Origin of the sequence: Streptomyces sp. NPDC004126, from assembly GCF_050275515.1 — a bacterium.
Lineage (GTDB): Bacteria > Actinomycetota > Actinomycetes > Streptomycetales > Streptomycetaceae > Streptomyces.
In genome coordinates this window covers 1-53,601 of record NZ_JBNNPF010000010.1, presented here as the reverse complement: position 1 = coordinate 53,601, position 53,601 = coordinate 1, and the positions used below count along the sequence as shown (strand labels likewise).

The window sequence follows — 53,601 nt, the reverse complement described above, 5'->3', positions numbered from 1 at the left end:
GTTTTCCCGTCCGCCCGGGATACCGCTCTGTGCGCCTGTAGCGGCGCGGGGACGCCCCCTAGCGGCCGGCGAGCCGTTCCAGCAGGGCGGCGCTCCGCGCGAGCAGGGCGCGTTCCTCGTCCGTGAGTTCGGCCTCGATGGCCTGCGCGAGCCAGCCGGCCCTGCGCCCGCGCTCGGCTTCGAGCGCGGTGCGGCCGGTGTCCGACAGCTCGACCAGCGACTTGCGGCCGTCCGTGGGGTGCGGGCGGCGCGTGATCAGGTCCTGCTCCATGAGCAGCCCGACCGCCCGGGCCATCGACTGCGGGCGTACGCGCTGATCGGCGGCGAGGTCGCTGGTGGTCATCGGGCCGTTGCGGTCGAGGGCGCCCAGTACGGCGGCCTGGCCCAGCGGGATGCGGTCCTCGTTCTTGACGCGCCGCGTGAGTTTGCCCATCGCGGTGCGCAGTTCGGCGGCGATGGCGGCGGCTTCCGAGGTGTGCATAGGGCACTTTACCCCGGTGGCCGACGAAGTGTGCACCCGACCTGTACAGCCATGCTGTACAGCCAAACTGCACAGCAGAACTAAACAGCTTTGCTGTAGAGTCTCTTCCCGTCGGGCCCAGCGCCAGCGCTGTCGCAGCCGGGGCCACGGCATCTGACCACGGGGAGGAAACACCATGTCCGCACAGGCACCCGGAACCGTCGACGCCACCGTCGAAACCGTCACGGCCCGCCGCATCATCGACAGCCGGGGCAACCCCACCGTCGAGGTCGACGTCGTCCTGGCGGACGGCTCCCTGGGCCGCGCCGCCGTCCCCTCCGGCGCCTCCACCGGCGCCCGCGAGGCCGTGGAACTGCGTGACGGGGACGCCGCGCGCTGGCACGGCAAGGGCGTCGACCGCGCGGTGGCACACGTCAACGGGGAGATCGCGGCCTCCGTGCGCGGCCGGGACGCCGCCGACCAGGCCGGCCTCGACGCCGCACTGGTCGAGCTCGACGGCACGCCCACCAAGTCCCGGCTCGGCGCCAACGCGATCCTCGGCGTCTCCCTCGCCGCCGCCAAGGCGGCCGCGGCGGCCCACCGCAGCCCCCTCTACCGCTACCTCGGCGGCGCTGACGCCAACCTCCTGCCGCTGCCGATGATGAACATCGTCAACGGCGGTGCGCACGCCGACAACCCGCTGGACTTCCAGGAGTTCATGATCGCGCCGGTGGGCGCGGAGACCTTCGCCGAAGCCGTCCGCATGGGCAGCGAGGTCTTCCACACCCTGCGCCGCGACCTGCTGGCCGCCGGACACTCCACGGGCGTCGGCGACGAGGGCGGTTTCGCGCCCTCGCTGCGCACCGCCGAGGAGGCGCTCGACTTCGTGGTGAACGCCGTCGAGCGCAGCGGCTACCGCCCCGGCGCGGACATCGCCCTGATCATGGACCCGGCGTCGTCGGAGTTCTTCCGCGACGGCGTGTACGACTACCAGGGCGAAGGGGTGCGCCGCACCCCCTCCGAGAACGCCGACTACCTGGCCAAGCTGATCGACACCTACCCGCTCGTCTCCATCGAGGACCCGATGGCGGAGAACGACTGGGACGGCTGGCGCGAGCTGACCGCCCGCGTCGGCGACCGCTGCCAGCTCACCGGCGACGACCTGTTCTGCACCGACGAGACGCTGCTGCGCGAGGGCATCCGTACCGGGGCCGGCAACTCGGTCCTGATCAAGGTCAACCAGATCGGCACCCTGACCGAGGCACTGGCCACGGTGGCCACGGCCCACGCGGCGGGCTGGACGGCCGTCATGTCGCACCGCTCGGGCGAGACGGAGGACACCACGATCGCGGATCTGGCGGTGGCCACCGGTTGCGGTCAGATCAAGACCGGTTCGCTCTCGCGCTCCGACCGCACGGCGAAGTACAACCAGCTGATCCGCATCGAGGAGGAGCTGGGCGACGCCGCGCGGTACGCGGGCCGCTCCGCACTGCGCCGGGCGTGACCGGCGGGCAGGAGTAGGGACCGGGCGGTCCCCCGATCACCGTCGGGGGCCCGTCCGCGCCGCGTCGGACGGGCCGTCCTCCCGTTCCGGGACCGCCCGATCGGCGACGGAGGACCCGCTCAGGTACGGCCGGTCCCGCGCGGCGACCTCGCCGACCGGGCCGGCGGCCCGGAGCACCACGTCGAGGACGCGGTCCGGTTCGGCGGCGTAACAGTGCGCGAACCAGGCCATGTTGGCCTCGACGACCGCCCAGCCGCCGTCGGCCAGCCGGCCGATGTCCAGGCACACCGCGCTGGGCAGACCCGCGGCCGCGGCATCGAGGACGGTACGGGCGAAGGCGCGGCTGCCGGCGTCCAGCGGCGCGGGGTCGAGGTGCCCGTGGACGGCGTAGCGGCTTCCGGTGACGGCTTCCCCGTCGAGGACGAACAACCGGTACTCGGCGGTGAACTCCACCACCCCGCTCACCAGGACCGGCGTGGAGCCTGCGAGCCCGCCCGGCAGGGTCGTCCCGTCCTCGTGCACGGCGGCGGGCAGCAGGTCGATCTTGGCAGAGGGGGGCTTGACGAAGACCCGCTCCCGCAGCGCCCGTGCCTCGGTGAGGGTGGTGAGCCGTACGGAGCGCCCGAGGAGGGCGTGCGGCAGGCGCGTCAGCCAGTCGTCGGCCGGTTCGAGCAGCCCGATGCCCAGGGAGCCCGCGAAGCGCGCGGCCGCCAGCGGGCCGCCGTACCAGTGCACCCGGCGCCCCACGGCGAGAGCCGCCCGGTCGGCCACGTCGTAACCGCGCCACGCCGCCGCCCGCGCGATGAGCTCGGCGGTCGAGGTGCGGGGTGCGGACAGGAGCAGGACGGGCGGGGTGCGGGCTTCCATTCCGGTGAGCCTAACGAACCCGCCCCACCAAACCGCCGGGGCGGTGCTCTACCTGACGATCCGTGGCACGTCAAGGGGGGTGGCTGCCCTGCCGTTCGGGGGCCAAGGCCAATGATCTTGCGTCGGCGCACCGGCAGAGTGGTCGTCAAGCGACTGACCGGCCCGCGAGGGCCCACGACCCGGGGGGAAGCCCATGTACCGCAAGCCGATCGCCACCGCAGTCCTGCTCGCCGCAGCGGTCGTCGGGGTGACCGTCCCCGAGGCGGCGGCCCGGCCGGCCGACCCGGTGCAGGCACAGCTGGACCTGCTCGTCAACAGCGACGGGGTCCCGGGCGCGCTGGCGTACGACGGCAGGACGACGCGCACCGCCGGTGTCGCGGACCGGGAGTCGGGCCGGCCCATGGTCGACGAGCGGGGGCGGATCCGGCTGGCCAGCGACACCAAGGCGTTCACCGCGACGGCCGTGATGCGCCTGGTGGCGGACGGCCGGGTCCGGCTCGACGACCGCGCCGGCCGGTACGTGCCCCAGCTCGCCGAACGGCCCATCACCGTCCGGCAGTTGCTCAAGCAGACCAGCGGGCTGCCGGAGTACACCGCACTGGTCGACTGGACCCGGCCGCCCGGCACGTCCGAGGACTACCTGGGCCTCGCGCTCAAGGAGAAGCCGGTCTTCGAGCCCGGCACCGACTGGGGTTACTCCAACACCAACTACCTGGCACTCGGCATGGTGATCGACAAGGCGTCGGGGGTCGGCTTCCGGACGTACGTCGAACGCACGATCCTGCGCCCGCTGCACCTGGACGACACCTACTGGCCCGCGCCCGGCGAGATGGCGCTGCGCGGACCGCACGCCCGCAACTACGGCATCCACCCCGCCGCCCCGGAGGCCGGCCGGGTGGACGTGACCGAGCTGCCCGGTTACGAGTTCGGCGCCTCGGGCGGGCTCGTCTCCACGCCCAAGGACCTCAACGCCTTCTGGGACGGGCTGTTCGGCGGCCGTCTGCTGCCCTCCTGGGCGCTGCGCCAGATGACCCAGGACACCACCGACGTGGGCGGCCGCGACGTCTACCCGGCGGGCAGCCGCTACGGCTACGGCATCGCCTCGACCCCGCTCAGCTGCGGCGGCGTCTACTGGGGCCACGGCGGGGACCTGCCCGGCAACTCGGTGGGCGGGGGCCGCGCCACGGCGGGCCGCGGGACCGTGACCGTGTACACCACGACCTGGGCGGCCGAGGGCGACAGCCTGCGCCACCTCCAGGGCGCGGTGGACGCGGCCCTGTGCACCAGGCGCCGCTGACCACCGGGCGGTCCACCCCCGGCCCCGGAGGGCCGTCCTGACCCTGCACTCGTCGGACCATGCCGGGGTGACCGCCGTCGGCATCGGGCTCCCGTACTCGTCGTGGTCCGGCGAGACGATGCCGGTGGCGCCGGGCAGGCGGCCGGCTGACGGGCGCCGGGCAGGGCGGCGCGCCAATCGGGGGCGCCGGGGAGGGAGTTCTCCGCCGGCACGTCCAGCACGCCCGCGGCCCGGCCGACGGCGCTCGCGGGTGGGTGCCCGCGCGCCGCCACCTGGCCCTCGGATCCGTCCCCGGGCGGGTGAGCTCCGCAGGCCCCGAAGGCGCCTGCGGCCCGGAACGGGGCCGCGGTACGAGGATGCGGCGTCCCTGTCTTCTCGCGCTTCTTCTCCTGCGGAGGTCTCGATGCTCGAACGCAAGCAGCTCAAGGGCCGTACCAAGGTCACCTTCATCCTGCCCGCCGACGTGCCGGACGGGCCGGTCAGCGTGGTCGGCGACTTCAACCACTGGAACCCGGCCGCCCACCCCCTCACCCCGCGCGGCGACGGCACCCGCGCGGCCACCGTCGCCCTGCCCGCCCACAGCGCCCACTCCTTCCGCTACCTCGCGGCCGGCGACTACTGGTTCGACGACGAGGCCGCCGACAGCCACGACGGCACCAACAGCCGTCTCCACACCTGACGGTCCACCCGCCACGGCGGCGCAAGGGGGCCGCTCGGGCGTGAGCGGTCCCGCGGCGCCGGGACGGGGCGATTGCCGGCCCGTTCGCGGGGTAGGGGCGTCCACGGGAAGCGAAAGGTGGTGGCATGTCCGACGCAACCGAGACCGTCGTCGAGGCGGAACTCCAGCCGCACGAGCCGTCGCCGGGCGAGATCGAGGCCCGCGACCGCGTACGGGCCGAAGCCGAGGGCATGACCCACCATCAGGCGGTGTCCGCGCTCGCCCGGGTCCTGGACTCCGTCGGCGACGCGGCCGACGCCGGCGCACCCGCTCGGGCGGCGCTGGCGGAGTGGCATCGCATCACCGACCTCCTCGCCGGCCACGGCGGGCCGTACACCACCGAGGCCGACCCCTACGCACAGGGCCAGCTGACAGCACGCGACCGCTGATCCGGCCGCGGCGCCGGGCGCAACCGCCGGCCGGCCGGCGCGGTGTTCGTCCGCGCCCCTCGTCCCACGGCTTCGGCGCCAGCCGGGCGCATGAAAACCCGCATGCCGGTCATACGCGTCTGCAGAGCGCGGCCGCGACGGGCCGCCCCCGCTGATGGACGCCGGGTCGGGATGACCCCGTCGGCGCCCGGACGGCCTCCCGCGGTCAGCCCGCGGGGCGGACGAGCAGCAGGGTCGGCTCCCCCGCCACCCGGGTCAGGAACACCGTCGCCTCGCCGCGGCCCCCGGGGGCGACGTGCTGCCCGAGCTCCGCGGCCTCGGCGGCGCAGCCGTACTGGCGTACGGTCGGGCATCCCGCCCCGCGCCCGCGGAGCAGCGCCCCGGAGGCGGCGGGGGCGTACGGCAGGACCTCGGTGATCTCGTAGGCCGTCGCGAACGGGGTGGTGTGCGCCTCGTCCGAGGTGACGCAGGCGGGGAGGGCCGCGTCCAGCACGCCACCGCCGACGTCCTCGGCGACCTCGGCCACCAGGCCCGCCCCGACGACCGCCGCGTCCACCTCGTACAGGTAGCGGCCGGGCGGCCGAACGGCCGGGTCCGGCAGCCCCCGGCCCGTCAGCGTCGCCCCGCCGGGGAGCAGGGTGGCCCGGCGCCGGACGCGCGCGGCCGGGTTCGCCTCCCCGAACCACCACAGGACGACCTCCTGCACCTCCCCCTCCCGGGAGATCCACTCGGCCTCGTCGGCCCCGCAGTCCTCCGGCACGCTCCCGTACAGGACGTCCGGACCCAGCCGGACCGCCCCCGCTCCGAGCCCGCGGACGGTGTCCAGCGCCCATGCCCGCGACGGAGCCGAGGCCCGCGGGTCCGTACCGCCCTCCTGCGCGCCCGGCCGCACGGCGTCGACGAAGACGGCCTCGCCCTGGGGCTGGTAGGCCGTGAGGTCCTCCTGCTGGATCCACATCGTGGACTGCCCGTCCAAGGCGGCGGCGTTGGCCGTGGTGACGGCGATGTTCAACGGATCGCCGTCGACGGCGGTGACGGCGTGCGACCACGCCAGCACGAGGGCGTCGGCCCCCACGCCCAGGTGGCACACGTCCAGGAACACCACGCCCATCTCGTCCAGCACCCGGCCCAGCTTGTACTCCGCCACCTCCCGGTGGGAGGCGTGGTCCAAGCCGTCGTGGGTGAAGTACATCCGCTGGGCGTCCGCCCCGAACTTGGCCTCCGCCTCCCGCCGCAGCCGCACTTGCTCGACCGCCGCCGCCACCAGCTCCGCGGGGTGGTCCCAGCGCAGCGCGGTCAGTGTGGCCGGCCAGGCCGCCGGATCGGGGTCGCTAACGGCTGCCAGTACCGCCTGGCCCTCGTCGGTCAGCAGCGCCCGGAACGTGTCGACATCCATCCGCGCATCCTCGCAACCCCTCCCGGGCGGCGTACGGGCGGGGGCCGGGCCGGCGGTCTCGTTCGGCTTTGCGCGGCCTTGACGGCCTCACAGGCCGAAGGCGCCGCCCTCGATGAGGATGAGCAGGCCGATGGTGACGAGGACCAGAGGCAGCAGGACGTGGCCCCAGCGGGCGAGGGCCTTGGCGATGACGGGGCGGGTGGCGAAGTACCGTCCGGTGAAACACCACACCGCCACCAGGACGAGGAACACCGCGGCGTAGACGGCCATCCCGCCGGTGCCGGCGGTGGCGAAGACGGGTACGTAGACGCCGATGTTGTCGCCGCCGTTGGCGAAGGTGACCGCGGCCACCTCAAGCGGGCCGGGTCCGCCTTCCTTCGGCTGTGCTTCCTCCTCGTCCGTGTTGCCGCCCCGGTGGTCCTTCCATGCCTGCCGGGCGGCCTTGAGGCCGAGCGCGAGGGGCAGCAGGCCGAGGTAGGGGATGACCGACTCGGGCAGGAAGGTGGCGCCGAACGCGGCGGCCACGGCCACGGCGAGGATAGCGGCGAAGCCCAGGTACTGGCCGAGCACGATCCGTCGGGTGGCGCCCGGGTGCCCGGCTCCCTGGGCGAAGAACAGCGCCAGGATCAGGATGTCGTCGATGTTCGTGACGGCGAACAGCCCGACTGCCTGCCCGATGATCCCCAGGTCCACGTGTAGACGCCCTCTCCTTCGGTACGGATGCCCCGGCGACGCTACCGGGCACCCGCACCACCCTTCGCACGGGCCGGCGCCGCGGAGCCGTGGGGCACCGGCGTCGCGTCGGATTCCGGAAGCGGTAGCCGTCGCTCTGGCAGGCGCGTCGTCGGCCCGGCACCACCGGGCGTCCGTCGGATCACCGGGGAGTGTCAGACCCCTGCGTCATGCTCGCCCGTATGAACGAAGATGCTTTCTGGCAGCTCATCGAAGACTGCAGGCCCACGGAACCCGACCCTGAGGCCGAGCTGCTCGCACCCGCGCTGACCGAGCGTCTTGCCCAGGGACCGTTGCCGCTGGTCACAGGCTTCGCGGAACAACTGTCGTGGGCGCTTTACCAGCTCGACCGTAAGGAATACGGATACGACCTGTCCGATGACTCCTTCCTCTACACCCGTGCTGCCGTCGTCGCGGCCGGCCGCGCTGTCTTCGAGAGCGTCCTTCAAGACCCTGCGGTCTTCGAGCCGTACGCCACAAAGCTCATCTGGGCCGAGAGCCTGCTCTACGCACCGGACCGTGCATACAAGCGCATCACCGGGGAGGAATGGGACCGCAACACGCGCTACTCCTACGAGTCGTGCTCGAACACCGAGGGCTGGGCTGACTGACCAGCGTTCGCCCACACCTGCTGACGGACTCACGAGCTGACGATCAACCTCACGGGATGTGTGCCTGATCCCCAAACCGGACTGCGGTCGCTCCTCAGGCCGAGTCCGCGACCGCTGCCAGCGCAAGCCGAAGGGCCTGCCGCTCGCTGAGCAGGGCTTTGTGATCCGGCTGACGGTCCGTCGCTTCATCTGCGGGTCGGCGGACTGCCCGCGTCGGACGTTCGCCGAGCCGTTCCCGGGGCTGGCCGGGCGGGCCGGAGCTCGGCCGGTGGGCCACCTGGGCTTCGGCGCGGGGGGATGGTCGTCGGCAGCCTCCTGACCTGGGCAGACGGTGCTCGTTGAGCACGATCTATGCTCCTTTGACCGCTCGGGCTCCGGGCAAATGCCGTGCGAGGATCTCACCCATGACGACCACGCCCACTCTGACGGAACGCCGCTCCCCATGGGTCGTGTTCACCTCCCCGGCCGACCCATGGCTGGCGTCGGAAGCGGCCGCGCTCGTGCAGCGGAACGGTCTCGTCCTGCGGCTCGACGGCCGGGAAATGCAGGATGCGGCGTCCGTCTTCCGCACCTTCGCCCGGGACCTGTCGTTCCTCGGCTACTTCGGCCACAACTGGGACGCGCTCGTGGACTGCCTCCACGACTGGCACGGTCCCGGCCACGGAGACCAGGACCTCGCGATTCTGATCGAGCACGCGGACGACCTGCTGAAGTCGGACTTCCTCGGGCTGTTCGTATCGGTTCTCGCCCAGGCCGCCTGGCACTCCAACCTTCGCCTGGACGCCGACGGCGAGCTCGATGAGTGGCGCCCGCGTATGGTCCAGCACTTCGTCTTCCTCCTGGACCACACGGCCCCCGTCGCGTTCGCGGAGAAGGCGGCCCGCGGCATGGACGTGGCGGTGGCGCTCGTGGACGGCCGCCTGCTCGCCACCCTGACCGACGTCGACTGGCCGGGCGGAGACCCCGTGTCCGCCCCGTGGGCGGACGACGGACCCGCTGACGCGTCCGCTCGGGCCGAACGGGGATGAAATGACGGGTGTGAGGGACCGGGTACCGGTCTCGGAGGGATGTGAGGAACGGGTGGCGCGTGCTGGTCGGGATTGAGTGGCCGCTGGTCGTCGAGGCGGCTTCGCCCGGCGATCTGCTGAGGTTCCGTCCCGATGCCGCTGCGCGGATCTGGCCCGAGGGGGACGGGGCGCGCTTCGTGACGGAGGTCGGGATCCCCTACTCCGGCGGGCTGTTCCGCATCCTCGACGAGCTGGCCGAGCGGGATCCGGCCAGTCCGGAGACGGCCTTCGCCAGGGAACCGGGCGCCCTGCCGGTCGACACCCCGGTCGGGAGGCTGCAGCCGCTGGGCCACCTCTTCCAGGCGGTCGTCTTCGTGCACCTCGGCGACGGCACGATCTGGGCCGCGGACCCGGATTCGGAGATCGAGTACGAACTGCTCCACGGGGACGTCTCGTCGCTCGGCTACCTGGTCTACAAGTTCGAGGTGGAACGGCCGGAACCGGACGAACGCCCGAACCCCCACGACTGGGCCGCGGTGGAGGAGATCGTCCGGGAGGGCATGGAGCGCTGGGACCCGTTGCCGTTCAGGAGCGAGTTCTGGACCCTCTTCCTGGACTCGTATCCCATGCTGTGACGGCGATCGCGCTCATCCTCCCACCCTCCCCGTCGTCCGCCCGGCGTGACGCCGTAGGGTTCGACGGACTGATGTGGAGGGTGAGGGCCGTGGACGGAATGGCAGCGAACGGTGGGGCCTGGCAGGTCGGTGACCAGGAGGGCGGTGTCCTGGCCGGACGCTGGTGGCAGTGGGCCCTGTCCGCCCCCGAGGACCGGAGCCCGGTGTCCGACACGACCGGTGAGCACGCCGGCTGGCAACAGCCCGACGACCTCTGGTTCCTCGCCGGCACCTACGGCGGCCGCGTGGTCCGCCGCTGCGAAGTGCCCTGCGACCGGCCCCTGTTCTTCCCCGTGCTCAACATCCAGCACACCAAGCTGTACTCCCGCAAGCCGCTGAGGCTCGACGTGGCCGAGGCCAAGGCCTTCCTCAACGGCGCTCCCCTCGACCTGCGCGAGTTCACCGCCCCGCCCTTCGCCGTGGGGCTCCGCACGCATCTCGCGTGGGGGATCTGGGCGGGTACGGCACCGCTGATCCCGGGTCAGTACGTCCTGGAGGTCAAGGGCGCCACCACCGACGGCTTCTGGGTCGACACGACCTACCACCTCACCGCCGTCCGCGCGTGAGCCCGGCCCGGGCCGGGTCCAGGTCGGTGTGCAGCAGGTGGTGGTCCGAGTACGGGCTGGGGTGGACGCGGTGCGTGCGCGGGGTGATGCCGCGCAGGAACACGTAGTCGAACTTGCTGTTCCAGTCGGTGGTGGCCGCGCAGGCGCCGGCCCCGGCGGCCGAGGGGCGGCAGCCGGGGTCCGTGTCCGTGGCCAGGGCCCACATCGGGCCGAGTTCGGGCGCGTCCGGCACGGCGTTGAAGTCGCCGAGGACGATCGCCCGGTCGTGGCGGGCGACCTGCTCGGCGAGCACCGCCACCTGGCCCGCTCGTACCTCTTCCTGCCGGCGCTGGGCGAGGTGGGTGTTGAAGACGCGGACGGGCCGGCCGCCCACCAGCGTGGTGACGACCAGGTAACCGCGGTCCTCCGAACCGCCGTCGGGGTATTCGACGCTCACCCGGTCCGTCATCGGCGCCGCCGACAGGATCGCCTGGCCGAAGCCGCCCGGCCGCCACGGCAGCCCACCGCAGCGGTTCCAGTTCCGCAGGACCGGCCCGTACTCGACCCGGTAGACCAGCCCGTAGACCTCCTCCAGGTACTCGCGGATCTCCTCGACGTCACGTACGCACGCCTCCTGCAGGCCGATGACCTGCGGTGCGTACGTGGCGATCTCCGTGGCCCGGCCGAAGTTGAGCCCGCTCCCGCACGGATTGCAGAGGTTCCACGTGCCGACCCGGTCCGGTACGACCTCCTCGGCGGCGCCGGCCGGGAGCGGCCTGGCGAGGGGAAGGCCACGGTCCGGTGTGCCGGGGCCCAGGAGCAGCAGCATGCAGACCGCGGTCAGCGCGCCCGCGGCCCACCGCGCGCCCCTGCTCAGCACCATCGCCTCCCTGAAGTGGACGCACATCATCACACACCGGGCCGCAGCCGCCCTCGACGCGCGATCGAGCCCCCGGGGCGGGCTTGCCGAGCCGCCGCGGACTACACGGGGTTCTCGGTGGCCCTGGGGTCTCCTCCGGGTCGGTACGCGGGGGGGGGCAGGTGCCGCCGGCCCCGGGTCTCGTACAGGAGGAACGCCGCGCCGGTGGCGCAGGTGACGAGGAAGGACAGCAGGGCAGCGGCGGGCCACCAGGGGTTGGCGGTACCGGCGGCGAACGGCCACAGCAGGGCCGAGGAGGCCGCGAGGACCGGGAGCAGGACGCTCCTGGCCCACAACGGCAGCAGCGTGCGGCTCACCACCAGGACGGCCCCGACGAGGGCGGCGGGCACGACGACGGCGACCAGGGCCAGGACGACGAAGAAGAGCAGGGCGAAGATCATGCGGCGGCCTCCGGGGCGCGGCGGAACGGGCGCACGGGCGTGCGCAGGAGACCTGCCGGGGCGGGCAGGTCCGTCCGCCGGATCATCCTGCCAGAGCATTTGAACACGTTCAACGCCAGGTCCGGGCCGGCCGTCCCGGCACCCGCCGTCGTCCGGGGAGTGGGAGAAGCCTCAACGATTGACGCCACAACCACCCGGCGGCGCAACCCTGTTCGGCCGGGCGGGCGCCCGGGCCCTGTGCCCATACTGGAACGAGGGGAGGAAAGGGGGCGTCCGAGCGCCGAAGGGGCTGTGGCCGAGGAGGCGAGCCGAGATGTCAGTGGAGCAGTTGTCCCGGGCCGACACGGGGTTCATCGAGCAGATGGAGAAGGCCGGCCGGCGCTACACGGCGCGTGCCGCCGAGCGTGACGGCCACAGGGAGGCGCTGGAGCGGCACGGCATCCTCCATGCCGACACCCGGGAGCGCGTGAACAGCCGCCTCGGCCGTCTGGGCGTCGACTGGGCCATGGCCACGGCGATCGAGCGGACCCCGGGGACCGCCACCACCGGTACCAGCCTGGATCTGGACCGCGAGTTCGTCAGCACCGGCCTGCTGACGCTCGAACGGTTCATGGGCCGCAACGACCTCATCGGGATCGACTACCTCGAAGGCGGATTCCTCGCCGCTCGCCCGGTCGGCCGGATCACCGTCCGCAGCCCCGGGTCGACCCTGCACGGAACCGGCTTCCTGGTCTCCCCCTCCCTGCTGCTGACCAACAACCACGTGCTGGGTTCCGCCGAGGAAGCGGCCGCCGGAGTCGTCGAGTTCGACTTCCAGACGAGCGCGAGCGGGCGGCCGCTGGTCCCGGTCGTGTTCCAGCTCGAACCGCAGCGCTTCTTCGTCACCCACCGCGACCTCGACTTCACCGTGGTCGCGGTGTCCGCACGCTCCCGGGACGGTCAGCCGCTGGTGTCGTTCGGGAGGCTCCCCCTCAAGGAGGCCCAGGGCAAGGCCGTCATCGGGGAGCTCGTCAACATCATCCAGCACCCCAACGGCGAACCGAAGCAGCTGGCCCTGCGCGACAACCAGATCGTGGACGTGCTGGACGACTACCTCCACTACGCGGCCGACACGGCTCACGGCTCCTCGGGAGCCCCCGTGTTCAACGACCAGTGGGAGGTCGTGGCCCTGCACCACTCGGGCGTGCCCCGCAGGGACCGCGACGGCAACGTGCTGGCCGTCGACGGAAGCATCTGGCATCCGGCCATGGGAGAGCACCGGGTCGACTGGAAGGCCAACGAGGGCGTACGCGTCAGCCGCATCCTCGCCGTGATCCAGCAGTTCCCCCTGTCCGGCGCCGCCGCGGCGCTCCGCGCGGAACTGATCGCGGCCGGCTCGACCCCGCACACCGTGGAAGTCCCGCCGCCGGCCGTCCTGGCCGGCCGGACGAACGGCTCCGCGCCCGAGGTCCCGCCGACGGCCCAGGGCGGTGAGCAGTACGCCGCCGCCGGGTCCGTCCGCTGGACCGTCCCCCTCACCATCAGCGTCAGCCTCGACTCCGAGGCCCTGCGGCACGGGACGGCGGTACCGGTCACGGCAGCGGCACCCGCGCCCGCGCCCGCGTCGACCGCCTCGTTCCCCGTCGGGGCGCCCGCCGGGGCCGGGCACGTCGACGGCCGGTCGCCCGCCGAGCGGGACCTGGCCGCCGCCCTGGTCAACCTGGCGGCCTCCCGGACCCGCCCCTACTACGACCAGGCCGCCGACCTGGCGGCCCGCGAGGCCTACTACGCGGGGATCGGCACCGGCGACCCCACCGCGCTGCGCCTCGCCCTGACGCAGCGGCTGGAGTCGACGCACGAACGCCGCCCGGCGTACAAGCCGATGCGCCTGCTCTACCCGTGGGTGGACCTGCACCCCGACGAGAAGCTCCACGGAATCTACTCGGACAACGCCTTCGCCCCCGAGGAGCTGATGGCGGCCGACGCGGCCGTGGAGGCGGCGCGGATCGGACGCTGGCAGGAGTTCATGCTCCTGGAGGGTGCGCCCGGACCGGACGCCGTCGAGGCCGAACTCGACCTCCTGGAGGCCTCCTTGCCCTTTAACTGCGAACACGTCGTGCCCCAGTCGTGGTTCGCCAAGAAGGAGCCGATGCGAGGGGACCTGCACCACCTCTTCGCCTGCGAGTCGACGTGCAACAGCTTCCGCGGGAACATCCCGTACTTCGACTTCCCCGATTTCGACGAGGCCGTCCGGCACAGCTGCGGGCGACGGGAGGCGGGCAGGTTCGAGCCGTCCGCGGGCAAGGGGCCGGTCGCCAGGGCGACGCTCTACTTCCTGCTGCGCTACCCGGGCAGGATCGGCGACGAATCGCGCGAACTCCAGCGGGACGGCCTGCGGATGCTGCTGGACTGGCACAAGGACCATCCGGCGGACCTCTACGAGCAGCACCGCAACGCGGCGATAGCCGAGATGCAAGGCAACCGGAACCCGCTGATAGACCACCCGGAGTGGGCGGAGCGGATCGACTTCGCGGGTGCCTGGCCCTGAAGGAACCCCTGAGGGACCCCTGAGGAACCCCCGCGGAACCCCTGCGAATGGGCCCCATGGCCGGGGCCCGCATGGGCCACGGCCGGTGGCGCCGGCCTTCGTTCGATGTGACATGCTGCGGGGACTCCGGCGGGCCGGCCGCCGGCGGCGGAGAGGACTTCCATGACCCGCAGCGCGCTCCTGGTCGGAGCCACCGGACTGGTCGGCGGACAACTGCTGGTGCGGCTGCTGCGCGACCCGCGCTACGACCGCGTCACCGTACTGGCCCGCCGCCCGCTCGGCCTCGAACACCCGCGGCTGGACGCCCGGGTGGTGGAGTTCGCCAAGCTCGGGGCCGACGACCTGCCGCACGGGCCGGGAGGGAGCGACGTGTACTGCGCGCTGGGCACCACCATCCGGCAGGCCGGCTCGCAGGAGGCCTTCCGCGAGGTGGACCAGCACCACACCGTGCGGGTGGCCGGGCTGGCCCGGGACGCGGGCGCCGAGCGGATCGCCGTCGTCTCCTCGGTCGGTGCCGGATCCGGCAGCCGGGCCTTCTACCTCCGGGTCAAGGGGGACATGGAGGCGGAGGTGACGGCCCTGGGCTACCGCCAGACCGAGTTCTTCCGGCCCTGCTTCATCCTCGGCCGCCGTTCCGCTCACCGCCCGAGCGAGGGGCTCGGCGGCACGGCCGCGGCCGTACTGGCCCCCCTGCTGGCCGGGCCCGCCCGCCCCTACCGGCCGGTGCAGGCGGGCCGCCTGGCGGCAGCCATGATCGCCGCGCTGGCCGAGGACCGGCCCGGGGTCCGGGTCCGCACCCACGACGACTTCCTGGCCCTCGCCCCGGACGCGGACGCCGGCGCGGACGCCGGCGGGCGGGGCTGACGGGGCATCCGGTTCCGGGGGGCGGCGGCGTCCCTCTCCCCTCCCCCGTCAGCGCCCCGGGGCGGCGAACTCCTCGGCCAGGGCCCTGGCCGCCCCGGACACCAGCTCGTCGTCCGCTTTCGCGTCCTGCGCCGGTTTGGTCGTCAGGACCGCCAGGACCAGCGGCGCCCCGTGCGGCCGCCACGCGATGCCGACGTCGTTGTTCGTGCCGTAGGAGCCGCCGCCCGTCTTGTCGCCGAGCCGCCACTCGACGGGCAGCCCCTTGCGGAAGCGCGCGCCGCTCGTCGTGTTCGCGCACAGCCATCCGGTCAGCAGGCCGCGGTCGGCCCGGCCGAGCGCGTCGCCCAGGACCAGCCGGGCGTACGTACGGGCGATGGCCCGCGGGGTGGTGACGTCGGTGACGCGGTCCGGTTCGGCGCTGTTCAGCTCGGGCTCCCACCGGTCCAGGCGCGTCGCCGGGTCGCCGAGGGAGCGGGCGAAGCGGGTGACGGCCGCGGGGCCGCCGAGTTCGCGCAGCAGGAGGTTGGCCGCCGTGTTGTCGCTGTAGGTGATGCTCACCTCGCACAGCTCGGCGATCGTCAGGCCGTTCGCGAGGTGCGCCGGCCGCTTGGTCCACTCGGAGTAGCCGGACCGGTCGATGTCCGCCTGGGCGTAGTGGATGCGGCGGGCGAGGACCGAGCCGTCGTGGTCGAGGTCGCGCAGCACCGCCGCGGCGGCGAGGGTCTTGAACACCGAGCACATCGGGAAGAGTTCGTCCGCCCGGTGGGTGACGGCGCGTCCGGTGCCCGTGTCCAGGGCGTACACCCCGAGCCGTGCGCCGTGCGCCCGTTCGAGCTCGGCCAGGGCCCGGGCGACCCGGGGGCCGGGCGAGGCCGCAGCGGCGGGGGCCAGGCCCGCGGTGAGCACGGTGCCGGCGCCGGCACCGAGGGCGGCCAGCACGCTGCGGCGGGCAGGAGGCATGGGCATGGGGACCTCGTCGTTCTTCCGGGAACCTTGGTGATCATGACGCAAGGAGTGGATACGACGGTTCCACCCCGGTTTGCACCGGTCCCCGGCGCCCGCTCGTGGTCCGCGGTCCCCGGTCGTACGGTGGTGAGGGGGACCGGCGCGGGCACACGCGGCCGTCGAGCCGAACGGGTGCCCCGAATCCGGTGGCTATGACCGCATGCCGAGAGCAGGTGTATCCCCTTGCGCACGTCAACCCGTATTCCGGCCCGTATCGCAGGTGTCCTCACGGGACTGGCCCTCGCGATCGGGGGCGCGGCCTTCGCCGCCCCCGCCGCGCACGCGGACGTCAGGGCCTGCATCAACCAGGTCGAGCGCGAACTGCGCGGCGGCGAGGCCCCCGAGTACGTCCGCGCGGCGTGCTCCGCCGGCCTCGGCGGCGACCACGACCGGTGCGTGTCCGGCCTGACCCAGGGCGGTGTCACCAACGGGACCGCGGTCAGCGCCTGCCGGGTCGCCCCGTAGCGGCCTCGCGAGCCCGGGCTCACAGGCGCTGTCGCACCGGCGCCGGGTTCCGCGGGCCCGTGGTGCCCGTCAGCCCGCCTCGGCGAAGCCGTAGGGCGGCAGCGGGCCGGTCGCCTGCACCCGCAGGTGCCGGTGCTGCTCGTGCAGGGCCCGGACCGCCGCGAGGAAATCCTCGCGGCGGTCGCGGTCGACGAGAGCCCCGCCCGCTCAGCAGCCGACGGCGGGGTGCGGGCCCGCGGGGAGGCCGGGCGCGGGTGCGGGGGCGGGCGCCGCGGCTACGCTGGAAGAGCGGCCGGCCAGGTGAGCGGCCTTCCGGCCGCCGGGCCCGGTCGCGGGCGTCTCCTCCCCCTCAGCAGACGCACGCGCCGGGCTTCGGGGTGCGGGTGCGTTCCGGGGCGGGCGGGGCGTCAGCGGGGTGGTTCGCAGCGGGCGGGAAGGGTCACGGTGCCGGGGCGGTGCTCGAAGGTGTCCATGACCAGCCACTCGTCGAGTTCGGGGTCGCAGAGGTTCTGGACGCCGAACTGCAGGACCTGCCAGTGGGACACCATCCCCGGAACTCAGGATTCCGAAACCGGTGGGGCGTCCGGTCGCGGCGCGGCGCGGCCGTCCGTGGTTCCGCAGGCCCCGACCGCCACGTCGAGGAGCAGGGCGTCGGCTCCGTGCCGGGCGACCAGTTGGAGTCCGACCGGTTCGCCCGCGGGCGTGCTTCCGGCGGGCAGGGTGATCGCCGGATGGCCGGACATGTTGAACGCCCAGGTGAGGGCCACGCTCATGCGGGTTCCGGGGCCGTCGTGGCCGTGCGGGGGGTGGGGGGTGGTGGGAGTGGCGATGAGGTCGAACTCGTCGAAGACCGCTCGCAGGTGCTCGGCGTTCGCCGCGGCCAGGCGTTCGGCGTCCGGGCCGGCGGCGCCGGCGCGCAGGGCGGTCCACGCGGGGGCGGGGTCGTGGAGCGCGACCGGGTGGTCGACGACGCCGGACAGGCCGGTGCGGGAGAGCCGGTGGAGGGCGCGCCGGGCCGTGTCGGCTACGTCCGGGTCGGTCGCGGCGAACCCCAGCGTGGGGGTCCAGGCCACCCTCGGTGTGCGGGGAAGCGGGGGTGTGGCCGGGGTGCCCGCGACGGCGCGGAGGTAGGCGGCGGCGTCCTGCGGGGTGCGGGTCAGCACGCCGGGGGTGTTCAGCCCGGCGCGGTCCCGGGAGGGCAGGAGGCCGTTGGTCGGCTTGAGGCCGGTGACGCCGCACCAGGCGGCGGGGATGCGGACCGATCCGGCGCCGTCGGAGCCGGTGGCGAGCGGTACGAGACCGGCGGCGACCGCGGCGGCGGAACCGGCTGACGAGCCGCCCGGCGACCAGGCGGGACCGAGGGGGTTGAGGGTGGGTCCGCGGTCGGTGGAGCCGTAGGTCTGCCAGCGGGTGCCGGCGCGCGGGACGGAGGTCGCCCCGATCGGGATGCACCCGGCGGCGGCCAGCCGCCGGTTCTGGAAGGAGTCCGGGCCCTCGCCCGCCTTGACCCCGATCGGTACGCCGGCGAGCGGGAGGCGGGCCCCGCGGGCCACCGCCGCGTCGACCTCGGCCGCCGAGGCGCGGGCGGCGTCCGCCCAGAGGGCGGTGAAGGCGCGCAGGGCGGCGTCGCGTTCGCCGGTCACCGCCAGGGCGGTGTCGACGACGTCGCGGGCGGTCACCCGGCCCTGGTTGACCAGGTCGGCGATCTCCACGGCGGACAGGGAAGCGTACAGGCGTTCTTCGAGCATGCGGTTCCCTCTGTGGGCGGGCCGTGCCGGGTGTGCGGGCCCGGCGTCAGTACGAATGGTCGACCGTGACGTCGGCCGCCAGGCGCAGTGCGGCGTGCGCCGGTTCCCCGCGCAGCTCCAGCAGGGTGAGGGTGAGGGCGTCGATCACGGTGAGGTGGGCCAGGCGGCTGGCGACGGTTTCCAGGCCGAACACCAGGTCCTGGCCGCCCGCGACCAGCGTGCGGTCGGCGGTCTCGCCGAGCGGCGAACGGGCGTAGCTGGTGAGGACGAGGACCCGTGCCCCGGCCTGCCGTGCGCGCCGGGCGGCGTCCACCGTGCTGCGCGTGGCGCCCGTGTGGCTGACGGCCAGGCAGACTCCGGCGGAGGTCAGCTGCGAGGCGGCCAGTTGCGCGGTGAGCGGGTCGGCGGGCGCGTCGACCGCGCAGCCCAGTGCGCGCAGCCGGTAGGCGGTGTCCAGGGCGACCGCGCCGGACAGTCCCGCGCCGACGACGAGGATCCGGGGAGCCGCGTCGATCAGTTCGGCCGCCGCCCTCAGGTCCGCCGGGGTCACCGTCGCCGCGACTGCGTCCAGGGCCTCCCGGCCTGCGCGGATGGTGTCGGCCAGGGCCCGGGCCGCGGGGTCGCGGTCCCGGGAGGGCTCCGGGGCGGGTGCCTGCCGGGCGGCGGCGATCTTCAACTCCTGGTACCCGCGGAAGCCCAGCCGCTGGCAGGCCCGTACGACGGAGGACGGGGCGGTACCGGCGAGCGCCGCGACGTCGCTGACGCTGAGCCGCACCAGGTCGGCGCCCTTGTCGAGGACGACCTGCGCCACCCGTGCCTCGGTGTCGCGCAGCTCGGACAGGTGGGCCCGGATGTGGGCGGCGAGCCCGCCCGCGGGTGTGGAAGAGGATTCCATGGGTTTACGCTAGCAGGGAATTCCATTCCACCACCTGTCGTGGGGAGCGCCCCGTGCCCGCAATCCTGCCGTCCGTGACGGGCGCCGCCGCCGTGCCCGCCGTCGTCCTCGCCTCGGCGGTGCTGCACGCCGTCTGGAACGGCCTGACCCACGGCCTACGGGACAAGCTCGCCGGCTTCACCCTGATCAGCCTCGCCTCCGCCGGCTGCGGAGCGGTCCTCGTCTGCCTCGCGCCACTGCCCGCGCCGGCCGCCTGGCCGTACATAGCCGCCTCCGCCGCGCTGCAGGTCACGTACCAGCTCCTGCTGCTGCGCGCCTATCAGCTCGGGGACTTCGGCCAGATGTACCCCACCGCGCGCGGCACCTCGCCCGTGGTGGTGGCCGTGGTGTCCACGGTCCTCCTCGGCCACTCCCTGGCCGCCGGGCAGGCCCTCGGCATCGCGGTGATCGCCTGCGGACTGGCCGGCCTGGCCCTCGCCGACGGGCTCCCCGGCCGCGGGCAGCTGCCGGCGCTGGCCGCCGCGGTCGGCACCGGGGTGATGATCGCCTCGTACACCCTCGTCGACGGCAGCGGCGTCCGGGTCTCCGGCAGCGTCTTCGGCTACATCGCCTGGCTGTTCCTCTGCCAGGGGCTGGTCCTGCCGCTGATCGCCGGGGCCCGCCGGGGCCGCGCGCTGTTCACCGCGCTGCGCCCGCTGTGGGGCCGGGGCCTGGCGGGCGGCCTGCTCTCGCTCCTGGCGTACGGGCTCGTCGTGTGGGCGCAGTCCCGGGGCGACCTCTCCACCATCGCCGCGCTCCGGGAGACCAGCATCGTCTTCGGGGCCCTGATCGGCGCGGTCGTCTTCCGCGAACGCCTCGGTCACCGGCGGATCGCCGCCAGCGCCACCGTCCTGGTGGGGATCGCGGTGCTCCAGCTGACGGCGGGCTCCTGAGCGGGCCCGACGCAGGGTGCGGGGGGCGCCGGGTGCCGGGGCGCCGGGTGCCGGGGCGCCGGCCTCAGTGGAGGCAGAGGCAGAAGGGGTGGCCGGCCGGGTCCGCGTAGACGCGCCAGTTGGCGTCCGGACGGAGCTGGTCCGTCCGCTCCAGCACGGTCGCCCCGAGGGCCAGTGCCCGCTCCTCCTCGCCTTCGAGGTCGTCCACGTCGAAGTCCAGGTGGAGCTGCTGCGGACGCTCCTGGCCGGGCCACTGGGGCGGCCGGTAGCCGTCCACGCGCTGGCAGGCCAGCGGGGTCCCCTCGAAGCCGTGCACCTCGACCCAGCCCGGGTCGTCGGGATCCGTGACGACGCGGCCGCCGAGCAGGGCGGCGTAGAACTCCGCCAGCCGTACCGGATCGGCGCAGTCCAGTGCGACCGCCTGCAGCTTCCGGATCACTTCCGACACCTTCTCAGCTCTGCCGCTCGCGCGGCGCTTCCGTACCGGAGGGTTCGTACCCGCCGCGGGAGCGGGCATGCCCGTCGGTCCGCGGGTCCTCGTCCGCCGGTGCCGCCGAGGGGCGCGGGCGGTAGCGGGAGACGGCCACTCCCGCCAGGCAGAGCAGGCCGCCGAGGAGGCTGAGCCAGGCCGGCACCTCGCCGAGGAGGATCCAGCTCAGCAGGACGACGATGGCCGGCACCGCGTAGGTCGTCGCGCCGAGCTTCCCGGCCGGCATCCGCGCGAGGGCGAACGTCCAGGTGGTGAAGGCGAGGGCGGTCGGGACCACGCCCAGGTAGACCATGTTCAGGGTCGCGGAGAGCGGGGCCCTCGGGACCTCGGCCACCAGCTGTCCGGCGAACGGCAGGCAGGCCACGGTTCCGGTGAGGCAGCTGTACGCGGTGACCTGCAGCGGCGTCCCGTACGAGAGGGCGGGCTTCTGCGCGACGACACCCGTCGCGTACGCCACCGCCGCGAGCAGGCACAGCACCACCCCGAGCACCGAGGTCTTGCCGTCGCCGCCGGACGACATCGACAGGCCGACGACCACGGCCCCGGTGAAGGAGACCGCCATGCCGGTCACCAGCCGCGGCGGCAGCGCCTCGCCGAGCAGGCGCGCGGCGAGGAGCGCCATCAGGATCGGCCCGGTGTTCACGAGGAGGGACGCGGTGCCCGCGTCGACGAGGCGCTCGCCCCAGTTCAGCGCGACCGTGTAGCCGGCGAACCAGACCAGGCCGGACAGCAGGATGCCGCGCCGGGCACCGCGCGGGGGCAGGCCCTCGCGGCGCAGGAGGAGGAGCGCCACGAGCACCAGCGAGGCGGCGAGGAGCCTGCCGAGGGCGAGTGCCCCCGGCGAGTAGGCGGCTCCGGCGCTGCGGATGGAGACGAAGGCGGACGCCCAGGCGAACACCGTGAAGCAGACGGCGCCGAGGGTGAGGAGGTGGGGTGCGAGGACGCGCGAGCGGACAGGCGGCTGGGTCTTCATGTCTGCTGACCTTACACCCAACACTTCGGTGGACGCCGAAGTGTTTTTACGACGCCTTCCCGGCGTCGCGTCTAGCTCCATGCAGCAGGGGCGAGGCCCAGGAGTCCGCCGAAGGCCTCCTCCCCCGCCGGCGTCACCAGCAGGCCCCGGCCGCCGCCCTCGGGCCGGACCACCCAGCCCTCGCCCAGGGCCCGCGCGCACAGCCTGGCCCCGGCCAGGCCGCCGAGGTGGCGGCGGCGTTCGGTCCAGTCCAGGCAGGAGCTCGCCAGCGGCCTGCGCCCCGCGCCCGCCACGTCGACACCCGCCTCGCGGCACCAGTCCAGGCCGGCCTCGGTCAGCGCGAAGACCGCGTCGGTGCGCAGCAGGCCACGGTGTTCCATCGCGTCCGTGACCGCCATGCCGAGCCGGCCCGCGAAGTGGTCGTAGCAGGTGCGGGCCCGGGCCAGCGGGTCGGGCGCGGCGACCACCGGAACGGTGTGCGCCGCGTCCCGGCCCGGGACGGCGTAGGAGGCCAGCGCGTCCACCAGGCGGGCCGTGGCGGCGTCGGCGATGCGCACGTAGCTGTGCCGCCCCTGCCGCTCCGTCACGCAGATCCCCGCGTCGAGGAGCCGGTTCAGGTGCCCGCTGACGGTGGAGGGGGCGACCCCGGTGGTCCGGGCCAGCTCGCCCGCGGTCCAGGCCCGCCCCTCCAGCAGCGTCATGCAGATGGCCGCCCGGGTCTCGTCGGCCAGGGCGCCGGCGAGGGCGGCCAGCCGTGCGGCGGGAGCCGGGGAGTCCGCCGGAGCGGGGGCGGGTGCTTCGTCGTGATTCATGGTTCCAGGGTGCCCCATCACTTCGGCCGATGACGAATGATTGGTGCCCGAAGTCCGGCGGCTCTGACGCGGACAGTGGGGTCAGGCCGGCCGGTGGGGGCCGGCTCCGGCCCCTGGACGGTATCCGCCATTCCGGGGCGCTCCGGTGGACAGACCGGAGAGCCGGGGCATACCTGGCCCGGGAGCGGGCCAGTACACGGGGGACCGGATCATCCGCAGCGGAAACCCGCTCAGGTGCAGGGAGAACCCGATGACCACGTCGACGATGGCGCGCATCGCCGTGACGGTGGGTATGACGACCGTGTTCACCGCGGCCTCGACCCTCGGTGCCGCCGCCCGGACCCCGGAGCCCAAGGCCCCCAGGGAGTTCGTGTCGCTGAGCTCCGTCGATCCCACGATCATCCAGGAGATGCGCTACGTGTCGGCCCACAACTTCATCGGCGAGCGGATCGACGGCTACCGGCAGCCGGTCTGCATCCTGACCCGGCCGGCGGCCGAGGCCCTGCACCGGGCCCAGAGGCGCCTCGTGCACCAGGGGTACTCGCTCAAGGTGTACGACTGCTACCGGCCGCAGCGGGCCGTCGACCACTTCGTACGGTGGGCCAAGGACCTGTCCGACGAGCGGCGGAAGGCCGAGTTCTATCCGCGGGTCGACAAGTCGCGCCTGTTCGAGGACGGCTACATCGCCGAGAAGTCCGGGCACAGCCGGGGCAGCACCATGGACCTCACGATCGTCCCCCTGCCGGCGGTCCCCGCACCCCCTCCGGCACCGGGGCAGGAATCCGTACCGTGCTACGCGCCGCAAGCGCAGCGGTACCCGGACAACTCCGTGGACATGGGCACCGGCTTCGACTGCTTCGACACGCTGTCGCACACCGACGACCCCCGCGTCCAGGGGGAGCAGCGCGCACACCGCCAGGTCCTGAAGACGGCGCTGACGGCGGAGGGCTTCGTCAACCTGCCCGAGGAGTGGTGGCACTTCACGCACAAGCCCGAGCTGTTCCCCGACACCTACTTCGACTTCCCCGTCGCGCGCCGGTCGGTGTCCGGGCACCGCCCCTGAGGGACGGTGCCCGCGTCAGCCGCACGGGCGGGATCGCCCCTTCGTGTGGCACCTGCGCGTCACCGTGGTAACGGTCTGTCACTTTCCGTAACGTCGACCGGGGCTCGGGTTTCGCCCCCTCGGACTCGACGACCAAGGAACGGCCATGCCCAAAGGACTGTCCATCCACATCGGCATCAACGAGATCGACGAGACCCGTTACGGGACCAAGGGCGAGCTGAAGAACCCCGAGAACGACGCCCTGACCATGCGGGACCTCGCCAAGGCCAACGGGTTCGACACCCTCGCGACCCTGCTCACCGAGGACGCCACCAGCGAGAAGGTCACCGCCGCCCTGAAGACGGCCGCCGCCCGGCTCAGCGGCGGCGACCTCCTGCTGCTCACCTACGCCGGCCACGGATCCCAGGTCCCCGACAAGAACGGCGACGAACCCGACCGCCGCGACGAGACGTGGGTGCTCTACGACCGGCAGTTCATCGACGACGAGCTGTACGCCCTCTTCGCCGCCTTCGCCGAGGACGTACGCATCCTCCTGCTCTCCGACAGCTGCCACAGCGGTACCGTCTCGCGCGACGTCTCGCACTTCCTCGACGACGCGGAGCTGGTGCGCGCCTTCGACACCAGTGAGCCGTCCGAGGTGCGGGCCCGCATCCGCGCCCTCCCGCAGGACGCCCAGTTCCGCAACTACCAGCGTGACCAGGAGCTGTACGACGAGATCCAGCGTTCCGTGCCCGCCCTGGACCTGCAGGACATCCGGGCCGATGTCCTGCTGATCTCCGGCTGCCAGGACAACCAGACCTCCAGCGACGGAGTGGGGCCCAACGGCCTGTTCACCGAAGTCCTGCTCAAGACGTGGAAGAACGGGGCGTTCCGGGGGAGCTACTCGACGCTCCACCGCCAGGTGGTCGAGAGCATGCCCTTCTACCAGACGCCCAACATGCTGCAGACGGGCAAGCGCAGCCAGGAGTTCGCCGCCCAGACGCCGTTCTCCGTCTGACCCTCGACCGATCCCCTAACCACCCAGTGGTAGTCATGTCTTGACCGACCCGTGCGCCCGAGAGGGGCGCACGGGTCTCGACAAGGGGGACCCATCATGACGATGACGCACCGTCGGGGCAGGCCAGTGCTCTCGGCGCTCTCCGCAGGGATCGCGGCCACCGCGCTGCTCCTGGGGCTCGCCGGACCGGCCGGCGCCGCTCCGCCTCCGGACACGGGGAAGGGCGGCCCGGCGGCCAAGGCGGTCAAGCCCGTCCGCGAGGTGCCGCCGATCCAGAACTTCGGCACCATCGACGGCTTCGGGCAGAAAACCGAGCACGAACGGATCACCCGCGCGGCCCTCGCCTGCGCACCCGGCGCCGTCCCCGGCGCGGCCGGTGCGTGCTTCCAGCCCACCTCGATCCGCCAGTTGGCGGGGGCGGACGGAACGATGGGGGCCATCGGGGCGCCGGACGCGGACCAGGTGCTCACCGAGGCCGCGCACTGCGACGGCGCCGACTACCTGAACACGCCCGGCTACCCGCGGACCAGGGCGCAGGCCACCTCGGTACTGCTGTCCTGCATCGCGCACCTCAAGGGCGAGTTCGACCGGGGGGTGGAGAAGGCGGACGTGCTCGTGAACGCCGCCGGCGCCGTCAGCGTCTCGGACACCGACCTCTCCTCGGACTGCACCTTCGTGCTGGGCGTCGCCGGCCGCGGCAAGTGCAACGCCATCGAGGGCTTCGGGCGGGCGCTGCACGGCACCGAGGACTTCTACTCGCACAGCAACTGGGCGGACCAGGCGGACAGCAGGTCCGCCATCGGCGTCACCAACCCGCCGGGCCTGGCCCGTACCGGTCCTGCGCCCTTCCTCCGGCTGGCCGCCGCTGCGCCCTCGGCCTCCGACATCCCCGGAGACCTCGCGACGGGCTGCTTCAGCCTCAACCCGTGGGGCTGCGGCAAGCGGATCACGCACGGCGTCCTGAACAAGGACAACGGGACCATCGACCCCGCCACGGGGAGGGCCACGTCCCCCACGACCGCCAGGGGGCAGGTCGCCGGCAACTTCAACGCCGCCGTCCAGACGGCCATCGCGGACACCCGTGCCCAGTGGGACGGCTTCCGCGGCTCGCTCATCGCCCGCTACGGGACCGTGCGCGGACAGCGCATGGCGTGCGCGATGACGCATGACGATCCGGCCCGCGACTGCCGCTGACGATCACGTCGCGGAAGGGGCGCGGGTCCCCTTCCGCGACGGCCGGCGCGGGCCGGTCCTGCCTCAGCCCCGGGACCGGGCCGCGGCCACGGCTTCCCTGACCGTCCGGGCCACGCGGGCCGCGTCCTCGGGGTTGTTCACCACGTCCGTCCGGCTCATGTCGACGACGAGCACCTCGCTGGCGGAGTAGTGCTTGTACACCCAGTCGTCGTAGCCGGACCAGAGCGTCCGGTAGTACTCGACAAGGCTGTCGTCCTGCTCGAAGTCGCGGCCCCGCAGCCCGATCCGGTGGAGCACCGTCTCGAAGTCCGCCTTGAGGTAGACCATGAGGTCGGGTGCCTTGCGGTAGGGCAGGCCGTCGATCTCGCGCATCATCTCGTCGAGCAGTCCCTCGTACACCTGCATCTCGAGGGTGCTGATCCGGCCGAGGTCGTGGTTGACCTTGGCGAAGTACCAGTCCTCGTAGATGGACCGGTCGAGGACGTTGTCGCCCTCCTTGTAGGCCGCCTTGATGGCGGCGAACCGCGTCTGCAGGAAGTAGAGCTGGAGGAGGAAGGGGTAGCGCTTCGCCTGGATCTCCTCCGGGCTCGCCGTGTAGAAGAGCGGCAGGATCGGGTTGTCCTCGACGCTCTCGTAGAAGACCTCGCTGCCCAGCTCCTTGGCGATCAGTTCGGCCACACTCGTCTTGCCGATTCCGATCATGCCTCCGACGCAGATCACCGACATACCTCACTTCTCCCTGGGGGTCTTCTGTTCGCGGGTGGGAGGAGCGGCCGGCACCCCATACCCCTGAGACGCACGCAGGCGGTCACCCGATGCCCCCACGACCTTCATGATTCAGCGCCACAGGGCTGTGTGCCCGGGCCGAGAACACGACGCGGGCCGTCCACTCGGCCGGTCGAACCGACCGCCTTGTGGTTGCCGCGCACAACGAGCCACCGCCCCGCGGCCGCCTTGAAGCATAAATGACGTTTCAGGCCGCGCCGGACAGTGCGGCGCCCCTGCCGTCCGACCGCCCCTATGCCCCACACGAGCGTCCGGTTAGGCTTGCCTTGCCTGACGCGCGAGCGTGCAGGTGGCGACCCATGGAACGGAACGGGCAGAGGCAGGGTGCAGGTGGGAATCGGGGACCGGGTACGTGCGCTGTGTGCGCCTGTCGGCGCGGTGCGCCCTGGCGCCGGCCCCGCGCCCGGCTGGGGGCGTCGTGGATAAGATCCTGGTCACGGCCGGGGCCCTGTACGCCATCGTCCTGCTGCGTGCCGGGGGGACGTTCGCCGTCGGGTGGCTCGCCGGCGCCGGTGCCCGACGCAGCAGGTTCGCCGACCGGATCTCCTCGGCGAAGTTCCGGCGCGCCGAACGCGCGATCCAGCGGTGGGGCGCGCCCGTGGTGGCCGCCTCCTTCCTGACCGTCGGCTTCCAGACCGCCGCCAACTTCCTCGCGGGCAGCATGCGCATGCCGCTGCCGCGCTACCTCGTCGCCCTGTTCGTGGGCGGAGCGGCCTGGGCGCTGATCTACGCGACCGCGGGGCTCGGCGTCCTCGAAGTGCTGGGACGGCTCTTCGCCGAGCGGACGGCCCTCGGGGTCGGCGCCGTCGCCCTCCTCGTCGCCGCGGCGTGCGGGGTGCTGGTGTACCGCCGGAGGCGGGCGGCCCCGTCCCCCGGCGGTACCGCGGCCGAGGAGTCCTGAGCGCGGCCTGCGAAGGCACCGACGGCGGACACGCCGGCCCGTAGGACGCTCACCCGGCCGTCCCGTCGCCCGCGCGGCCGGCCGGGCCGAACCAGCGGGTGAGCGTTTCGGCGAGACCCGCGCCACCGGCCCAGCAGACGTATCCGTCCGGGCGGACGAGTACGGCCCCGGCGTCGGGCGAGCCGGATATCGCCCGGGCCCGCACCTGCGTGATCCTGTCGCTCCAGGGGGCCGCTGCGGTGAGCGGGGCATCGCTGAGGTTGAGGAGGACGCCCCGTCCGGTCCGCGTCAGATCGCTGAACCGGACCCGCTCGCCGTCGGCGAGCTCCAGGTCGGCGTCGGGCATCCGCAGGCCCAGCAGCGGATGGGGAGCGGCGTCGGGGGACGGGAGGCAGAGGTCGAGCCCGGCCATCACGCCGGCCATGTACCGGTTGGCGTCGGGCAGGCGGAGCAGGTCGGTGAGGACGTCGCGCAGCTCGGGCAGCCCGCCGTCCTGCTGCGGCCCCATGACCACTCCCTGGGCCCGGGTGAGGGCGAGCACCCGTGCGGCGACGGGGTGCCGCTCGGCCTGGTAGGTGTCCAGCAGCTCGTCGCCCACCTCGCCGCGCAGGACGGCGGCGAGCTTCCAGCCGAGGTTGAAGGCGTCCTGGACGCCCAGGTTGAGCCCCTGGCCTCCGGCCGGGGAGTGGATGTGGGCGGAGTCCCCGGCGAAGAAGACGCGACCGTGGCGGTAGTGCTCCAGCTGCCGGCTGGCGTTGCTGAAGCGGGAGGCGTAGCGGATCTCGGCGACGTCGAGCTTCCCGCCGTGGGTGGCGTGCAGGACCTCGCGGACCTCCTCCGGTGTGACGGGGGCGTCGCGCTCGGCCGACATCGTCCGCGGGCCGCTGAAGATGATCTTGTGCAGGCCGTTCGCCAGGGGCGTGATCATGGCGAAGTGGCCCTGGGGCGAGGTGCGGATCCGTGAGCTGATGTGCCCGGCGGTGCTGTCGTCGACGTCGCCGGTGAGCACCAGGTCGGCGGTGGCCATGCGGACGGTGGCCGGCTCGCCGGGGAACGCGGCTCCGACGATCTTGCGCACGCTGCTGTGCGCGCCGTCGCACGCGACGAGGTAGCGGCCCCGCAGGGTCCGGTCGCCGTCCGGTGCGGTCACGGTGACCGTGACGCCGTCGGCGTCCTGCCGGAGGCCGGTCAGCCGGGCCTCCCTCAGCACCTGGCCGCCGAGCTCGGCGAGGCGGTCTTCGAGCACCGCCTCCAGCTGGTCCTGCGGGAGCAGGACGGGGTGCGGATAGCGAGTGTCCCACGCCGCGTAGTCCAGCGGGACGGGCAGGCCCGCGAAGTGGCCGCCGACGAGCCGGTAGTCGATCGACCGGCCGAGGGTGTCGTCCAGCAGGCCGCGCAGGGCGAGCATCTCGGCGGTCCTGGGCTGGATCGCCCCGGCCCGGGACTGGAGGTTGCGGCCGGGCAGCCGGTCCAGCACGACGGCCGGTACGCCGGCGAGGGCGAGTTCGGTGGCGAGCGTGAGCCCGGCGCCGCCGGCCCCTACGACGATGACACCGGTGACCTGCGTGTTCATGGAGCCTCCTCGGAAGATTCCTTCACTTGGTCGATAACTATACCAGGTGCAAGTTTCCCCTCGGTACCCCTTTGTTATCGTGGGCGCATGGCTGAGGAACTGGGACTCCGGGAACGCAAGAAGCAGCGCACCCGGCAGACGATCTTCGAAGAGGCACTGCGGCTGTTCCTGAGCCGCGGCTTCGACGAGGTCTCGATCGCGGAGATCGCCGAGGCGGCCGAGGTCTCCAAGCGCACGCTGTTCGCCTACTTCCCGACCAAGGAGGACCTGGTCCTGCACGTGTTCGCGGACCACGAGGACGAATCGGCCCGCGTGGTCCGCGCCCGCCCCGCCGGTACGGGCCCGCTGGCCGCCCTGCACGCGCACGAGCTCGACGCCCTGGCCCGGCGGGACCCGAACACCGGCCTCACCTCCGACCCCGACGCCGTGGCCTTCGCCCGGCTGCTGAGCACGACGGCGAGCCTGAGCGAGCGGCTGCTGCGGTACGCGGGGCACAGCATCGCGGCCCTCGCCGAGGCCCTGGAGGAGGCCGGGGCCGACGAGCTCACCGCCCGGCTCGCAGCGGTGCAGGTCGTCACGGTCCTGCGCACCCTCGCCGACCGCAACAGCGCGCAGGTCCAGGCGGGCCGCCCGGCCGACGAGGTCTACCCCGAGGCCGTGGCCGCCGCCGACCGGGCCTTCCTGCTCCTCGGCGCGGGCCTGGCCGACGCCCTCCCTTCCTAGCCGCCCGCCCCCGCGGCGCGCGCCGACTCCCGCTCCACGACGGCGCGGAAGCCCGTCGCCGGGCGGCCGGTGAGGCGTGGGACGGAGTCGGTGACGCGGTCCTCGGCGCCGGCCGCGACGGCGCGGTCCATGTCGGCGAGCATCGTGGCGAACTCCGCCGGCATCAGCGCGGCGAGCCGGCCGCGCAGCTCCGCGTGGGACAGCGACCGGTGGACCACGGGCTTGCCGGTGACCCGGGTGAGGATCGCGGCGATGTCGTCGTAGCCGAGGGCCTCGGGCCCGGTGAGGACGAGGTCGGTGTCGGGGGCGCGTACGGCGGTCAGGGCGCGGGCGGCCACCGCCGCGATGTCCTCGGCGTCGACGAAGCCGACCCGGCCGGTCCCGGCGGCGGTGCGGATGACGCCCTCGGCGCGGATGCTCCGCGCGTGGAGGTGGCCGCCGGTGAAGTTCTGCATGAACCAGGACGGCCGCAGCACCGCCCACTCGTCGAAGATGCCCGGCAGCGCGGCGTGCACCCGGCCCACCGCCGGGCCGCCCTCCGCGACGGAGGAGGCGCTCAGCAGCACCGCGCGCCGGACGCCGGACGCACGGGCCCGGCGCAGGAAGGGCAGGACGACGGCGGCCGGGTCGGGATCGCCCACGGGCGGGACCACGTAGACCCGGTCGGCCCCGGCGAGGGCGGCGGCGTGGGTGGCGGGGTCGTACCAGTCGAAGGCGACCGCCTCGGCGCCCGGCACCGGGGTGGCCCTGCGGCCGGCCGCCCTGACCGCGTGGCCGGCGGCGGTCAGCTGTGCACAGGTGCGGCTCCCGGTGGTCCCGGTGGCGCCGATGACGAGGGTGGTGCCGGTCGCGGGTGCGGCGTCCGTGGTGGTCATCGGGCGCTCCCGGCGAAGTCGGCGCCCGCTTCGAGGACGGCGAGGGGGTTCCAGTAGTCGCGGTAGGAGGTGAACCTGCCCTCCTCGACGGTGACGACGGCTATGTACGTCATGTCGAAGGGGCGGCCGTCCTCCACCCACCGTCCGACGCCCCGCATCTCGGCCACGACGGTCCGCGGATCGGTGGTGCCGTGGATCCGCAGGTCGGCCTCGGGGAAGTCGTGCAGGTCGATCCGGTCGGGGTAGGGGCGCATGTAGTCGGCGATCGCCTCCCGGCCGTCCAGCCGCCGGGGCAGGCCCGGGGGCGCGAACGGGAACTCCATCACTCCTCCTTCGGCCCACAGGCCGACCCAGCCGTCGACGTCCTTGTCGAGCAGGAGCCTGAGGCCGTGGCGGTACAGGGCGGCCGGTGCGTGCGGTGCGGCCAGGGGCATGGGTATCCTCCAGTCAGGAAATACGGACCATCGGTCCGCTTCAACAATACGGACCCCGGGTCCGCTTTTCAATCGGAGGTATCCGGTGACCCCGCCGCCCGAGCCCGAACGCCGGACACGCAAGGACGCCGCCCGCAACCGGCAGGCCGTCCTGGAGGCCGCCGACGCCCTCTTCGCCCGCTCCGAAAGCCCCGAGGAACTCACGATGGCCGACATCGCGGCGGCGGCCGGCGTCGGCAAGGGCACCCTCTTCCGCGCCTTCGGCGACCGGGCCGGACTGCTGCGCGCGCTCTACGAGGCGCGCCTGGAACCGGTCCGCGAGGCCGTGGCCGGGGGCCCGGCGCCCCTCGGGCCCGGCACTCCCCCGCGGGAGCGCGTGCCCGCCCTGCTCGACGCCCTCCTGTGCTTCAAGCTCGACAACCGCCCCCTCGCGCTCGCCCTGGAGGAGACCGGGAGCAGCGGCCCGTACCAGGCCGGGCACTACGAGGGGTGGCACGACCTGCTCCGGTCCGTGCTGGAGCAGGTCCCCGGCCTGGCCGACCCCGGCTTCACCGCACACGCCCTGCTCGCCGCCACCCGGGCCGACCTCGTCGAGCGACTGGCCGGCCGTGACGGCGTACCGCGCGAGCGGCTGCGGGCCCAGCTGGCGGCGTACGCGGGCAGGGTCGTCGGCGCGCGCTAGGAGGCGCCTTCCCGGATCAGGCGCCGTCCCGGATCGGCGGCGGGGCGGGGTCCTGCTTGCGGGCGTGCAGGACGTACGCGTCCAGGGGCAGGCGGGTGTGGCCCTGGAGGTCGAGGCCGGCGTCCGCCAGCAGCCGGGCGTAGTGGGCGGCGGTGCGTTCCCGGCCGCCCACGTTGCAGAGCATGTGCAGGTCCCAGGCGGTGGCCAGCGAGGGGGAACCGTCCGCGGGCAGGAGGCGCTCGACGATGAGCAGGTCGGCGTGGGCGGGCATCGCGCGGGCGCAGTGGCGCAGGATCTCCCGGCAGCGGTCGTCGTCCCAGTCGTGCAGGACGCGGGAGAGCAGGTAGACGTCCCCGCCGGACGGTACGTCGGCGAAGTCGCCCACGCGGTAGGCGCAGCGCGCGCCGCAGCCCGCGGTGTCGAGGAGGCGGCGGGCCGCCTCGACGGCGTGCGGGCGTTCGAGCAGGACGCCGCGCAGGCCCGGGTGGGCGGTGAGGATCTGGCCGAGGAGCTCTCCGTTGCCGCCGGCGACGTCGACGACGGTGGCGGACGCGGACGCCCGGGCCGCGGCCGTGACGGCCGGGTGCGCGGGGATCGGCCGGAACATGCGCGCGCTCGCGGCCATGGACCGGTCGAAGAGGTCGGCGAGTTCGGGGTCGCGGGCGAAGTGGTCGAAGTGGTTCTCGCCGAAGAGGTGGTCGAAGGCGGGCAGTCCGGTCCGCACGGCGTGGTCGAGGCCGCCGAAGGAGCGGTAGAACGGGCCCCCGTACATCAGGGCCAGGGAGCGCATCGACGCGGGCTCGTCCGTGCGGAGCAGGGCTCCGAGCCCGGTGAGGCGGAATCCTTCCTGCCGGCCCGGACCCGTGTCGTGGGTGACGGCGCCCAGCATCGCGAGGTACCGCAGCAGGGAGTCGAGGCCGCGGGGGTGGGTGCCGGTCAGCCGGGCGAGGTCCTCGGTACGGCACGCCGTGCGCGTGTCCATGGCGTCGGGCAGGCGCAGCCGGGCGAAGGAGGCGAGGGCCTGTGTGGTCCAGGCGCCGGTGAGCAGGTGGAGGAGCGTTTCGGCGGGCGGGCGTTCGCCCTGGTGGCCGAGGTGGTCGGCGAGGGCGCCGCGATGGTCGCCGTGGGCGTAGAGCTCCAGTCGCCGGTAACCGCAGGACGAGTCGGCGGGGGTGGTGAAGTACAGGACCGTCCCGTTCTCGTGCGGGTTGTGGCCGCCGCCGTCGGGGCGCGCACCGTGGCGGGCGAGGGTCGCGCAGAGGCCGCGCAGGACCAGCGGGTCCGGGCGTTCGATCTCGAAAGCGAGGTGCGCCTCGTGCCGGCGGGTCCGTTCGTAGGCGGCGACGGGCTCCAGCGCGGAGTGCGGGGGCACGATCAGGGCGAACACCTCGACCGCGCGGCGTTCTCCGGCGGTGCCCGGCACCTGGGGGCGCAGGATCCGGACGTCGAGTTCGGCCGGGTCGCGCCGGTGGCGCCGGGCCAGGCGGTCGCGGACGACCACGCTGGGGTGGGACGGGGTGTCCGCCGCCAGCCCGCACGCGTCGAGCTGGGCCCGCAGGGTCTGCGCGTCGGGCGGGAAGAGCAGCATCCCCGCGTGGGCGAAGCGGCAGCGCTCGGCCAGCGTCCGCAGGTCCGGGCCGTCGAGGCCGGGCAGGAGGAGCGGCAGCAGGGTGGTGCTGTCGTGCTCGCGGACGAACGCCGCGGCGGCGCGCAGGCGGGCCGTGTCGTCCGGGAGCATCGTTTCGTCGGGGAGCATCGTTTCGCCGGGCAGCATCGTTTCGCCGGCGAGCGTCGTCGTCATCGTGGGAATGTCCTCGGGCCGGTACGGGTCAGGGCGGGGCGGAGCTGGGCAGGGGGAAGCACGGGGAGGCGGGCCGGGGCCCGGCGGGGGCAGGGCTCGGCGGGGCCGGGGTCCAGTGGGGCCGGGGTCCAGTGGGGTCAGACGCCGACGTAGTTCTCGGCGAACCAGTCCTGGTGGATGCGCGAGGTGCGCAGCGAGGCGATCCGGGATCGCCGCCGGGCGGCCTGGAAGAACGATCCGGCGTCCGGGTCGCCCTCGGGGGGCCCGTGCAGCAGCCGGGTCATCCAGCCGGTGAACTCCTGCGCCCTCCAGATGTACGCCAGGCACCGGTCCGAGTAGGCGTCGAGCCCCCGGGTGTCACCGCGGGTGAGGGCGTCGACGAGTGCCTCGGCGAGGATCTCGGCCTCCAGGACGGCCAGGTTGGCGCCCTTGGCGGCTGCCGGGGCAAGCATTCCGGCCGCGTCGCCGGCCAGGAACAGCGAGCCGTGGCGCAGCGGTTCGACCACGTCGCAGGCCAGGTCGAAGAGACCGCGCTCCAGGAGGGTGCCGCGGCTCAGCGGGCCGTACTCCGGGGCGCGCATCCGGACGTCGAGCTCGTCCCAGATGCGCTGCTCGGGCCAGGCGTCGGCGGCGACGCCGCGCTGCCACTGGAGGTAGTAGCGGGTCACCTCCGCGGTGCGGGCCATGTGTCCGGCGAAGCCGCGGTCGTGGATCGCGTAGCCGACGGCGTCGAGGCTCGGCGGGGCCTGGGCGAGGAGGCCGAGCCAGGTGACGCCGTGGTCGTGGTGGTGGACGGAGGCTTCCGGCAGGGAGCGGCGGGCCGCGCCGTGGCGGCCGTCGCACCCCGCGACGTAGCGGGCCGTCCACCGGACGGTCCGGCCGTCGGGGTCGTGCGCCGTCAGGGAGGGGCGGGCGCCGCCGGTGTCGTGGACGGCGAGCGCCTCGGTCCGGAAGTGGATGCGCCCTCCGCGGGCGAGGTAGTGCCGCAGGAGGTCCGTGACGAGGTGCTGCTGCGGGTAGACGTGGTGCCGTCCGCCCCGGCCGAGGGCGCCGTAGTCGAGGCGGAACCGCCCCTCGGGGGTGCGGAACTCGCAGGTGCCGTGCGGGCGGCCGTACCGGTGCAGGCCGTCGGCGAGGCCGTGGCCGTCAAGGATCCGCACGGTGTTCGGGGCGAGGAACCCGGCGCGGGCGCGGGTCCGGACGCGGGAGGAGGAGGCCCGTTCCAGGACGACGCAGTCGATCCCGGCGGCGAGCAGGAGGTTTCCGAGGACCAGCCCGGCGGGTCCTGCACCGAGGACGATCACGTCGGCTGAGGCGCGTAAAGCGCGGGGTGTCTGGCTGTCCGTCATAGCGGGTGAAGCATAAGCATGCGAACTTCAACTAACCTACGCCAGCCATTCGTTAGCGGGAAAAGAGTGACAATCGCGCTTAAACGGTCCGGCCGGTACTGACGGGACGGAAGCGGGCTGCGCAGGCCCGGGCGGTGGTATGCGCCGGGCGTGCGGAGGCGGGATCACGCGCTCGCGTACGCCCCGGCCGAGGCCGCCCCGGGAACCGGGTGGAGCGCCCGCCGCCCGCTCTGTTACGGTCCTGTTCGCCGGCCGCGGGACTCCGGTGCGACTTCCGGAACCTGCCTCTGAAGCAATGATTCGCAGCTCGTGCCCCCATTCCCCGGCCGGCGTCCACCTCGGGGGAAGAGCGGAAATGGATTCGTACGGGGACCTCGTCGCAGCGGAAGACGTACTGCTCTTCGTCAACGCGGCGATCACCTCCACAGGCCAGCGGGAGTTCCGCGACGACGCGGACGAGCAGCGCATGTCCCTCGACTTCCTCCACGCGTACATGCTGGGGAACTACCGCGAGCTGTACGCCGGGGTCCTCGCCCTCGACATCAACGACCACAACGCGGTGCTCATCGTCCGGCGGCTGCTGGAGACCGCCGGGGAGGCCGGTGCCGACCAGCGCCGCCGCGAGGGCCGTCTGATCGCGTCGCGGCTCGCGTCGCTGCCGCCGCAGCGCGTGTACGGGCTCTTCGACGCCCTGCGCCGGGCCGGGGTGAACAACCGCCGCACCCGGGCGATCGTGCGCGACTGGCTGGCCTCCCGCAAGGACCTGGCGTTCGACGCCGTGAAGTACCGCAGCGGCCTCAAGCGCGTCCTGCGCCACACGCACCTCACGCCCGCCAACGCCCCCGAAGAGCTCGGCACGTTCCTGTTCGCGCCGCACGCCCGCACGCGCTACGCGGCACCCCTGCTGGAGACGTGGCGCCGGGCGCACTACGAGAAGGCGGCGCTGTACGAGCTGCCGTACACGGCCGCCGAGGGGTTCGCCGCCCGGCACGGCATACCCCGGGACGTGTTCCTGGAGCGCATGGCCCCGCGGCTGACCCGTCTGGAGACCCTGCGGCTGCAGGAGTCCGCGCGGGCGCGCGGGGCCACGGCGGTGCGGACCGACCTGGCCGGGATGCCGCTGACCCGCCTGGCGGCCTACGTGGTGTCGCTGCCGCTGGAGGACCGCCTGCGCCGGCGCGCCGAGCTGACCCGCGCCCTGGAGACCGCCGCCGGCCGGGTGGCGGGCGCCCACCGGGGAACCTGGGGGAAGGTCACCGCCGTCCTGGACGACAGCTTCTCCTCCTTCGGGTCGGTCCACAAGCGCCGGCGGCCGCTGGCCGTGGCACTGGCCTGCCACCACCTGCTCGCGGCCCTCGCCGGCGACTACACCGCGCTGTGGACGTCCGGGCGGACCGACGCCCTGCTGACGTACCCGTACGGGCCGACGCCGGTGGGCCGGCGGATCCTCGACGCGCTGGAGACCGCCCCGGCCAGGCTGGTGATCGTCTCCGACGGATGGGACAACGCGCCTCCCGGCCTGGCGGGCGAAGTGCTGCGCGTCTGGCGCACCCGGCTCGACCCCGGGCGCCGCACCGGCGTCGTGCACCTCAACCCCGTCTACGACGCGGGGGGTTTCGACGTGCGCCAGCTCTCCCCCACCGTGCCCACCGCGGGCATCCGGGACGCCGAGGACCTTCCGGCCCTGGTGGAACTCGCCCAGTTCGCGGAAGGCCGCACCGGCCTGGCCGAACTCACCGCGTACATGGACACCCGTGCGGCCCTCATGACGGCCGGACACGACCGGGAACGGGCACGATGACCACCACGCCGGACCTGACCGGCCTCACCGCCCGCCCCGCCCAGGTCTGGGGTGCCGTCCGCCTGGTGCCGCTCGTCCGCGACGAGCCCATCGACGACCTCCGGCTGCACGCGGAGCTCTACGGCGACGCGGCCGGCCTGGTCGAGGTCGGCCCGCGCCACGCCTACCTGTCGTACGTTCCGCACGGGTTCGTCGCCACGTGGACCGGTGACGGCACGCCGGCGGCCGCCTACGGCACACAGCTCTCCGCCGACCGCGACCAGGCCCCCGCCGCCACGATGGGCCTGCGCTTCCACCGCCGCACGACCCGCCGCCAGGCCAAGGACCGGCTGCGGTTCCTCCCCATGCACCTGTCGCTGGAGGGCTACCTGGCACTGCACTCCGGCGGTCCCACGATCGCCTGGGAGGAGTGGTCGCGGCGTGCGGTCGGCCAGGGCCTGTCCCCGCGGGCCGAGGAGGCCTACGCGGGTGCCGAGGTGCGGGGACTCGCCGACGCGCTGCGCCTCTTCGAGATCCACCCCAGCCAGTGCGGTGTGATGGTGTACGTCGCCGACGCACTGGCTGCCGCGTTCGCGGTCCCGCATCCCGACGACTACCGCGCACTGCACGCGACGCTCCTGCAGGACCTGTACGGCGAGCTGATCCACCACTACGCCACGCTGGTGCTCCCGGTCGCGGACTTCCGCGCCCGCATCGACGACACGCGCATCGGCTCCCTGGACGACCTGCGCGGGGCGGCCGACGAGCAGGAACGGGCCTGGGCCCGGTTCCACGACACGACCATGGCCGCCGGACTGCTGGGCCACGCGTACACCTGGCAGACCGTCTACCGGATGGGACGCTTCACGCTCGCGCGCTTCCGGCCGCCGTTCCGTCCCAAGGAGGAGAACCACATCGGTGAGGCCATCACCGACGACAGCGGCCGGATCGCCTACCTCAAGACGTTCCGGCTGTCGGAAGGCCAGGTCCGCCGCGGCCACCTGCTCGACAGGCTCGCCGCCCACGACTGGCACCTGTCGGACACGGCGGCCGGTCTCGGCATCGACACCGCCCGGTTGGGGCTGCGGCTGGAAGCCGCGGGCTTCGGCTTCCTGCTCCGCCAGGACGTCCTGGACGGATACCGCAAGCGGGCCCGCACCGGGACGGGATGAGCGGCGGGCCGTCGCCGTTCAGGAGCCCGGCCGCGGCGCGGTGCCTCCGATGTGGTCCCGCACCTGCCGGTAGACCCCGGCGTCGTCGGTGAAGGCCGTGTGCTGCAGGCACGGGGTCCGCGTGTTCACCGCGCCGGTGACGGCGACGGTGGAGCCGGGTCGGTTGATCGTGTCGCAGGAGGACCACCAGGTGGCGTAGCGGACGGGCCCCGGCGTCTCGTCGCCCGCGTTCAGCGCGTCGAGGAACGCGGAACCCGGACGCATCTCGACGCAGGAGGTGCCGCCGCACCAACGGGCGGTCTCCGTGCCGTGGTTGGGGCCGGCGAGGGACACCCAGGCGTCCACCTTCGCGTCGCCGCCGAGGTTCTTGAGGTAGTGGCGGGACGACAGCGAGCCCATGGAGTGGGTGACCAGGTCCACCCTGGAGGCCCCGCTCGCGGCGAGGACGCGGTCGATCTCTGTGGCGAGCTGCACGGCGGTGGTGGCGTTGGACTGCGACGTCGGGTAGGTCCACCGGTACAGGCGGCCGGCCGGCCAGCCGTCCGCCCCGAACCGGGCGGCCATGGTGTTCCAGGCCGTACCGTCGCTGTTCCAGCCGTGTACGAAGACCACCGGATCGGGAGCCGCGGCAGGAGCCGCGGGGGCGGCCGCGGCCGGAACGGCACAGACGGCCGCCGCCGTCAGGACGGCGGGGAGGGAGCGGAGCGCAGGCGTGTTCACGGCCCGTTTGTAACGGCCCTCCCCGCCCCTTCCCGGGCCCGTGCCGCGGACGCTCACCCGTCCGGCCGCCGCCGTTCACCCCAGGAACGTTTCCGCCGGGAGGCGTTCAGTCGTCGGCGAGCTGCAGGGCCAGGGCGTAGTGCTCGCCGTCGGTCCCCGCGAGCAGGCTGTCGAACACCGGGGTCAGGCCGTTCACGGCACCGCACGCGGCGTCGTGGTTGGTCCACCAGCTGCCCTCCGGTCCGAGCAGGGACACCGCCCGGTCCGCCGCGCGCTCGGCGGTCTCCGCCGGCAGGTGCCGGTGGGACGGCCACACCAGGTCGACGGCGGCGAGCCGGGCCAGGAAGCCGGCGGCCTCGTGCGGTTCCAGCGGCTCCAGGGCGGCGCAGAGCCGCGGGACGGAAGGAGGGGCGTACCCGGGCAGGTGGCGCCGCCAGGCCTCGTCGGCCGCCGCACCGGCCAGCAGTGCGCGGATCCGGTCCGCCAGCTCGGGCAGGTCGGGCTCCGGCCCGGTGAACCGTCCGGCCGCCACGTACACCCGGGCCGGCGTGCGCAGTTCCGCCATCCGCGCTTCCAGCTCCGGGAGGATCCCGGGGGACTTCACGGGGCGGTCCTGCCGGACGGCGGGGCGGGCTCCGCGGGTCCGGGGCGGTCGTCGAAGTCCACCGAGGCGGCGCCGCGATCCCGTTGGCGGCGGTCGAGCAGGACCATGGAGCCGATGCCCTGGCCGGCGGGCAGGCCGTCCCGCGCGATGCGCGCCAGGAGCCTCGCCAGCCCCCGGCGGTGGATCCCGAAGACGCGCGGTGAGGCCAGCCGCCGCCGGGCGCGCTGGCCGGACAGCGCTTCGCGGGGACCGACGTCGAGCACGACCATGTGCAGGGGGCGCCGGCCGCGGTGGGCCGTGTACGCGAGCCAGCGGCGCATCCACGGCCTGGTGCCGCAGTCGTGTATGAGGAGGGGGTGGCCCAGGCGCATCTGGGAGCCCATCCAGCGCATGTGGCCCAGTCGTGCCCACGGCCGGTACACCGCGTAGGGGAGCCAGGCGGGCATCCGCGACTCGAAGGCCTCGCGGGTGGCGCGGGGGTCGACGACCGCGGCGGCGGGGGACCACGCGCGCAGCAGGGTGCTCTTGCCGCTGCCGGGGAGTCCGGCGACGACGACGGCCGCGTTGGGCGGGTAGGACAGCCTGATGTCCCCGTCGGCCCTGCCCCGGAGGTCGACGACCCCCCGGGGGCGTATGCGGCGGCCGGGGCACGCGCTGCCCGGTTGCCGTACGGCCTCCCCGGACCCCTGTGCCCGCTGCGTCGGGTCCTCGGTGCTGGTGGGTGTGCTCACAGGTGATGTGCCGTTCGGAGGGGGGCGGGGAAGAACCCGAGGCTACCCGAGTCGGCGGCGGGGGCTCCCGGCCGCGGCCCGCTTCCCGGCGCGGCCCCGCCACGGGACACTGGCGCGATGTCGCAGCCGCCGCCCGAAACCGTCCCGGAGCCGATCACGGCCGAGCCGCCGCACACCGCCCGGCGTCCCCTCCTCACCCAGTCGTGGCTGGACCTCGCCTTCCTGCACTGGGCCGTCGACCCCGCCGACGTCGCCCCGCTGCTGCCGGCCGGTACCGTGCCGGACACCCTCGACGGGGTCACGTACGTCGGCCTGGTGGCGTTCCGGATGCACGAGGTCGGCTGGTTCCGCCTCCCCGGCGTCCCCTACCTCGGGTCCTTCCCGGAGACCAACGTCCGCCTCTACTCGGTCGACGCGCACGGTCGCCGGGGCGTGGTGTTCCGCTCGCTGGACGCCTCCCGGCTGGTCCCGGTGGCCGTCGGAAGGGTCGCGTTCCGCCTCCCGTACGTCTGGTCGCGCATGACGGTCCGCCACGGCGGCGGCACCGTCACGTACACCAGCCGCCGGCGCCGGCCCGGGGCGGCCGGCGCGTACAGCCGGATCACCGTGCGGATCGGCGAGCAGGTCACCGAACCGACCGCGCTGGAGCACTTCCTGACCGCCCGCTGGGGCATGCACACCGCGTTCCGCGGCCGGTCGCTGTACCTCCCGAACAGCCACCCGCGCTGGCCGCTGCACCGCGCCGGGCTCCTGCACTGCGAAGAGACCCTGGTGGCCGCCGCGGGCCTGCCCGCCCCGGCCGGTCCGCCCGCCAGCGTGCTCTGGTCCCCGGGGGTCCCGGTGCGGTTCGGGCCGCCACCGCGCCGCGCGCCCGCCGGACATCTCGGATGAAACCCTCCTCATCTAGGGTGCCCTCATGGATCACGAGAGCGCCGCCGGTCCGGCCGGGGACCCGCGGTTCGCGGCCGCCCGCCTCAAGGAGCGCATCTACGCGACGATCACGATCATCTCGGTGGTCATCGGGCTGCGGTCCGCCGGGCACGTGGACGCGGCCGGTGCGGCCGCCACGCTGCTCACCACCGCCGTCGGGCTGTGGCTGGCGGCGGTCGTGGCCGACCAGCAGGCCCACCGGGTGGTGCACGGCCGGCTCGCCACCGGCCACGAGCTGCGCGGGATCCTGTCCGTCAGCAGCCCGCTGCTGCTGTCCGCCGTGGGCCCGCTGGTGCTCGTCGCCTCCGCCGCGCTGGGCTTGATGAGCGTCGACACGGCGCTGCTCGCGGCGGCGGCCGTCAGCGTCACCGGCCTGTTCGTCTGGGGCTGCTACGGCGGGGTGCGCATGGGCGGCGGCGTCCTCGCCGCCCTCCTGGCCGGGGCCCTGGACGCCGCGATCGGCCTGGCCGTGGCCCTGGTGAAGGCCTTCGCCGGGCATTGAGCGCGGACGCGCCGCCGGGGCCGTCTCGGTGGCGGTCGCGGTTGCGGTCGCGGTTGCGGCAGAGTGGGCGCGGAAGTCCCCCGTCCGGGGCCGCACGAGGAGAAGATCGCCTTCCATGAGCACCAGGTCCACCCCCTTCGACGAACTCGACCGGCAGATCGTCGCGACCCTGATGGACAACGCCCGGGCGAGTTTCGCGGAGATCGGGGCGGCCGTCGGCCTGTCGGCGACCGCCGTCAAGCGGCGGGTGGACCGGCTGCGCAAGGCCGATGTGATCACCGGCTTCCGGGCCACGGTCCGGCCGGCCGCGCTGGGCTGGCGCACCGAGGCGTACATCGAGGTGTACTGCGACAGCGCGGCGCCGCCGCGGCGCCTCGCGGAAGTAGCGCGCAAGTACCCGGAGATCGCGGCGGCGATGACGGTGACGGGCGCGGCCGATGCGCTGCTGCACGTCAGGGCGACCGACGTGGAGCACTTCGAGGAGGTGCTGGAGCGGATCCGCAGCGAGCCGTTCATCCGCAAGACGATCAGCTACATGGTGCTGTCACACCTGCTGCCGGAGAGCCCGGAGGCCGGTGCCAGTGCCTCCGCGCCGCCCGAGGCCGCCGCGCGGGCGGCCGACGGCGCAGCAATCCTGCTCTGAGGGGGATGTACGCGCAAGATTCCTGCTCCGGTACGCAGCGCTTCGTTCTTGTCGCGCTGACCTGCCGCTTCCTACGGTGGGGCCACTCCCCCAGCCGTCACCGCAGGAAGCGGAGGAACCTCTGTGCCCGCAGAACACCCAGGACACCCAGGACCCGTAGGGCGCCCGAGGCGCTATGTGATGTGCGAGCCTCGCTATTTCGACGTGCGCTACGCCATCAACCCGTGGATGGACGTCCACACCCCCGTCGACGTCCCCCTGGCCCGTGAGCAGTGGCGGGCCCTGGTCGAGGCGTACCGCGCCCACGGCCACACCGTCGAGACGGTCGCCCCCGTGGAGGGCCTGCCCGACATGGTGTTCGCGGCGAACGCGGCCCTCGTCTCGGACGGCCGGGTCTTCGGATCCTCCTTCCACGCGGCCGAGCGCCGGCCCGAGTCCGCCGAGTACGAGGCCTGGTTCAAGGCCGCCGGATACGAGGTCCACCGCTCGGAGGCGGTCTGCGAGGGCGAGGGGGACCTCGTTCCCGCCGGCCCCTTCGTGCTGGCCGGCACGGGTTTCCGTACCCAGCGGGCCGCGCACCGCGAGGTGCAGGAGTTCCTCGGCCGGCCGGTGATCGGGCTCGAACTGGTCGACCCCCGCTTCTACCACCTGGACACCGCGCTGTTCTTCCTCGGTGAGGGGAACGTCGCCTACTACCCGGCGGCGTTCTCCCCCGGCAGCCGCGAGGTGCTCCGGCGGCTCTACCCGCGCGCGGTGGTCGCCACCGAGGAGGACGCCCTGGCCTTCGGCCTCAACTCCGTGTCGGACGGGCGCAACGTCTTCGTCGCCCCGCAGGCCCGCGGCCTCGTCGACCGGCTCGCCGACCGCGGTTACGTTCCCGTCCCCGTCGACCTGTCGGAGTTCCGCAAGGCCGGCGGGGGAATCAAGTGCTGCACCCTGGAGATCCGCTCATGACCACCACCGCCACCACTGCCACTGCCACCCCCACCGCGTCGCGTTCGTCGGCGCAGCTGATCCGCGCCGAGGCACCGGTCCTCGCGCACAACTACCACCCGCTGCCCGTGGTCGTGGCACGTGCGGAGGGCAGCTGGGTGGAGGACGTCGAGGGCCGCCGCTACCTCGACATGCTGGCCGGCTACTCGGCCCTGAACTTCGGGCACCGCCACCCCGCCCTCGTCGACGCCGCGCACCGGCAGCTCGACCGGGTCACGCTCACCTCGCGCGCCTTCCACAGCGACCGGCTGGCCGGCTTCGCCGAGCGCCTCGCCGAGCTGACCGGGCTCGACATGGTGCTGCCGATGAACACGGGCGCCGAGGCCGTGGAGAGCGCCGTCAAGGTGGCCCGCAAGTGGGCGTACGAGGTCAAGGGCGTCGCCCCGGACCGGGCGACGATCGTGGTGGCGGACGGCAACTTCCACGGCCGTACGACGACCATCGTGAGCTTCTCGACGGACGGGACGGCCCGCTCCGGCTTCGGCCCCTTCACCCCCGGCTTCCGCGTCGTGCCCTACGACGACCTGGCCGCGCTGGAAGCGGCGATCGACGAGACGACGGCAGCCGTCCTGATCGAGCCGATCCAGGGCGAGGCCGGGGTCCTCATCCCCTCCGACGGCTACCTCACCGGGGTGCGGGAGCTGACCCGCCGCACGGGCTGCCTCTTCATCGCCGACGAGATCCAGTCGGGCCTGGGGCGCACGGGCCGCACCCTGGCCGTCGACCACGAATCGGTCGTGCCGGACGTCCTGCTCCTGGGCAAGGCCCTGGGCGGCGGCATCGTCCCGGTCTCCGCCGTCGTCGCCCGGCGCGAGGTGCTCGGCGTCCTGCGGCCCGGCGAGCACGGGTCGACCTTCGGCGGCAACCCCCTGGCGGCGGCCGTCGGTTCGGCGGTCCTGGACCTGCTGGAGACCGGTGAGTACCAGCGGCGCGCCGCCGGGCTGGGAGCCGTGCTCGACCGGGGCCTCGCCGAGATCGGCCGCGCGGGCGGTGCCGTCACGGCCTACCGGGCGCGGGGCCTGTGGGCAGGCGTGGACGTCGACCCGGCGCTCGGTACGGGACGCCAGATCAGCGAACGGCTGCTCGCCGAGGGCGTCCTGGTCAAGGACACGCACGGCTCCACGATCCGGCTGGCCCCGCCGCTGACCATCACGGAGGAGGAACTCGGCACCGCGCTCGCCGCCCTGCGGAAGGTCCTGTCCTAGGCCGGCCGCCCCCCGACCGGATCTGATTCATCGTGCACGTACCGCGTGCCAGCATGTGGGCGGCGAGATCGCTCGCCGGAGTACCGCGACTTCGAAGGAGCACCTTCTTGACCGCCCACATCCGGCCCGGTACGGGCCCCCGGTTGTTACTGGCGCTGCTGACGGCCCTCTGCGCGGTCGTCGGCGTCACCGCGCTCGGCGCGGGTACCGCGGCGGCGGCCGATCAGCGCCGCCCGGTCTACGCCATCGCGCACCGCGTCGACACCCTGGACGGCGTGGACGCCGCACTCAAGCACGGCGCCAACGGCATCGAGATCGACGTCTGCGCCTGGTGGAACCCGAACGAATGGCGTGCCTACCACGACTGCTCCTCCGCCGGTGACAACCGGCTGGGCCCCGGCTTCGACAGCATGGTCGACCGCATCCTCTCCCACGCCGGTGCGGGGCGCCGCCTGTCGCTGGTCTGGCTGGACATCAAGGACCCCAACTACTGCGGGGAGCGGGAGAACCGCGGCTGCAGCGTCGCCGGGCTGCGGGACAGGGCGCAGCGGCTGACCGCCGCCGGGATCCAGGTGCTCTACGGGTTCTACGAGTACCACGGCGGCAGCACCCCGGACGTCGGGGGCAGGGGTTGGAAGAGCCTGGAAGGCAGGCTCGGCGCGCTGGAGGGCATCACGACGACCGGCACCCGCGACCAGGTCCGCAGCGCGTTCGACCGGTCCGGCTCCGGATTCCCCGCCGGACGCCGGGTGATGGACTACGGCGACAGCGACATCACCAAGGGGTTCGGCAACTGCACCGAAGCCACCTACTACACGTGCGCGGAGCTCAAGAAGGGTGCCGGGGACCGGGACGCCGGACGGCTCGCGGCCACGCTGTCCTGGACCACGACGTACAACGACCCGTGGTACGTGGACAAGCTGCTGGGCGACGGGCGCGTGGACGGCGTCATCGCCGGCTACGGGGCCTTCACCGGGGTGCGGGAGTACGACGACGGCTGGCAGTGCGCCAACTCCGTCGGCCTGGTCCGTGACTGGGTGAACCGCCACGGCGGCACGCACCGCATGGCCGCGCCCGGGGACCGCCTGTTCAGGTAGGACGCGGCACCACCTGGGCGCGCTGTCCGTCGAGACCCCGGACCTGGGGACGCCGGAGGCGAAGGCCGTCGTCCGGGCCGCCGCCGAGGCCGCGGCCGGTGCCGTCGCCTTCGCGGGCCACTACCCGCACCGCTCCTTCTCCGTGTTCCTCGACTACGTCAACTTCGGCATGAGCTACGACACCTGCGACGAGGACGCCTCCGACGGCCCCGAGGAGAGCGTCTCGGCGGGCGGGTGGATCGACGCCCTGTGCCTCGCGGTCCTCGCGGACCGGGCCGGCCGGCACGGTGAGGCCTTCCGCTCCGCCCGGCGCAAGTTCGCCGGGCGGGCAGTGGCGGATCCTGCGGGCGAGCTCGCCACGGGCCTGATGGCGGTGGTCGTCGAGCGGCCGGTGCAGGAGTGGCCCATGAGCGCGCAGCGCGAGGCCCGGGCCGAGCGCCGCACCCGGGAGGCGCTGGATCCGGCCGACGGCGGGGCTCCGGCGGCCTGGCGGCTCAGGGACGTCCTGCGCGACCAGGACATGCTGTTCAAGGGGCGGGCGGCGATCGCCGACGACGTGACGGACGCCCAGTGGGAGAACCTGCGGCTGGCCTCCCGGGCCGGCGCGGCACTGTTCCGCATCGCCCTGGCCGAGCCGGGCACCGTGACCGAGGTGACCGTCGCCGGGCGGACCCTGCGCTACCCGGCCGAGCGGAGCGGGGAGGCGGGCGCCGGCAACTGGGCGAAGGCCGTGGCGCTCGCGCTGATCACCGGCGAACGCGAGGACCTCGCCCCGCTGGTTCTCGCCGGCCCCGCGGCCGTCCGGCCGGACACCGGCGGGTTCGCCGCGTACCGGGAGGCCCTCCACGCCCACCTGCGGGGCGCGGACGCCGGGCCGGCGGCCGAGCGGGCGCTGCGGGAGGCCGAGAAGGCCGAGGGATCGGCCGTACCGGTGCCTCCGGCCGTCCTGCTGTCGCAGCTCGTGGACGGCAACGAGGAGAGCTTCAACCTGGCCCTCGCCGACGCCCTCGAAGCCCACCGCGACCACTTCCAGGTCGCCGACCGGGCCGACGAGCCCGACTCCGCGGTCAGCCTCGACGTCCTGGCGCTGGCCTGCCACGCCCGCCGGCGCGGCTGGGACGTCCGGGTCGGGTCCCCCTACCTGCCCGCCCGGCTCCTGGAGGCCGCCGAAGTCCGCTAGCCGGGCTGCCGGGCGTCCGGCGCCTGGCGCAGGCCCGCCAGGAGGCGGTCCAGTGCCTGCTCCGCGCCCTGCGTGTCAGCGCCCCGCGCGATCCAGAGCGCGGCCTCGTTCATGGCTCCGGAGAGGAGCCTGGCCAGCGGCTGGACCGGCTGGTCGGCGATGATCCCGGCCTCGGCGAGTGCCGTGAGGGCCTCGGCGAGGTGGCGGGCCGAGGACTCCTCGTCCATGGCCCGCCATTCCTCCCAGGCCAGCACGGTCGGTGCGTCGACCAGCAGGATCTGCCGCACCGCCGGGTCGGTGCCCGCGGCCAGGAAGGCCCGGCAGCCGGCCCGGAGCTGCTCCCAGAGGTCCTCGTGCCGCTCCGCCGCGGCCGCGACGTGCTCGCCCAGTTCCTGCTGGACCTGGGCGACGACCGCCCGGAAGAGCCCCGCTTTGCTGTCGAAGTGGTGGTAGGCCGCCCCCTTGGTGACCCCGGCGGCCCGGGCCACCTCCGCCAGCACCACGTGGTGGTACCCGTCCGCGGCGAACCGCCGCCGCCCTTCGGCCAGCAGCGCCTGCCGCGTGGCCTCCCGCTGCTCCGCCCGGTTGAGCGCCATCGGGGGCACCCCCTTCCCATTTCGCATACCGAGGGTATGCTAACGCCATAGCTCACATACCCCGGGTATGCGAAATGGACGGACCGGCGACTCGAAGGGCCTCAGCCATGACGAACGAAGCCACCACCACAGCCACCACCACAGCTGCCACCACGGCCACCACCACCCCCACGACCCGGCTCGGCGGCTTCTACCCCGTGCTCGCCACCCGTGACGTCGCCGCCTCCCGCGACTTCTACACCCGCCACCTCGGCTTCGCGGTGACCTTCGAAGCGGACTGGTACGTCAGCCTGCGCCGCCCCGACGCCCCGCAGTACGAGCTGGCCCTCCTCGCCCACTCCCACCCGACCGTGCCCGCCGGCCACCGGGTCGCGCTCGGCGGCGGTCTGCTGCTGAACTTCGAGGTGGACGACGTGGACCGCGAGCACCGGCGGCTGGTGGTGGAGGGCGGCCTGCCCGAGGTGCTGTCCCTGCGCACGGAGGAGTTCGGCCAGCGCCACTTCATCGTGGCCGCCCCCGACGGAGTGCTGATCGACGTCATCACCGTCGTCCCGCCGACCGAGGAGTACGCCGCCCAGTACACCGACGCGCAGCGGACCGGGGAACCCCGGTAGCCTTCCCCTCGCCGGTGAGCGGGGCGCGACGAGCCGGCGTTCCGATTCCGCTCGTTCCCGAAGAGGACACCACGCACATGTTCAAGGTCAACGAATACTTCGACGGCACGGTCAAGTCGATCGCCTTCAACCAGGAGCAGGGCCCCGCGACCATCGGTGTCATGGCTCCCGGCGAGTACGAGTTCGGCACGGCCGCCCCGGAGGTCATGCACGTCGTCAGCGGCGCCCTGACCGTCAGGCTTCCGGGCGCCGCCGAGTGGGAGACCTTCTCCTCCGGCAGCCACTTCAAGGTCCCCGGCGACAGCAAGTTCCAGCTCAAGGTGGCCGTCGAGACCGCCTACCTCTGCGAATACCGCTAGACCCGCCGGTCCCGGTGCCGGAGCCCCCGGTCCGGCGTGCCGCGGTCCCTTTCGGCGGCGACGGCCCCGGCCGACAGCAGGGTGGCTCCCGCGAGGGTGCCCCACAGCGCGGCCGGGCCGTGTGGGGCGAGGGCTGTGATGGCGGCCGGGGAGACGGCGAGGCCGAAGCCGGTGGAGAATTCGAAGCGGGCGAGGGTGCGTCCCAGGACGCGGGGCGGGGCGAGGGCCGTCACCAGGGCGGTGGCGCTGCCGGCGTAGACGATCTCGCCGAGGGTGCAGACGACGGAGACCGCGGCGACCGCGGGGGCGGCCCAATCGCCGCCCTCCCCTCCTCCCAGGGACGTCACCGCGAGGAAGCCTGCGTAGGACGCGGCGAGGACCGCGCCGGCAACGGCCAGCGCGGTGCGCCGGGCGTAACGGGACATCAGGACGGTGACCGGGACCTGGAGCGCGACCACCAGCACCGTGTTGGCCACGAAGATCGCCGCCGACCACACCGGTGAGGCGTGCAGCTGCGTCAGCAGGACCAGCGGGAGGGCGATCTCGGGGACGTTGAGGCAGAAGACGTAGACCACGTTGGCGGCCAGCAGGGCGCGCATGCGCGGCGGGGCGTCCTCGCGCCCCGCCGGTGCGGCGGGCCGGGCCGGCTCCCGTTCCGCGCGTACGCGCACCGACCACGCCAGGCCGGCGGCCGCCAGGTACGCCAGTCCCGTGAGGGCCGCCAGTGCCCGCAGCGCCGAGGTCCCGCCCGCCAGGCAGGCCATGGCGAGGAGCGCCCCCACCCCGAGCCCCGCGTTGCGCAGGGCGCGTGCGGCCGCGAGGGCGGTGTCGCGTTCGCGGCCGTGGGAGAGGGTGGCGACGAGCGCGGCGTGGGCGGCCGGCCAGGCCTGGTTGCCGATGCCGAGGAGGAGGGCCGCGGCCGCGAACGGCCAGACGCGGCCCGCCGGGGTCGCCACCAGTACGGCCGCGCCCAGCACGCGCACCAGCATGGACGCGGCGACGACGGTGCTGCGCGCACCGCGGTCCAGCCATCGCCCGACGGCGGGCGTGGACAGCAGGCCGATGACGATGCCGGCCGTCATGGCGAGGCCGGTGGCCGACGCGGACAGGCCGAGCACCGTCACTCCGTACAGGAGGAGGAAGGGTCTCAGCAGGCCGGTGCCGAGGGCGTCCACGGCCAGCGCGACGGCGTAGCGGGGGCCGCCGGAGGCGCGCAGGACGGCGCGGGGCCGCAGCGTGCGGGTGGTGGCGGGGGCGGGGGTGCTCGTGGCTGTCATGGGGTGAACGGTGGGTTCGCCGGCCCGGCCGGGCACGTCGGTTGACGGAGATCGTCAACAGTCGTCGGTGCTGTCCGGCGGGGCGGGGATGATGTGCGGATGACGTTGAGGATCGACATCGGCGGCATGCCGTCCGAGGGGCTGCGGTTCGCCGCGTCCCCTCTTGCCGAGCTGACCGCGATGCTGCACGTGCTCGCCGAACCGGGGCACCATCCGGAGTTCGCCGGGTGGGCCTCCGACGTCTGGGCCGGGCTCCGGCCGGGGCTGGCCGAGCGGTTGCGGGAGGCGGAGTTCCTCTGGCGCACGTCCCAGGCCGACTTCATGCTGCCGGCCCGGCCCCGGGCGACGCTCGGGGAGGAACTGGACGACGTCGACCGGATCGACGACGAGCGGTACGTGTCCGCCGCGCTGGTCACCACGTGCGGGAACCGGATCCACTTCGCCTCCCCGTCGCCGCTCACCGACGCCGGCGCGCGCGACCTGGCCCTCGACCTGGCCCAGGCACGGGGCGCACGCCAGGAGGCCTTCGCGGAGCGGCTGCTCGCGGACCCCGCGGCGGTCCGGGCGCGCGTCCGCGACACCCTGGAGGCCTGCGCCGGGGCCTTCTTCGACGCGGCCTGGGCCGACGCCGCCGTCCGGCTCGCCACGGATCTGCGTCTGAAGAACGACCTGTCGAGGCGCCACGGCCTCGGGGCGGCCCTCGCCTCGGTCTCCGGCGCGGTCACCCTGGCTCCGGACGGCGACGCCATCCTCGTGGACAAGCTGCTGGACAAGGCGACGACCGCCCACGGCAGCGGCGTCACCTTCATCCCGAGCGTCTTCGGCCGGCCGCACCTGGCGATGGTCCACGCGCCCGGGTGGCAGCCGGTGGTCCAGTACCCGGTGGACGGGCCCGGCCCGTCGGAGCCGGTCTCCCTGGAGACGGTCACCCTGCGGCTGGAGGCCCTCGCCCACCCGGCCCGGCTGCGTCTGCTGCGCACCCTGGCGCGCGGCCCGCACACCAACGGGGAGCTGGCCCACGCCTGGGACCTGACGCCCCCGGAGGTGTCCCGGCACGTGGCCCTGCTGCGGCGGGCGGGGCTGCTGACGGCCCGCCGGGAGGGGCGGTACGTGCGGTACAGCCTCAGCCTGCCGGACCTGACGGCGCTGGGGACCGACCTGCTGGCGGCCGTACTGCGGTGAGGGCGGGCCCGGGGCGGCCAGGGGAGGGTCAGGGGGTGCGGTCAGGGGGTGCGGGGGCCGCTCGTCACGGTCGTCCACGTGCCACCCGTGACCGTGTACACCGTCAGCCGGCGGTCGCGCGGGTCGCCGTACTCGTCGAAGGCCACGCGGCCCGTCACGCCGTCGAACCCGAGCCCCGACACCGCCCGCGGCATCCTCGCCCGGGCGTCCGCCGGGAGGGTGCCGCCGTTGGCCGCGACCACGGCCTTCACCGCTTCCACGAGGGCCCAGGCTGCGTCGTACGCGGCGGGGCCGAAGGCGCCCGCCGCTTCCGGGTAGCCGGCCGCGCGGTAGTCGGCGAGGAAGGACTCCCCGCGGGCGAGCCTCTCCACCGGTTCGCCGATGTTGGTGGCGAGGTCGCCCTCGGCCTTCGGGTTGGCCGTGAGGAACCGCTGGTCGAAGATGCCGTCGCCGCCCATCACCGGTACGGCCACCCCCGCCTCCTTCAGCTGCCGGGACAGGGGCGCGGCGGTGGTGTGGTAGCCGCCGAAGTACACGGCCTCGGCACCGGAGGCGCGGACCTTCGGGGCGAGGGCGGAGAAGTCGCTCCGCGCGGGTTCCACGTGGTCGGCACCGACGACGCTCCCGCCGAGCTTCCTGAACTCGGCCGTGAAGCCGGCGGCGAGGCCGGCGCCGTACTCGCTGGAGTCGTCGACGACGTAGAGCCTGGTCTTCCCGGCCGCGTCGTGCAGGTGGCGGGCGGCGAACGGCCCCTGGTCGACGTCGGTGGCGATGGTGCGGAAGTAACTGCCGTACGGGCGGGACGGGTTGCCCTTAGCCCACTGGGGGCCCAGCGTGAGGGCGGGGTCGGTGTTCGACGGTGACACGTTGACCAGGTTCGCCCGGGCGAGGGGTTCCACGAAGGTCCGGGCGACGGCCGAGGTGAACGGGCCGACCACGCCGAGCACCTTCTCGTCGGCGATGAACCGGGCGGCGTTCGGGGCGCCCTTGGCGGGGGCGGCCTCGTCGTCCAGGGCCTTGATCTCGAAGTTCACTCCGGGTACGCGCCGGGTCCGGTTGGCGGTGCGGGCCGCGAGGTCGGCGGAGTTCCTGATGCCGACGCCGAAGGAGGACAGGTCGCCGCTGAGCGGGGCGTCCACGCCGATCACCACCGTGACGGAGGAGGCGGCGGAACCGCTCCCGGCCGCTCCCGCTCCGCCGCTGCCGCTGCCGCTGCCGCCGGGTGAGTGGTCGCGGTTGAGCGTCCAGGTCAGGGCGGAGCCGGCGGCGAGGGTGGCCAGGGCCACGCCCCAGACGGCGAAGCGCCGGCCGAGGGTGCGCGGGCGGTCCGGCGCCCGTTCGCCGGGCCGGTCGGGGTCCGTCGGGCCGAGCGTGACGAGCTCCCCGGCCGGGGGGACGGAAGCGGCCGGGACGGTCGGGCGGTCCGGTACGGGCAGGACGGCGGTGCCGGCCCCGTCCGGGGGCGCCCCGCCCGGGGCCGTCACATCCGGGGCCGTCACATCCGGGGCCGTCACATCCGGGCCCGGCCCGCCCGCGCCCGGCCCGCCCGGTTCGGTGCCTGCGGCCGGGCCGGTCCCCGCCCAGGAGGACCGCGGCACGGACGCGAGCAGCTCGGACGCCTCGGCCAGGCCGATGCGCCGTTCCGGGTCCTTGGTGAGCAGGGCCTCCAGTACGGGGGCCAGCGGGCCCGCGTGGACCGGCGGCCGGTGGGGGCGGGTGAAGACGGCGACGGCGAGGGCGTGCAGCCCCTCGGCTTCGAACGGGGGCCGCCCCTCGACCGCGTGGTAGAGGGTGGCCCCGAGCGCCCACAGGTCGTTCGCGGGGGTCGGGCGCCTGCCCTCCAGCTGCTCGGGCGCCATGTACTGCGGGGTGCCGATGACGATCCCGCTGTGGCTGAGCCGGGTGGTGGCGTCCGCGAGGTGGGCGATGCCGAAATCGGTGAGGACGACGCGGTCCTTGGCCAGGAGCACGTTGTCCGGCTTGATGTCCCGGTGGACGATCCGCGCCCCGTGCGCCTCGGCGAGCGCGTCGAGCAGGGCGGAGCCGATCTCCGCCACCCGTTCCACCGGCAGCCGCCCCTGGCGGCGGATGGCCGCGGCCAGGGACTCGCCCCGGATGAGCTCCATGACGATGACGGGGGCGCCGTGGTGCTCCACGACGTCATGGACGGTGATGATGCCGGGATGGCTGATCGTGACCGCCGCGCGGGCCTCGGCGGTGAAGCGGCCGAGCAGGGCGGCCCGGTCGCGGTCCTCCAGTCCGGGCGGGAAGAGGATCTCCTTGACGGCGACCTCGCGCCCGAAGAGCTGCCGGTCGACACCTCGCCATACGCGGCCCATACCGCCCTGGCCGATGCGTTCGAGCAGCTGGTAGCGCCCGGCGATGAGTTCGGAGTTCTGCTCGGTCACGCGCACACTCTAGGACCTCGTCGGCCGGTCGGGTGGGGCCCTTCGCCCGCCCGCGAAGGGCGCCTGCCCGCCCGCGGTGGCGGTACCGTACCCTCCGCTGTCATGGACATGAATCAAGCCGGGCAGGCCGAAACCGATACCCCGGCCCGCGCCGCACGGTTCGACTACACCCCGACCGCGGCGGACTACGACAGAGCGCTGTGGCGGTACACCCTGGGCACCTGGCGGGGCCTGACCAGGTACCTGCCGTTCCTCGGCATCGCCGCGGCCGCCGCCTTCGCCATCCGGGCGTGGAGATACCACTTCGACCAGACGCAGATCATCATCGCGGCCATACCCTGCGTGATCGCCCTGTTCGTCGTGCGCCAGGTGGGGCGCAGGCACCGGACGCGCGGCCAGTTCGACAGCCACGCCGAGCACGGCACGTGCCTCACCACCGTCGACGAGAACGGGCTGACCACCACCGGCACGTCCGGCCGGACCGTCACCGACGACTGGAGCAGCTACCCCTGGTGGTTCGAGACCCCTGAACTGTTCGTCCTCACCGGCAGCATGGAGTTCTTCCTCGTGCTGCCCAAGCGCGGTGCGGCCGCCCCCGACGACGTCGAGCGGGCCCGTGAGCTCTTCACCCGGCACCTGCGACGCATCTGACCGGGGTACGCGGGAACGCCCGGCCGAGGGTCTCGGCCGGGCGTTCCCGTACGTATATCTGCTGCTGTGGTGTCCGCTGGTGGTTTAGTACCAGTGGTTGGCCTGCCAGAAGTTCCAGGCCTCGACCGGGCTGCCGTAGCGCTCGTTCATGTAGTCCAGGCCCCACTTGATCTGGGTGGCCGGGTTGGTCTTCCAGTCCGAGCCCGCCGAGGACATCTTCGACGCCGGCAGCGCCTGGACCAGGCCGTAGGCACCGGAAGAAGAGTTCGTCGCGGTGTAGTCCCAGCCGCTCTCGTGCGTGACGATCTTGTCGAAGGCGGCGAACTGGGCCGGGTCCTTGATCATCTG

The 53,601-nt window shown here is 73.9% G+C and carries 57 protein-coding genes and 1 pseudogene; 31 read left to right on the top strand and 27 right to left on the bottom strand.

Features of this window, described 5'->3' with window-relative positions:
* Positions 1–58: 58 nt before the first annotated feature.
* Positions 59–481, bottom strand: coding sequence for a MarR family winged helix-turn-helix transcriptional regulator (locus ACQKM2_RS12160; protein WP_427708765.1), 423 nt, complete (start codon positions 479–481; stop codon positions 59–61).
* 175 nt (positions 482–656) lie between these two features.
* Between ACQKM2_RS12160 and eno the strand changes: the two genes are divergently transcribed.
* A complete protein-coding gene (gene eno / locus ACQKM2_RS12155; protein WP_427708763.1) occupies positions 657–1,964 on the top strand; it encodes a phosphopyruvate hydratase in 1,308 nt (435 codons plus the stop codon).
* 36 nt (positions 1,965–2,000) lie between these two features.
* On the opposite strand, the gene ACQKM2_RS12150 is transcribed toward eno, so the two are convergent.
* Positions 2,001–2,831, bottom strand: a complete 831-nt coding sequence (locus ACQKM2_RS12150; RefSeq protein WP_427708761.1) for an ATP-grasp domain-containing protein — start codon at positions 2,829–2,831, stop codon at positions 2,001–2,003.
* A 193-nt stretch (positions 2,832–3,024) separates the two neighbouring features.
* Here ACQKM2_RS12150 and ACQKM2_RS12145 point away from each other — a divergent pair, with 193 nt between their 5' ends.
* The 3 genes from ACQKM2_RS12145 to ACQKM2_RS12135 all read left to right on the top strand — a co-directional run bounded on the left by ACQKM2_RS12145 (position 3,025) and on the right by ACQKM2_RS12135 (position 5,235).
* A complete protein-coding gene (locus tag ACQKM2_RS12145) occupies positions 3,025–4,128 on the top strand; it encodes a serine hydrolase domain-containing protein (RefSeq protein WP_427708759.1) in 1,104 nt (367 codons plus the stop codon).
* Between the two features lie 403 nt (positions 4,129–4,531).
* Complete coding sequence (locus ACQKM2_RS12140) at positions 4,532–4,807, top strand: isoamylase early set domain-containing protein (RefSeq protein ID WP_427708757.1); 276 nt, start codon at positions 4,532–4,534, stop codon at positions 4,805–4,807.
* 125 nt (positions 4,808–4,932) lie between these two features.
* Complete coding sequence (locus tag ACQKM2_RS12135) at positions 4,933–5,235, top strand: hypothetical protein (protein ID WP_427708755.1); 303 nt, start codon at positions 4,933–4,935, stop codon at positions 5,233–5,235.
* Between the two features lie 205 nt (positions 5,236–5,440).
* Here ACQKM2_RS12135 and ACQKM2_RS12130 read toward each other — a convergent pair whose 3' ends face one another.
* Together ACQKM2_RS12130 and ACQKM2_RS12125 are read right to left on the bottom strand one after the other, a co-directional pair.
* Positions 5,441–6,631, bottom strand: coding sequence for a THUMP-like domain-containing protein (locus tag ACQKM2_RS12130; RefSeq protein ID WP_427708753.1), 1,191 nt, complete (start codon positions 6,629–6,631; stop codon positions 5,441–5,443).
* Between the two features lie 87 nt (positions 6,632–6,718).
* Positions 6,719–7,324 carry a cadmium resistance transporter gene (locus ACQKM2_RS12125; protein ID WP_427708751.1) on the bottom strand — a complete coding sequence of 202 codons (606 nt, stop codon included), beginning with the start codon at positions 7,322–7,324 and terminating at the stop codon, positions 6,719–6,721.
* Positions 7,325–7,545: 221 nt separating this feature from the next.
* Between ACQKM2_RS12125 and ACQKM2_RS12120 the strand changes: the two genes are divergently transcribed.
* The 4 genes from ACQKM2_RS12120 (at position 7,546) to ACQKM2_RS12105 (ending at position 10,221) form a co-directional block, all read left to right on the top strand.
* Entirely contained in the window at positions 7,546–7,974 is a 429-nt protein-coding gene (locus tag ACQKM2_RS12120; RefSeq protein ID WP_427708750.1) for a DUF4240 domain-containing protein, read from the top strand.
* A 404-nt stretch (positions 7,975–8,378) separates the two neighbouring features.
* Entirely contained in the window at positions 8,379–9,002 is a 624-nt protein-coding gene (locus tag ACQKM2_RS12115) for a barstar family protein (RefSeq protein WP_427708748.1), read from the top strand.
* Between the two features lie 59 nt (positions 9,003–9,061).
* Entirely contained in the window at positions 9,062–9,616 is a 555-nt protein-coding gene (locus ACQKM2_RS12110; protein WP_427708746.1) for an SUKH-4 family immunity protein, read from the top strand.
* 98 nt (positions 9,617–9,714) lie between these two features.
* Positions 9,715–10,221 (top strand): hypothetical protein, encoded by a 507-nt coding sequence (locus tag ACQKM2_RS12105; protein WP_427708744.1) that lies wholly within the window; start codon positions 9,715–9,717, stop codon positions 10,219–10,221.
* On the opposite strand, the gene ACQKM2_RS12100 is transcribed toward ACQKM2_RS12105, so the two are convergent.
* Both ACQKM2_RS12100 and ACQKM2_RS12095 read right to left on the bottom strand, forming a co-directional pair.
* Positions 10,202–11,083, bottom strand: coding sequence for an endonuclease/exonuclease/phosphatase family protein (locus tag ACQKM2_RS12100; protein WP_427708742.1), 882 nt, complete (start codon positions 11,081–11,083; stop codon positions 10,202–10,204). The two genes, ACQKM2_RS12105 and ACQKM2_RS12100, sit on opposite strands and share 20 nt — an antisense overlap.
* A 98-nt stretch (positions 11,084–11,181) precedes the next feature.
* Positions 11,182–11,520: a hypothetical protein gene (locus ACQKM2_RS12095; protein ID WP_427708740.1), complete on the bottom strand. Its 339-nt coding sequence runs from the start codon at positions 11,518–11,520 to the stop codon at positions 11,182–11,184.
* Positions 11,521–11,833: 313 nt separating this feature from the next.
* Here ACQKM2_RS12095 and ACQKM2_RS12090 point away from each other — a divergent pair, with 313 nt between their 5' ends.
* Together ACQKM2_RS12090 and ACQKM2_RS12085 are read left to right on the top strand one after the other, a co-directional pair.
* Positions 11,834–14,047, top strand: coding sequence for an endonuclease (locus tag ACQKM2_RS12090; RefSeq protein ID WP_427708739.1), 2,214 nt, complete (start codon positions 11,834–11,836; stop codon positions 14,045–14,047).
* A 162-nt stretch (positions 14,048–14,209) separates the two neighbouring features.
* Positions 14,210–14,911, top strand: a complete 702-nt coding sequence (locus tag ACQKM2_RS12085) for an NAD(P)H-binding protein (protein WP_427708738.1) — start codon at positions 14,210–14,212, stop codon at positions 14,909–14,911.
* Positions 14,912–14,959: 48 nt separating this feature from the next.
* Here ACQKM2_RS12085 and bla read toward each other — a convergent pair whose 3' ends face one another.
* Complete coding sequence (gene bla, locus ACQKM2_RS12080; protein WP_427708737.1) at positions 14,960–15,877, bottom strand: class A beta-lactamase; 918 nt, start codon at positions 15,875–15,877, stop codon at positions 14,960–14,962.
* Positions 15,878–16,099: 222 nt separating this feature from the next.
* On the opposite strand from bla, the gene ACQKM2_RS12075 reads away from it, so the two are divergent.
* The gene (locus ACQKM2_RS12075) at positions 16,100–16,381 is read left to right on the top strand and encodes a hypothetical protein (RefSeq protein WP_427708735.1); all 282 of its coding nucleotides are present in this window, start codon (positions 16,100–16,102) and stop codon (positions 16,379–16,381) included.
* Positions 16,382–16,450: 69 nt separating this feature from the next.
* Here the strand turns inward: ACQKM2_RS12075 and ACQKM2_RS12070 are convergent.
* From ACQKM2_RS12070 to ACQKM2_RS12055, 4 genes and pseudogenes are all read right to left on the bottom strand, one after another.
* Positions 16,451–16,564, bottom strand: a pseudogene (locus tag ACQKM2_RS12070) (GvpL/GvpF family gas vesicle protein); the annotation flags it as partial.
* A 224-nt stretch (positions 16,565–16,788) separates the two neighbouring features.
* Positions 16,789–16,929: a hypothetical protein gene (locus tag ACQKM2_RS12065; protein WP_427708733.1), complete on the bottom strand. Its 141-nt coding sequence runs from the start codon at positions 16,927–16,929 to the stop codon at positions 16,789–16,791.
* 9 nt (positions 16,930–16,938) lie between these two features.
* On the bottom strand, positions 16,939–18,129 hold the full coding sequence (locus ACQKM2_RS12060; RefSeq protein ID WP_427708732.1) for an amidase: 1,191 nt from the start codon (positions 18,127–18,129) through the stop codon (positions 16,939–16,941).
* Positions 18,130–18,175: 46 nt separating this feature from the next.
* Positions 18,176–19,024 carry a MurR/RpiR family transcriptional regulator gene (locus tag ACQKM2_RS12055; protein ID WP_427708730.1) on the bottom strand — a complete coding sequence of 283 codons (849 nt, stop codon included), beginning with the start codon at positions 19,022–19,024 and terminating at the stop codon, positions 18,176–18,178.
* Positions 19,025–19,077: 53 nt separating this feature from the next.
* Between ACQKM2_RS12055 and ACQKM2_RS12050 the strand changes: the two genes are divergently transcribed.
* Positions 19,078–19,956 carry an EamA family transporter gene (locus ACQKM2_RS12050; protein WP_427708728.1) on the top strand — a complete coding sequence of 293 codons (879 nt, stop codon included), beginning with the start codon at positions 19,078–19,080 and terminating at the stop codon, positions 19,954–19,956.
* Positions 19,957–20,020: 64 nt separating this feature from the next.
* Here the strand turns inward: ACQKM2_RS12050 and ACQKM2_RS12045 are convergent, their stop codons facing one another.
* The 3 genes from ACQKM2_RS12045 to ACQKM2_RS12035 all read right to left on the bottom strand — a co-directional run bounded on the left by ACQKM2_RS12045 (position 20,021) and on the right by ACQKM2_RS12035 (position 22,231).
* Positions 20,021–20,395 carry a VOC family protein gene (locus tag ACQKM2_RS12045; RefSeq protein ID WP_427708726.1) on the bottom strand — a complete coding sequence of 125 codons (375 nt, stop codon included), beginning with the start codon at positions 20,393–20,395 and terminating at the stop codon, positions 20,021–20,023.
* A gap of 13 nt (positions 20,396–20,408) precedes the next feature.
* Positions 20,409–21,419, bottom strand: coding sequence for a DMT family transporter (locus tag ACQKM2_RS12040; RefSeq protein ID WP_427708724.1), 1,011 nt, complete (start codon positions 21,417–21,419; stop codon positions 20,409–20,411).
* 71 nt (positions 21,420–21,490) lie between these two features.
* Positions 21,491–22,231, bottom strand: coding sequence for an ArsR/SmtB family transcription factor (locus ACQKM2_RS12035; protein WP_427708723.1), 741 nt, complete (start codon positions 22,229–22,231; stop codon positions 21,491–21,493).
* A 292-nt stretch (positions 22,232–22,523) separates the two neighbouring features.
* Here ACQKM2_RS12035 and ACQKM2_RS12030 point away from each other — a divergent pair, with 292 nt between their 5' ends.
* From ACQKM2_RS12030 to ACQKM2_RS12020, 3 genes are all read left to right on the top strand, one after another.
* Positions 22,524–23,294 carry a M15 family metallopeptidase gene (locus tag ACQKM2_RS12030; RefSeq protein ID WP_427708996.1) on the top strand — a complete coding sequence of 257 codons (771 nt, stop codon included), beginning with the start codon at positions 22,524–22,526 and terminating at the stop codon, positions 23,292–23,294.
* A 145-nt stretch (positions 23,295–23,439) separates the two neighbouring features.
* Positions 23,440–24,291: a caspase family protein gene (locus ACQKM2_RS12025; RefSeq protein ID WP_427708721.1), complete on the top strand. Its 852-nt coding sequence runs from the start codon at positions 23,440–23,442 to the stop codon at positions 24,289–24,291.
* Positions 24,292–24,387: 96 nt separating this feature from the next.
* Positions 24,388–25,485 (top strand): CinY protein, encoded by a 1,098-nt coding sequence (locus ACQKM2_RS12020; protein WP_427708719.1) that lies wholly within the window; start codon positions 24,388–24,390, stop codon positions 25,483–25,485.
* 63 nt (positions 25,486–25,548) lie between these two features.
* Here ACQKM2_RS12020 and ACQKM2_RS12015 read toward each other — a convergent pair whose 3' ends face one another.
* Positions 25,549–26,211: a deoxynucleoside kinase gene (locus tag ACQKM2_RS12015; protein ID WP_427708717.1), complete on the bottom strand. Its 663-nt coding sequence runs from the start codon at positions 26,209–26,211 to the stop codon at positions 25,549–25,551.
* Between the two features lie 478 nt (positions 26,212–26,689).
* Between ACQKM2_RS12015 and ACQKM2_RS12010 the strand changes: the two genes are divergently transcribed.
* A complete protein-coding gene (locus ACQKM2_RS12010; protein WP_427708715.1) occupies positions 26,690–27,172 on the top strand; it encodes a DedA family protein in 483 nt (160 codons plus the stop codon).
* A 49-nt stretch (positions 27,173–27,221) separates the two neighbouring features.
* Here ACQKM2_RS12010 and ACQKM2_RS12005 read toward each other — a convergent pair whose 3' ends face one another.
* Positions 27,222–28,745 carry an FAD-dependent monooxygenase gene (locus ACQKM2_RS12005; protein ID WP_427708713.1) on the bottom strand — a complete coding sequence of 508 codons (1,524 nt, stop codon included), beginning with the start codon at positions 28,743–28,745 and terminating at the stop codon, positions 27,222–27,224.
* 87 nt (positions 28,746–28,832) lie between these two features.
* Here ACQKM2_RS12005 and ACQKM2_RS12000 point away from each other — a divergent pair, with 87 nt between their 5' ends.
* On the top strand, positions 28,833–29,468 hold the full coding sequence (locus ACQKM2_RS12000) for a TetR/AcrR family transcriptional regulator (RefSeq protein WP_427708711.1): 636 nt from the start codon (positions 28,833–28,835) through the stop codon (positions 29,466–29,468).
* Here the strand turns inward: ACQKM2_RS12000 and ACQKM2_RS11995 are convergent.
* Positions 29,465–30,343, bottom strand: a complete 879-nt coding sequence (locus ACQKM2_RS11995; RefSeq protein WP_427708710.1) for an NAD(P)H-binding protein — start codon at positions 30,341–30,343, stop codon at positions 29,465–29,467. The two genes, ACQKM2_RS12000 and ACQKM2_RS11995, sit on opposite strands and share 4 nt — an antisense overlap.
* Complete coding sequence (locus ACQKM2_RS11990; protein ID WP_427708995.1) at positions 30,340–30,771, bottom strand: nuclear transport factor 2 family protein; 432 nt, start codon at positions 30,769–30,771, stop codon at positions 30,340–30,342. Before ACQKM2_RS11990 ends, ACQKM2_RS11995 begins: the two co-directional genes overlap by 4 nt.
* Before the next feature lie 91 nt (positions 30,772–30,862).
* Between ACQKM2_RS11990 and ACQKM2_RS11985 the strand changes: the two genes are divergently transcribed.
* A complete protein-coding gene (locus ACQKM2_RS11985; RefSeq protein ID WP_427708709.1) occupies positions 30,863–31,459 on the top strand; it encodes a TetR/AcrR family transcriptional regulator in 597 nt (198 codons plus the stop codon).
* A gap of 16 nt (positions 31,460–31,475) precedes the next feature.
* On the opposite strand, the gene ACQKM2_RS11980 is transcribed toward ACQKM2_RS11985, so the two are convergent.
* Both ACQKM2_RS11980 and ACQKM2_RS11975 read right to left on the bottom strand, forming a co-directional pair.
* On the bottom strand, positions 31,476–33,260 hold the full coding sequence (locus ACQKM2_RS11980; RefSeq protein ID WP_427708707.1) for a methyltransferase: 1,785 nt from the start codon (positions 33,258–33,260) through the stop codon (positions 31,476–31,478).
* Between the two features lie 137 nt (positions 33,261–33,397).
* Positions 33,398–34,564: a 4-hydroxybenzoate 3-monooxygenase gene (locus ACQKM2_RS11975; protein WP_427708706.1), complete on the bottom strand. Its 1,167-nt coding sequence runs from the start codon at positions 34,562–34,564 to the stop codon at positions 33,398–33,400.
* Positions 34,565–34,964: 400 nt separating this feature from the next.
* Between ACQKM2_RS11975 and ACQKM2_RS11970 the strand changes: the two genes are divergently transcribed.
* Together ACQKM2_RS11970 and ACQKM2_RS11965 are read left to right on the top strand one after the other, a co-directional pair.
* On the top strand, positions 34,965–36,410 hold the full coding sequence (locus ACQKM2_RS11970) for a hypothetical protein (protein ID WP_427708704.1): 1,446 nt from the start codon (positions 34,965–34,967) through the stop codon (positions 36,408–36,410).
* Positions 36,407–37,561 (top strand): ARPP-2 domain-containing protein, encoded by a 1,155-nt coding sequence (locus ACQKM2_RS11965; RefSeq protein ID WP_427708702.1) that lies wholly within the window; start codon positions 36,407–36,409, stop codon positions 37,559–37,561. Before ACQKM2_RS11970 ends, ACQKM2_RS11965 begins: the two co-directional genes overlap by 4 nt.
* Positions 37,562–37,579: 18 nt before the next feature.
* On the opposite strand, the gene ACQKM2_RS11960 is transcribed toward ACQKM2_RS11965, so the two are convergent.
* From ACQKM2_RS11960 to ACQKM2_RS11950, 3 genes are all read right to left on the bottom strand, one after another.
* Positions 37,580–38,281: an esterase/lipase family protein gene (locus tag ACQKM2_RS11960; RefSeq protein ID WP_427708701.1), complete on the bottom strand. Its 702-nt coding sequence runs from the start codon at positions 38,279–38,281 to the stop codon at positions 37,580–37,582.
* 106 nt (positions 38,282–38,387) lie between these two features.
* Positions 38,388–38,885 carry a hypothetical protein gene (locus ACQKM2_RS11955; RefSeq protein WP_427708699.1) on the bottom strand — a complete coding sequence of 166 codons (498 nt, stop codon included), beginning with the start codon at positions 38,883–38,885 and terminating at the stop codon, positions 38,388–38,390.
* Positions 38,882–39,616, bottom strand: coding sequence for an AAA family ATPase (locus ACQKM2_RS11950; RefSeq protein ID WP_427708697.1), 735 nt, complete (start codon positions 39,614–39,616; stop codon positions 38,882–38,884). Before ACQKM2_RS11950 ends, ACQKM2_RS11955 begins: the two co-directional genes overlap by 4 nt.
* Positions 39,617–39,733: 117 nt before the next feature.
* Between ACQKM2_RS11950 and ACQKM2_RS11945 the strand changes: the two genes are divergently transcribed.
* The 7 genes from ACQKM2_RS11945 (at position 39,734) to ACQKM2_RS11915 (ending at position 46,166) form a co-directional block, all read left to right on the top strand.
* Complete coding sequence (locus ACQKM2_RS11945; protein ID WP_427708696.1) at positions 39,734–40,507, top strand: YqjF family protein; 774 nt, start codon at positions 39,734–39,736, stop codon at positions 40,505–40,507.
* 25 nt (positions 40,508–40,532) lie between these two features.
* Positions 40,533–41,048 carry a hypothetical protein gene (locus ACQKM2_RS11940; RefSeq protein WP_427708694.1) on the top strand — a complete coding sequence of 172 codons (516 nt, stop codon included), beginning with the start codon at positions 40,533–40,535 and terminating at the stop codon, positions 41,046–41,048.
* Positions 41,049–41,163: 115 nt separating this feature from the next.
* Entirely contained in the window at positions 41,164–41,691 is a 528-nt protein-coding gene (locus tag ACQKM2_RS11935) for an Lrp/AsnC family transcriptional regulator (RefSeq protein WP_427708692.1), read from the top strand.
* Between the two features lie 180 nt (positions 41,692–41,871).
* A complete protein-coding gene (ddaH, locus tag ACQKM2_RS11930) occupies positions 41,872–42,645 on the top strand; it encodes a dimethylargininase (RefSeq protein ID WP_427708690.1) in 774 nt (257 codons plus the stop codon).
* Complete coding sequence (gene rocD / locus ACQKM2_RS11925; protein ID WP_427708688.1) at positions 42,642–43,889, top strand: ornithine--oxo-acid transaminase; 1,248 nt, start codon at positions 42,642–42,644, stop codon at positions 43,887–43,889. Before ddaH ends, rocD begins: the two co-directional genes overlap by 4 nt.
* A gap of 143 nt (positions 43,890–44,032) precedes the next feature.
* Entirely contained in the window at positions 44,033–44,986 is a 954-nt protein-coding gene (locus ACQKM2_RS11920) for a phospholipase (protein WP_427708687.1), read from the top strand.
* Positions 44,987–45,128: 142 nt separating this feature from the next.
* Positions 45,129–46,166, top strand: coding sequence for an immunity 49 family protein (locus ACQKM2_RS11915; RefSeq protein WP_427708685.1), 1,038 nt, complete (start codon positions 45,129–45,131; stop codon positions 46,164–46,166).
* Here ACQKM2_RS11915 and ACQKM2_RS11910 read toward each other — a convergent pair.
* Entirely contained in the window at positions 46,163–46,762 is a 600-nt protein-coding gene (locus ACQKM2_RS11910; protein WP_427708683.1) for a TetR/AcrR family transcriptional regulator, read from the bottom strand. The genes ACQKM2_RS11915 and ACQKM2_RS11910 overlap by 4 nt on opposite strands.
* Positions 46,763–46,869: 107 nt before the next feature.
* On the opposite strand from ACQKM2_RS11910, the gene ACQKM2_RS11905 reads away from it, so the two are divergent.
* Both ACQKM2_RS11905 and ACQKM2_RS11900 read left to right on the top strand, forming a co-directional pair.
* Complete coding sequence (locus ACQKM2_RS11905; protein ID WP_427708681.1) at positions 46,870–47,376, top strand: VOC family protein; 507 nt, start codon at positions 46,870–46,872, stop codon at positions 47,374–47,376.
* A 77-nt stretch (positions 47,377–47,453) separates the two neighbouring features.
* Positions 47,454–47,735, top strand: coding sequence for a pyrimidine/purine nucleoside phosphorylase (locus ACQKM2_RS11900; RefSeq protein ID WP_427708680.1), 282 nt, complete (start codon positions 47,454–47,456; stop codon positions 47,733–47,735).
* Here the strand turns inward: ACQKM2_RS11900 and ACQKM2_RS11895 are convergent.
* Complete coding sequence (locus ACQKM2_RS11895) at positions 47,732–49,012, bottom strand: MFS transporter (protein WP_427708678.1); 1,281 nt, start codon at positions 49,010–49,012, stop codon at positions 47,732–47,734. The two genes, ACQKM2_RS11900 and ACQKM2_RS11895, sit on opposite strands and share 4 nt — an antisense overlap.
* 99 nt (positions 49,013–49,111) lie before the next feature.
* Here ACQKM2_RS11895 and ACQKM2_RS11890 point away from each other — a divergent pair, with 99 nt between their 5' ends.
* Complete coding sequence (locus ACQKM2_RS11890; protein ID WP_427708676.1) at positions 49,112–50,194, top strand: DUF5937 family protein; 1,083 nt, start codon at positions 49,112–49,114, stop codon at positions 50,192–50,194.
* A gap of 41 nt (positions 50,195–50,235) precedes the next feature.
* On the opposite strand, the gene ACQKM2_RS11885 is transcribed toward ACQKM2_RS11890, so the two are convergent.
* Positions 50,236–52,602, bottom strand: coding sequence for a bifunctional serine/threonine-protein kinase/ABC transporter substrate-binding protein (locus tag ACQKM2_RS11885; protein ID WP_427708675.1), 2,367 nt, complete (start codon positions 52,600–52,602; stop codon positions 50,236–50,238).
* 102 nt (positions 52,603–52,704) lie between these two features.
* Between ACQKM2_RS11885 and ACQKM2_RS11880 the strand changes: the two genes are divergently transcribed.
* Positions 52,705–53,253 (top strand): YcxB family protein, encoded by a 549-nt coding sequence (locus ACQKM2_RS11880; protein ID WP_427708673.1) that lies wholly within the window; start codon positions 52,705–52,707, stop codon positions 53,251–53,253.
* An 84-nt stretch (positions 53,254–53,337) separates the two neighbouring features.
* On the opposite strand, the gene ACQKM2_RS11875 is transcribed toward ACQKM2_RS11880, so the two are convergent.
* A partial coding sequence (locus ACQKM2_RS11875) for a transglycosylase SLT domain-containing protein (RefSeq protein WP_427708671.1) occupies positions 53,338–53,601 on the bottom strand: 264 nt, incomplete at its 5' end.

What these genes read in the sequence shown, in the direction of transcription:
- ACQKM2_RS12160 (WP_427708765.1), bottom strand. Translation starts at nt 481, where the DNA reads ATGCACACCTCGGAAGCCGCCGCCATCGCCGCCGAACTGCGCACCGCG.
- eno (WP_427708763.1), top strand. Translation starts at nt 657, where the DNA reads ATGTCCGCACAGGCACCCGGAACCGTCGACGCCACCGTCGAAACCGTC.
- ACQKM2_RS12150 (WP_427708761.1), bottom strand. Translation starts at nt 2,831, where the DNA reads ATGGAAGCCCGCACCCCGCCCGTCCTGCTCCTGTCCGCACCCCGCACC.
- ACQKM2_RS12145 (WP_427708759.1), top strand. Translation starts at nt 3,025, where the DNA reads ATGTACCGCAAGCCGATCGCCACCGCAGTCCTGCTCGCCGCAGCGGTC.
- ACQKM2_RS12140 (WP_427708757.1), top strand. Translation starts at nt 4,532, where the DNA reads ATGCTCGAACGCAAGCAGCTCAAGGGCCGTACCAAGGTCACCTTCATC.
- ACQKM2_RS12135 (WP_427708755.1), top strand. Translation starts at nt 4,933, where the DNA reads ATGTCCGACGCAACCGAGACCGTCGTCGAGGCGGAACTCCAGCCGCAC.
- ACQKM2_RS12130 (WP_427708753.1), bottom strand. Translation starts at nt 6,631, where the DNA reads ATGGATGTCGACACGTTCCGGGCGCTGCTGACCGACGAGGGCCAGGCG.
- ACQKM2_RS12120 (WP_427708750.1), top strand. Translation starts at nt 7,546, where the DNA reads ATGAACGAAGATGCTTTCTGGCAGCTCATCGAAGACTGCAGGCCCACG.
- ACQKM2_RS12115 (WP_427708748.1), top strand. Translation starts at nt 8,379, where the DNA reads ATGACGACCACGCCCACTCTGACGGAACGCCGCTCCCCATGGGTCGTG.
- ACQKM2_RS12105 (WP_427708744.1), top strand. Translation starts at nt 9,715, where the DNA reads ATGGCAGCGAACGGTGGGGCCTGGCAGGTCGGTGACCAGGAGGGCGGT.
- ACQKM2_RS12100 (WP_427708742.1), bottom strand. Translation starts at nt 11,083, where the DNA reads ATGGTGCTGAGCAGGGGCGCGCGGTGGGCCGCGGGCGCGCTGACCGCG.
- ACQKM2_RS12095 (WP_427708740.1), bottom strand. Translation starts at nt 11,520, where the DNA reads ATGATCTTCGCCCTGCTCTTCTTCGTCGTCCTGGCCCTGGTCGCCGTC.
- ACQKM2_RS12090 (WP_427708739.1), top strand. Translation starts at nt 11,834, where the DNA reads ATGTCAGTGGAGCAGTTGTCCCGGGCCGACACGGGGTTCATCGAGCAG.
- ACQKM2_RS12085 (WP_427708738.1), top strand. Translation starts at nt 14,210, where the DNA reads ATGACCCGCAGCGCGCTCCTGGTCGGAGCCACCGGACTGGTCGGCGGA.
- bla (WP_427708737.1), bottom strand. Translation starts at nt 15,877, where the DNA reads ATGCCCATGCCTCCTGCCCGCCGCAGCGTGCTGGCCGCCCTCGGTGCC.
- ACQKM2_RS12065 (WP_427708733.1), bottom strand. Translation starts at nt 16,929, where the DNA reads ATGGTGTCCCACTGGCAGGTCCTGCAGTTCGGCGTCCAGAACCTCTGC.
- ACQKM2_RS12060 (WP_427708732.1), bottom strand. Translation starts at nt 18,129, where the DNA reads ATGCTCGAAGAACGCCTGTACGCTTCCCTGTCCGCCGTGGAGATCGCC.
- ACQKM2_RS12055 (WP_427708730.1), bottom strand. Translation starts at nt 19,024, where the DNA reads ATGGAATCCTCTTCCACACCCGCGGGCGGGCTCGCCGCCCACATCCGG.
- ACQKM2_RS12040 (WP_427708724.1), bottom strand. Translation starts at nt 21,419, where the DNA reads ATGAAGACCCAGCCGCCTGTCCGCTCGCGCGTCCTCGCACCCCACCTC.
- ACQKM2_RS12035 (WP_427708723.1), bottom strand. Translation starts at nt 22,231, where the DNA reads ATGAATCACGACGAAGCACCCGCCCCCGCTCCGGCGGACTCCCCGGCT.
- ACQKM2_RS12030 (WP_427708996.1), top strand. Translation starts at nt 22,524, where the DNA reads ATGACGACCGTGTTCACCGCGGCCTCGACCCTCGGTGCCGCCGCCCGG.
- ACQKM2_RS12025 (WP_427708721.1), top strand. Translation starts at nt 23,440, where the DNA reads ATGCCCAAAGGACTGTCCATCCACATCGGCATCAACGAGATCGACGAG.
- ACQKM2_RS12020 (WP_427708719.1), top strand. Translation starts at nt 24,388, where the DNA reads ATGACGATGACGCACCGTCGGGGCAGGCCAGTGCTCTCGGCGCTCTCC.
- ACQKM2_RS12015 (WP_427708717.1), bottom strand. Translation starts at nt 26,211, where the DNA reads ATGTCGGTGATCTGCGTCGGAGGCATGATCGGAATCGGCAAGACGAGT.
- ACQKM2_RS12005 (WP_427708713.1), bottom strand. Translation starts at nt 28,745, where the DNA reads ATGAACACGCAGGTCACCGGTGTCATCGTCGTAGGGGCCGGCGGCGCC.
- ACQKM2_RS12000 (WP_427708711.1), top strand. Translation starts at nt 28,833, where the DNA reads ATGGCTGAGGAACTGGGACTCCGGGAACGCAAGAAGCAGCGCACCCGG.
- ACQKM2_RS11995 (WP_427708710.1), bottom strand. Translation starts at nt 30,343, where the DNA reads ATGACCACCACGGACGCCGCACCCGCGACCGGCACCACCCTCGTCATC.
- ACQKM2_RS11980 (WP_427708707.1), bottom strand. Translation starts at nt 33,260, where the DNA reads ATGACGACGACGCTCGCCGGCGAAACGATGCTGCCCGGCGAAACGATG.
- ACQKM2_RS11970 (WP_427708704.1), top strand. Translation starts at nt 34,965, where the DNA reads ATGGATTCGTACGGGGACCTCGTCGCAGCGGAAGACGTACTGCTCTTC.
- ACQKM2_RS11965 (WP_427708702.1), top strand. Translation starts at nt 36,407, where the DNA reads ATGACCACCACGCCGGACCTGACCGGCCTCACCGCCCGCCCCGCCCAG.
- ACQKM2_RS11945 (WP_427708696.1), top strand. Translation starts at nt 39,734, where the DNA reads ATGTCGCAGCCGCCGCCCGAAACCGTCCCGGAGCCGATCACGGCCGAG.
- ACQKM2_RS11940 (WP_427708694.1), top strand. Translation starts at nt 40,533, where the DNA reads ATGGATCACGAGAGCGCCGCCGGTCCGGCCGGGGACCCGCGGTTCGCG.
- ACQKM2_RS11935 (WP_427708692.1), top strand. Translation starts at nt 41,164, where the DNA reads ATGAGCACCAGGTCCACCCCCTTCGACGAACTCGACCGGCAGATCGTC.
- ddaH (WP_427708690.1), top strand. Translation starts at nt 41,872, where the DNA reads ATGTGCGAGCCTCGCTATTTCGACGTGCGCTACGCCATCAACCCGTGG.
- rocD (WP_427708688.1), top strand. Translation starts at nt 42,642, where the DNA reads ATGACCACCACCGCCACCACTGCCACTGCCACCCCCACCGCGTCGCGT.
- ACQKM2_RS11910 (WP_427708683.1), bottom strand. Translation starts at nt 46,762, where the DNA reads ATGGCGCTCAACCGGGCGGAGCAGCGGGAGGCCACGCGGCAGGCGCTG.
- ACQKM2_RS11905 (WP_427708681.1), top strand. Translation starts at nt 46,870, where the DNA reads ATGACGAACGAAGCCACCACCACAGCCACCACCACAGCTGCCACCACG.
- ACQKM2_RS11900 (WP_427708680.1), top strand. Translation starts at nt 47,454, where the DNA reads ATGTTCAAGGTCAACGAATACTTCGACGGCACGGTCAAGTCGATCGCC.
- ACQKM2_RS11895 (WP_427708678.1), bottom strand. Translation starts at nt 49,012, where the DNA reads ATGACAGCCACGAGCACCCCCGCCCCCGCCACCACCCGCACGCTGCGG.
- ACQKM2_RS11890 (WP_427708676.1), top strand. Translation starts at nt 49,112, where the DNA reads ATGACGTTGAGGATCGACATCGGCGGCATGCCGTCCGAGGGGCTGCGG.
- ACQKM2_RS11880 (WP_427708673.1), top strand. Translation starts at nt 52,705, where the DNA reads ATGGACATGAATCAAGCCGGGCAGGCCGAAACCGATACCCCGGCCCGC.